General features: G+C 58.4%; 43 protein-coding genes and 1 pseudogene (1 of these 44 running past the window's edge). 22 read left to right on the top strand and 22 right to left on the bottom strand.

Annotation, left to right across the window (positions count from 1 at the left end):
* A protein-coding gene (locus EIY71_RS23730; RefSeq protein ID WP_134023376.1) for a cytochrome c crosses the window boundary here: on the bottom strand, positions 1 to 18 show its 5' end (the start). Its footprint begins 1,242 nt before the window's first position; only the first 18 of its 1,260 coding nucleotides appear in the window; the start codon lies at positions 16 to 18; its stop codon lies off the left edge, out of view.
* Positions 19 to 326: 308 nt separating this feature from the next.
* On the opposite strand from EIY71_RS23730, the gene EIY71_RS23725 reads away from it, so the two are divergent.
* Complete coding sequence (locus EIY71_RS23725) at positions 327 to 1,526, top strand: MFS transporter (RefSeq protein ID WP_134023374.1); 1,200 nt, start codon at positions 327 to 329, stop codon at positions 1,524 to 1,526.
* A 100-nt stretch (positions 1,527 to 1,626) separates the two neighbouring features.
* A complete protein-coding gene (locus EIY71_RS23720) occupies positions 1,627 to 2,544 on the top strand; it encodes a LysR family transcriptional regulator (protein ID WP_134023372.1) in 918 nt (305 codons plus the stop codon).
* On the opposite strand, the gene EIY71_RS23715 is transcribed toward EIY71_RS23720, so the two are convergent.
* Positions 2,541 to 4,715 carry a TonB-dependent siderophore receptor gene (locus tag EIY71_RS23715; protein ID WP_134023370.1) on the bottom strand — a complete coding sequence of 725 codons (2,175 nt, stop codon included), beginning with the start codon at positions 4,713 to 4,715 and terminating at the stop codon, positions 2,541 to 2,543. The two genes, EIY71_RS23720 and EIY71_RS23715, sit on opposite strands and share 4 nt — an antisense overlap.
* Positions 4,716 to 5,119: 404 nt before the next feature.
* On the opposite strand from EIY71_RS23715, the gene EIY71_RS23710 reads away from it, so the two are divergent.
* The gene (locus EIY71_RS23710) at positions 5,120 to 5,560 is read left to right on the top strand and encodes a hypothetical protein (protein WP_085747376.1); all 441 of its coding nucleotides are present in this window, start codon (positions 5,120 to 5,122) and stop codon (positions 5,558 to 5,560) included.
* A 124-nt stretch (positions 5,561 to 5,684) separates the two neighbouring features.
* Here EIY71_RS23710 and EIY71_RS23705 read toward each other — a convergent pair whose 3' ends face one another.
* From EIY71_RS23705 to EIY71_RS23685, 6 genes are all read right to left on the bottom strand, one after another.
* Positions 5,685 to 6,104 (bottom strand): organic hydroperoxide resistance protein, encoded by a 420-nt coding sequence (locus tag EIY71_RS23705; RefSeq protein WP_085747375.1) that lies wholly within the window; start codon positions 6,102 to 6,104, stop codon positions 5,685 to 5,687.
* A gap of 321 nt (positions 6,105 to 6,425) precedes the next feature.
* Positions 6,426 to 6,587, bottom strand: coding sequence for a hypothetical protein (locus EIY71_RS28625; RefSeq protein ID WP_166673447.1), 162 nt, complete (start codon positions 6,585 to 6,587; stop codon positions 6,426 to 6,428).
* 157 nt (positions 6,588 to 6,744) lie between these two features.
* Positions 6,745 to 8,097 (bottom strand): cytochrome c, encoded by a 1,353-nt coding sequence (locus EIY71_RS23700; RefSeq protein WP_134023368.1) that lies wholly within the window; start codon positions 8,095 to 8,097, stop codon positions 6,745 to 6,747.
* Positions 8,098 to 8,114: 17 nt separating this feature from the next.
* Positions 8,115 to 10,364 carry a molybdopterin cofactor-binding domain-containing protein gene (locus tag EIY71_RS23695; RefSeq protein ID WP_134023366.1) on the bottom strand — a complete coding sequence of 750 codons (2,250 nt, stop codon included), beginning with the start codon at positions 10,362 to 10,364 and terminating at the stop codon, positions 8,115 to 8,117.
* Positions 10,364 to 10,819, bottom strand: a complete 456-nt coding sequence (locus EIY71_RS23690) for a (2Fe-2S)-binding protein (protein ID WP_085611777.1) — start codon at positions 10,817 to 10,819, stop codon at positions 10,364 to 10,366. Before EIY71_RS23690 ends, EIY71_RS23695 begins: the two co-directional genes overlap by 1 nt.
* Before the next feature lie 78 nt (positions 10,820 to 10,897).
* The gene (locus EIY71_RS23685; RefSeq protein WP_134023364.1) at positions 10,898 to 11,830 is read right to left on the bottom strand and encodes an AraC family transcriptional regulator; all 933 of its coding nucleotides are present in this window, start codon (positions 11,828 to 11,830) and stop codon (positions 10,898 to 10,900) included.
* Positions 11,831 to 12,059: 229 nt separating this feature from the next.
* On the opposite strand from EIY71_RS23685, the gene EIY71_RS23680 reads away from it, so the two are divergent.
* On the top strand, positions 12,060 to 13,268 hold the full coding sequence (locus EIY71_RS23680) for an MFS transporter (protein ID WP_134023362.1): 1,209 nt from the start codon (positions 12,060 to 12,062) through the stop codon (positions 13,266 to 13,268).
* 188 nt (positions 13,269 to 13,456) lie between these two features.
* Here the strand turns inward: EIY71_RS23680 and EIY71_RS23675 are convergent, their stop codons facing one another.
* From EIY71_RS23675 to EIY71_RS23660, 4 genes are all read right to left on the bottom strand, one after another.
* Complete coding sequence (locus EIY71_RS23675) at positions 13,457 to 14,455, bottom strand: NADP-dependent oxidoreductase (protein ID WP_134023402.1); 999 nt, start codon at positions 14,453 to 14,455, stop codon at positions 13,457 to 13,459.
* Positions 14,456 to 14,522: 67 nt separating this feature from the next.
* Complete coding sequence (locus EIY71_RS23670; RefSeq protein ID WP_134023360.1) at positions 14,523 to 15,392, bottom strand: alpha/beta fold hydrolase; 870 nt, start codon at positions 15,390 to 15,392, stop codon at positions 14,523 to 14,525.
* 82 nt (positions 15,393 to 15,474) lie between these two features.
* On the bottom strand, positions 15,475 to 16,263 hold the full coding sequence (locus EIY71_RS23665) for an SDR family oxidoreductase (RefSeq protein WP_134023358.1): 789 nt from the start codon (positions 16,261 to 16,263) through the stop codon (positions 15,475 to 15,477).
* Between the two features lie 39 nt (positions 16,264 to 16,302).
* Entirely contained in the window at positions 16,303 to 17,400 is a 1,098-nt protein-coding gene (locus EIY71_RS23660) for an alkene reductase (RefSeq protein WP_134023356.1), read from the bottom strand.
* Positions 17,401 to 17,549: 149 nt separating this feature from the next.
* Between EIY71_RS23660 and EIY71_RS23655 the strand changes: the two genes are divergently transcribed.
* Together EIY71_RS23655 and EIY71_RS23650 are read left to right on the top strand one after the other, a co-directional pair.
* Positions 17,550 to 18,146: a TetR/AcrR family transcriptional regulator gene (locus tag EIY71_RS23655; RefSeq protein WP_178083794.1), complete on the top strand. Its 597-nt coding sequence runs from the start codon at positions 17,550 to 17,552 to the stop codon at positions 18,144 to 18,146.
* A 123-nt stretch (positions 18,147 to 18,269) separates the two neighbouring features.
* Entirely contained in the window at positions 18,270 to 18,890 is a 621-nt protein-coding gene (locus tag EIY71_RS23650; RefSeq protein ID WP_134023354.1) for a TetR/AcrR family transcriptional regulator, read from the top strand.
* A gap of 25 nt (positions 18,891 to 18,915) precedes the next feature.
* On the opposite strand, the gene EIY71_RS23645 is transcribed toward EIY71_RS23650, so the two are convergent.
* Positions 18,916 to 20,376 (bottom strand): efflux transporter outer membrane subunit, encoded by a 1,461-nt coding sequence (locus EIY71_RS23645; RefSeq protein WP_134023352.1) that lies wholly within the window; start codon positions 20,374 to 20,376, stop codon positions 18,916 to 18,918.
* A gap of 190 nt (positions 20,377 to 20,566) precedes the next feature.
* Between EIY71_RS23645 and EIY71_RS23640 the strand changes: the two genes are divergently transcribed.
* Together EIY71_RS23640 and EIY71_RS23635 are read left to right on the top strand one after the other, a co-directional pair.
* Positions 20,567 to 21,676, top strand: a complete 1,110-nt coding sequence (locus tag EIY71_RS23640; RefSeq protein ID WP_134023350.1) for an efflux RND transporter periplasmic adaptor subunit — start codon at positions 20,567 to 20,569, stop codon at positions 21,674 to 21,676.
* Positions 21,673 to 24,762, top strand: a complete 3,090-nt coding sequence (locus EIY71_RS23635) for an efflux RND transporter permease subunit (protein ID WP_134023348.1) — start codon at positions 21,673 to 21,675, stop codon at positions 24,760 to 24,762. Before EIY71_RS23640 ends, EIY71_RS23635 begins: the two co-directional genes overlap by 4 nt.
* Before the next feature lie 91 nt (positions 24,763 to 24,853).
* Here the strand turns inward: EIY71_RS23635 and EIY71_RS23630 are convergent, their stop codons facing one another.
* Positions 24,854 to 25,543, bottom strand: a complete 690-nt coding sequence (locus EIY71_RS23630; RefSeq protein WP_085747360.1) for a lipopolysaccharide kinase InaA family protein — start codon at positions 25,541 to 25,543, stop codon at positions 24,854 to 24,856.
* Positions 25,544 to 26,328: 785 nt separating this feature from the next.
* Here EIY71_RS23630 and EIY71_RS23625 point away from each other — a divergent pair.
* Both EIY71_RS23625 and EIY71_RS23620 read left to right on the top strand, forming a co-directional pair.
* Complete coding sequence (locus EIY71_RS23625) at positions 26,329 to 30,543, top strand: hypothetical protein (RefSeq protein WP_134023346.1); 4,215 nt, start codon at positions 26,329 to 26,331, stop codon at positions 30,541 to 30,543.
* A gap of 487 nt (positions 30,544 to 31,030) precedes the next feature.
* A complete protein-coding gene (locus EIY71_RS23620; protein WP_134023344.1) occupies positions 31,031 to 35,953 on the top strand; it encodes an NACHT domain-containing NTPase in 4,923 nt (1,640 codons plus the stop codon).
* Positions 35,954 to 36,102: 149 nt separating this feature from the next.
* On the opposite strand, the gene EIY71_RS23615 is transcribed toward EIY71_RS23620, so the two are convergent.
* From EIY71_RS23615 to EIY71_RS23585, 7 genes are all read right to left on the bottom strand, one after another.
* Positions 36,103 to 37,170, bottom strand: a complete 1,068-nt coding sequence (locus EIY71_RS23615) for a tyrosine-type recombinase/integrase (RefSeq protein WP_134023342.1) — start codon at positions 37,168 to 37,170, stop codon at positions 36,103 to 36,105.
* A gap of 2 nt (positions 37,171 to 37,172) precedes the next feature.
* Entirely contained in the window at positions 37,173 to 37,409 is a 237-nt protein-coding gene (locus tag EIY71_RS23610) for a DUF4224 domain-containing protein (protein WP_134023340.1), read from the bottom strand.
* A complete protein-coding gene (locus EIY71_RS23605) occupies positions 37,396 to 37,752 on the bottom strand; it encodes a pyocin activator PrtN family protein (RefSeq protein ID WP_134023338.1) in 357 nt (118 codons plus the stop codon). Before EIY71_RS23605 ends, EIY71_RS23610 begins: the two co-directional genes overlap by 14 nt.
* A gap of 158 nt (positions 37,753 to 37,910) precedes the next feature.
* Positions 37,911 to 38,192 carry a phage antirepressor KilAC domain-containing protein gene (locus tag EIY71_RS23600; RefSeq protein WP_134023336.1) on the bottom strand — a complete coding sequence of 94 codons (282 nt, stop codon included), beginning with the start codon at positions 38,190 to 38,192 and terminating at the stop codon, positions 37,911 to 37,913.
* Between the two features lie 10 nt (positions 38,193 to 38,202).
* Complete coding sequence (locus EIY71_RS23595; RefSeq protein ID WP_134023334.1) at positions 38,203 to 38,793, bottom strand: hypothetical protein; 591 nt, start codon at positions 38,791 to 38,793, stop codon at positions 38,203 to 38,205.
* Positions 38,790 to 38,969, bottom strand: coding sequence for a hypothetical protein (locus tag EIY71_RS23590; protein WP_081794195.1), 180 nt, complete (start codon positions 38,967 to 38,969; stop codon positions 38,790 to 38,792). Before EIY71_RS23590 ends, EIY71_RS23595 begins: the two co-directional genes overlap by 4 nt.
* A 78-nt stretch (positions 38,970 to 39,047) precedes the next feature.
* The gene (locus tag EIY71_RS23585) at positions 39,048 to 39,830 is read right to left on the bottom strand and encodes a S24 family peptidase (protein ID WP_108224734.1); all 783 of its coding nucleotides are present in this window, start codon (positions 39,828 to 39,830) and stop codon (positions 39,048 to 39,050) included.
* A gap of 661 nt (positions 39,831 to 40,491) precedes the next feature.
* Here EIY71_RS23585 and EIY71_RS23575 point away from each other — a divergent pair.
* The 5 genes from EIY71_RS23575 to EIY71_RS23555 all read left to right on the top strand — a co-directional run bounded on the left by EIY71_RS23575 (position 40,492) and on the right by EIY71_RS23555 (position 44,647).
* Positions 40,492 to 41,010, top strand: a complete 519-nt coding sequence (locus EIY71_RS23575) for a phage regulatory CII family protein (protein ID WP_019649393.1) — start codon at positions 40,492 to 40,494, stop codon at positions 41,008 to 41,010.
* Positions 41,003 to 41,227: a TraR/DksA family transcriptional regulator gene (locus EIY71_RS23570; RefSeq protein ID WP_008080171.1), complete on the top strand. Its 225-nt coding sequence runs from the start codon at positions 41,003 to 41,005 to the stop codon at positions 41,225 to 41,227. Before EIY71_RS23575 ends, EIY71_RS23570 begins: the two co-directional genes overlap by 8 nt.
* Entirely contained in the window at positions 41,217 to 43,436 is a 2,220-nt protein-coding gene (locus EIY71_RS23565) for a VapE domain-containing protein (RefSeq protein ID WP_134023331.1), read from the top strand. Before EIY71_RS23570 ends, EIY71_RS23565 begins: the two co-directional genes overlap by 11 nt.
* A complete protein-coding gene (locus EIY71_RS23560; RefSeq protein WP_134023329.1) occupies positions 43,429 to 43,788 on the top strand; it encodes a hypothetical protein in 360 nt (119 codons plus the stop codon). Before EIY71_RS23565 ends, EIY71_RS23560 begins: the two co-directional genes overlap by 8 nt.
* A gap of 526 nt (positions 43,789 to 44,314) precedes the next feature.
* Complete coding sequence (locus EIY71_RS23555; protein ID WP_134023327.1) at positions 44,315 to 44,647, top strand: phage holin family protein; 333 nt, start codon at positions 44,315 to 44,317, stop codon at positions 44,645 to 44,647.
* A 156-nt stretch (positions 44,648 to 44,803) separates the two neighbouring features.
* On the opposite strand, the gene EIY71_RS23550 is transcribed toward EIY71_RS23555, so the two are convergent.
* A complete protein-coding gene (locus EIY71_RS23550) occupies positions 44,804 to 45,538 on the bottom strand; it encodes a hypothetical protein (protein WP_134023325.1) in 735 nt (244 codons plus the stop codon).
* A gap of 209 nt (positions 45,539 to 45,747) precedes the next feature.
* Between EIY71_RS23550 and EIY71_RS23545 the strand changes: the two genes are divergently transcribed.
* From EIY71_RS23545 to EIY71_RS23510, 7 genes and pseudogenes are all read left to right on the top strand, one after another.
* The gene (locus EIY71_RS23545; protein ID WP_134023323.1) at positions 45,748 to 46,350 is read left to right on the top strand and encodes a terminase small subunit; all 603 of its coding nucleotides are present in this window, start codon (positions 45,748 to 45,750) and stop codon (positions 46,348 to 46,350) included.
* Positions 46,351 to 46,420: 70 nt separating this feature from the next.
* Positions 46,421 to 48,049, top strand: a complete 1,629-nt coding sequence (locus EIY71_RS23540) for a DUF6531 domain-containing protein (protein WP_178083793.1) — start codon at positions 46,421 to 46,423, stop codon at positions 48,047 to 48,049.
* Positions 48,050 to 48,457: 408 nt separating this feature from the next.
* Positions 48,458 to 50,602, top strand: a pseudogene (locus EIY71_RS23530) (type I secretion system permease/ATPase).
* A 7-nt stretch (positions 50,603 to 50,609) separates the two neighbouring features.
* Positions 50,610 to 52,034, top strand: coding sequence for an HlyD family type I secretion periplasmic adaptor subunit (locus EIY71_RS23525; protein ID WP_134023321.1), 1,425 nt, complete (start codon positions 50,610 to 50,612; stop codon positions 52,032 to 52,034).
* 15 nt (positions 52,035 to 52,049) lie between these two features.
* Entirely contained in the window at positions 52,050 to 53,531 is a 1,482-nt protein-coding gene (locus EIY71_RS23520) for a TolC family outer membrane protein (RefSeq protein WP_134023319.1), read from the top strand.
* Between the two features lie 265 nt (positions 53,532 to 53,796).
* Entirely contained in the window at positions 53,797 to 54,009 is a 213-nt protein-coding gene (locus EIY71_RS23515) for a hypothetical protein (RefSeq protein WP_146024030.1), read from the top strand.
* A 13-nt stretch (positions 54,010 to 54,022) separates the two neighbouring features.
* Positions 54,023 to 57,671, top strand: a 3,649-nt coding sequence (locus tag EIY71_RS23510) for a calcium-binding protein (protein ID WP_305955773.1), incomplete at its 3' end; no start/stop codon positions are given.

Here is a 57,671-nt window from a genome sequence, read left to right as displayed (position 1 = left end):
CAGCGCTCTGGATCTCATGAAATGACCGTTCATGAGCGGCTGCCCAAGCGGCACGCGGTGGGCGTGAGGGACGGATTCGGCATCTTCGACAACTCCTTGAACGACCGGGGAAGGGCGCCGATGCAAAGCCCTGCGCCTGGTGCCCAAGGGTAGAGAAGGTGCAAACGTCCGAGTATTGCTGGACCGCGCAATAGCACGTTGCGCCAAGTGCAACGCCGAGGGTCGTTGCATTTGGCGCATCACTCAATTGCCCGAGGGATGGATACTCGAACGCCCGCACAGCCCCTAGCCTTGGCGTCACTTTCCCAACTCATTGAGGTGTCATCATGCTTACGGGCAATCCGGCAGCGGCGGCCAAGGCCGAACCATCCGCTTCTCTTTCCGGCCTGATGGTCGCGTTCCTGGCATTCTGCTGCGGCGCGGTCGTGGCCAACCTTTATTACGCTCAGCCGATCGTCGAACTGATCGCGCCGCAGATCGGCCTGTCCAGTGCCAATGCCAGTCTGATCGTTTCACTCACGCAGTTCGGTTATGCATTGGGCCTGCTGTTGCTGGTGCCGCTGGCCGACCTGATGGAAAACCGCCGGCTGGTGGTGGGCTTCACCCTGGCGGCGAGCGTGACGCTGTTGTGCGCCGGTCTGACGCATTCGCCGTCGATGTTCCTGGTCCTGTCGTTGCTGATCGGCCTGACTTCGGTGGCGGTGCAGATTCTGGTGCCGTTGGCCGCGCATCTGGCGCCCGAGGCAACCCGTGGCCGGGTGGTGGGCAACATCATGAGCGGCCTGTTGCTGGGCATTCTGCTGTCGCGGCCACTGTCGAGTCTGCTGGTGGAAGTGTTCGGCTGGCGCGGGGTGTTTTTCAGCGCAGCGGCGCTGATGGCTGTCATCGCACTGATCATGGCGATTGCCTTGCCGCGCCGCGTCCCGAGCCATCAGGCGACGTACGCTGCGCTGATCGGCTCGGTGTTTGCGCTGGCCCGTCGGCACGCGGTTCTGCGTCAGCGTTCGCTGTATCAGGGCTTGCTGTTCGCCAGTTTCAGCCTGTTCTGGACCCTCGCACCGATCCAGCTGATGCGGCACCACGGTTTCAGTCAGGCACAGGTGGCGATATTTGCCCTGGTCGGCGCCGTCGGCGCGGTCGCAGCGCCGATTGCCGGGCGGCTGGCCGATGCCGGGCACGGTCGGCGCGGGACGCTCGTGGCACTGTTGCTGGCGCCGGCCTCGTTGCTGATCGCCGCGCTGCCGGGCAGCAGCTATATCTGGCTGGTGGTTTGCGCGGTGCTGCTGGACTTCGCCGTGCAGCTGAACATGGTGCTGGGCCAGCGCGAGGTGTACGCCATTGATCCGCACAGCCGGGCCCGCCTGAATGCCGTGTACATGACCAGCATCTTCGTCGGCGGTGCTCTGGGATCGCTGGTCGCCAGTCCGCTCTACGAGCATTTCGGCTGGAACCTGTCCGCCGTGACCGTGGCGTTGCTGCCGGCCCTGGCTCTGGCGCTGTTCCTGAGCCGCAAGGCCGATGCCTGAACCTCAGGCACCGCTGAGTCCGATGAAGCACGGTCTTACAAGACGATCGGCGAACGGTGATGCACAATCATCACCGTTTCCTTTCGATCGGGCTCCACTTATGGACAAGTTGCTGGCACTGAAGATGTTCGTTGAAACCGTCCGTTGCGGTGGTTACTCCTCGGCGGCGCGCAAACTCGGCATCTCCACCTCTTCGGTGACGCGCCAGGTGGCGGGGCTGGAACACGAGTTGGGCGCGAGCCTGCTCAACCGCACCACACGCAACACCAGCGTGACGGTCGCCGGCCAAACCTATTTCGAGAAAGCGGTGGCCATTCTCGATGCCATCGATGAGGCCGACGCGGTGGTTGCCGACCGTGGCAGCGAGGCGCAAGGACGCCTGCGCATCAGCGTGCCGGTGGAATTCGGCCGACAGATCATTGCGCCGCAACTGGGGGTATTGCTCGACCGCCATCCGGGGCTTGAAATCAGTGTGTCGTTGAGCGATCAGGTCAGCGATCTGCTGAGCGAGCAGATCGATGTCTCGGTGCGCCTGGGATCGTCGGTGGTCAGTGACGATATCGTCAGCAAACGCGTGGGCGGCTTCCAGCGCTGGGTGGTGGCGAGTCCGGATTACCTGAGCGGTCACGCTGTGCCGGCGCATCCACGTGACTTGCTTGAGCATCAATGCCTGCGCTTCGACTACGGTGGTTCGCACCAGCACTGGACGTTCCAGGGCGACGAGGAAACCATCCAGCTCAATGTCCATGGCCGCCTGCAAAGCAACAATGCCGATATCCTGCGCGAAGCGGCGGTGGCGGGGCGCGGGGTGGCCCTGCTGGCGGACTGGCTGGTGCGCGCTGATGTTGAGGCGGGTCGGTTGATGCGGCTGCTGGAGGGGTATGAAGTCAACCCCGGTAATGCGAGCTGCTGCATCAATGCGTTGTATCTGCCCAATCACCGTGGCTCCAGTCGTATCAATGTGTTCATTGATTTTCTGGAAGACATTCTGGCGCGTCCCTGCGCTAAGAAGACCTAGAAGGTGTACTTGGCCGTCAGCATCATGTTGCGCGGCGTGCCATAGCTGTCGCCGCCGTAGCTGACGGAGTTGGCGATGGTGGAGTAGTACTTGCGGTCGAAGATGTTGTTGGCGTTGAGTTGCAGGTCGAGGTTGTCATTGACCCGGTAGCCGGCCATCAGGTCGGTCACGGCGTAAGCGCCTTGCTTGAGGCGGTAGTTGCCGCCATCGAGCAGTTCGATGTCGTTGTACATGCGGCTCTGCCAGGAGATGTTGCCGCCCACACGCAGTTTTTCCAGCGGGCCCTGGAAGTTATAGCGGGTGGTGAGCTTGAACAGGTGCTCCGGGGTGTCGGTGTCGAACTGCTTGTTGACGTTCTGCGGGTTCGCCTCGTCTTTGATGGTGTGCGTGCGGGCGTAGGTGTAGCCGCCGCCGATCTGCCAGTTGTCGGTGAGCGCGCCTTGCAGCTCGAGGTCGATACCCTGGCTGCGGATTTCGCCGGAGGCGTCATAGCAGGAAGACTGCGGGCAGTTCGGCACGAACACCTGCACCGCGCGGTTTTCCTGATCGACGCGGAACACGGCGAGGCTGGCGTTCAGCGCGCCGCCCAGGTATTCGCCCTTGATACCGACCTCGTAGTTCTTGCCCACGATCGGCTTGACCGGGTTACCGGAGGTGCCCTTGTTGCTCTGCGGGGTGAAGATGTCGCTGTAGCTGGCGTACACCGAATGATGGTCGTCCAGCTCGTAGATCAGGCCGGCATAGCGGGTGACGTTGCGGGTGACTTTGTAATCGCCGTCGCCATCGCGGTTGTCGTAGTCGTACCAGTCCAGACGCCCGCCGAGGATCAGCTTCAGCGGGTCGGCCAGGCTCAGGCGGGTGGTCAGGTACACGCCGTCCTGAGTGGTGACTTCGCGCGTATTGTTGGTGTGGACGAAGTCCGGCTTGCCGGCGTTGATCGGCCAGTTGGTGTCGTAGGGCGAGTAGTTGTGGGTGGTCAGGTCGTAGATGCGTTTACTGGCGCCGACCACCAGTTCATGGCTGCGCCCGAAGGCTTCGAACGGGCCGCTGAAGAAGGCGTCGAGACCTGCCTGGTTTTCATCGGCCTTGGACTGGTAAACCGTGCGGGCCAGTGTGTCGTTGACCCAGCGTGACTGGTACGAGCCGGAGAACAGCGCGTTCTGCTCGGAATAGTTGGCGTTGACCTGCAGCTTCCAGTCGTTGGCCAGTTGCTGACGGATCTCGGCGAAGACGGTGTTGATCTCCTGATCCTTGTCTTCCCAGGAAGTGCCGGGGTTATACGAGCGCGGCAGGTCGAGGTGATGGCCGTCGAGGCCGATCATTGATGAACCCCAAAAGTAGTTGGTCCTGTCCTTTTGGTGCGAGAAACCGAGGGTCAGGGTGGTGTCGTCGCTCAGATCGGCTTCGGTGACGGCGTAGAACAGGTTGTGTTGTTCGTCCACGTCATCGATGAAGCTGTTGGCGTCGTGGTAGGACGTGACCACCCGGCCGCGCAGGGTGCCGCTGTCGTTGAGCGGGCTGGAAGCATCGAGCTCGCCGCGATAGTTGTCCCAGGTTCCGGCGGCGCCGGTCAGGGTGACGCGCTGCTCGGCCAATGGCCGTTTGCGCACCAGGTTGATCGCCGCCGAAGGGTTGCCGGCGCCGGTGACCAGACCGGTCGCGCCCCGAACGACTTCAACCCGATCGAACATCGCCAGATTCGGCTGGGAGCCGACGTTCACGCCGTCGTAGCCGCTTGGAATGCCGTCGTACATCAGGTTGTCGATGTTGAAACCCCGGGCTTTGTAGGCCTGTCGGCCTGGGCCGTTGGAGTAGTCGAGGAACAGCCCAGGCGTGGCGTTGACCACGTCGTTGATGCTGGTCATCGCCTGATCGTCCATGCGCTGACGGGTGATGACAGTGACGGCTTGCGGTGTTTCGCGCAGGGTCAGCGGCAGTTTGGTGGCGGTGGCCATGGTGCCGGTGGTGTACGACTCCGAGCCTTCGGTGGTACTGCCCAGTTGGGTGGATGTGATTGCAGTCGCGCCGAGTTCGAGGGTGGCGGGTGGGGCAGCGTCTTGCACCTCGCGGGTTTCATCGGCCAGCGCCGGGGTCATGACGGCCATGCAGATGGCCATGGACAGGAGGTTGCGTGACGGGTTGAAACGATGCGGCGAGGTTGGGCGCGACATTGAGGCTTCCTGATTTTAAATAGCAAACAAAGAGCAGTTGAGAATCATTGCCAATAATTGTGTCAGGGTTTTTTACCGCAACAAAGCGCTTCGTGAAAAAAATGTGAAATTGCGCAACGGGAGAGGGCGGTGGGCTTGAGTCATTACCGAACCGCTCAAGTACGGACGTTGCAGCACAGCCAATCGAAAAGCCGTTTGTCAGCTTCCTATGCAATCCAGCAGGTTGGCGTCTACTTTTGTGGCCGGGTCAGCCAAATGACAGGCGAAATTCTGAAGTCATTGAAGCGAATTCGAACTGGCCCCGTGACGTTGATTTCAGGATGGATCTTGAATGAGGCGCGGAGCGTCGCTCCGGCGATGCGTAACGGAAACCCGCGCCTTTGAACTCGTTAAGGAGAACGCAGATGGCAATCAGCCGAGTCACCGAAACAACCGATAAAACAGCGCTGGTGCAAGCCGAGGTGTACCGCTGGTACAACCTCTTTTTCCCGTGGTCGCGCGGCGTCGCTTCCCAGTCGGAAGAGGCGATCAAGCCTTTGTACGATGCCCTGGCGAATGATTTCCGGGTGGTGCTCACGGACGGTCAGATCATGGACCGCGAGAACTACTGGGAACGCCTTTGGGGGCTGCACGGCAAACGTGCCGGAAGCCCCGAATCACACATCATCAATCTCTCGATCACGCCACTTCCCGGTGACTGCTTCCTGACGGTTTTCGACCTGGTCAAGAACGGGATCACCAAGAAGAAAGTCGACTCGGCGCTGATGCGCCTCGACCCGGATTCGCCATCGGGAATCTCGTGGATTTACGTCCACGAAAGCGAGCACGAGACGTCGTTTGCGTAAATCGTTGAATGACCGTTTCGCTCCTCTGGTTGTTTGAACCGGAGGAACGGCATCGCTCCAACCCTGTAAAAAGAACCGCCCGAAGCCGTGCATCGGGCGGTTTGTCGGATCAAACAGGGCTGATTCAGATCAGCCGCAGGGTGACGTCGATGTTGCCGCGAGTGGCCTTTGAGTAAGGGCAGGTCTGATGCGCAGCGTCCACCAGCGCCTGAGCGACCGAAGGCTCCAGCCCCGGCAGGCTGACACTCAAGCGCGCCTGAAGAAAGAATGCATCGCCGGCCTTGCCCAGATCGATTTCGGTTTCGACCGCCACCTCCGCCGGAAGCCTGATCTTCTGTGCCGCGGCTGCCTTGCCCATGGCGCCGATGAAGCAGGCCGACCAACCGGCTGCCAACAGCTGTTCGGGATTGGTGCCGCTGCCATTTGAACCGGGTGGCGAGAGCTTGATGTCCAGGTTGCCGTCCGAACTGCGCGATGCGCCATCGCGCCCGCCGGTGGTGCGGGTCTTGCCGGTGTACAGCACGGTGTCGAGTTGATTGATCATGGAAATACCTGCCTGAGTGATGGGGGATGTCGGACAGCGGAGGTTCCGATGGCTCACACTTTTGCATTGGCATGTACCCGAGATGTGTCGTGCAGCGGAGTTTTTGTATCGCTCTGTAGCCTGTATCGGCGTGGAAGGGGTCAAGGGCGCAACCAGGCTGGATGCATGTGGGAGAGGACTTGCAGGTGGCGTTAGTCCAGAGTGAAACAGATAGAGTTGACTGGCGGTTGATCTCGTATTCACACCTGGCCGTTTTTAACCGGGTGCAGCGCAGGGGGGGAGCCGAAAGCCCGGACCTTGCCGGGCGGATGATGGACATATTCAGCGCGAATCGGCATTTCGCGTACGTTGCGTTGCAGATGCTTCGCGGGGCCTGCGAAGCCACGTGATGACAGCATGTACCGGGTGGAGGACGGCGACGAGAACGCCAAGCAGCATGATGGTGAAGATGATGATCAGCGGGATGCTTTCATGCGAGAACATGGTGGGGAACTCCTGTAGTCACTATGTCGGAACCCGCAGACTAGACGCTTGGAGCGATGTTTTAGATGAATGTATGTTCATTCGACGAGGTGTGGAATGTGGTACGGCGCAAGGGCGTTTCCACACGCAAGTCGATGGCTCTCGTCGGGTTTTCCTCTTAACGCATCTGCAGGATGATCGGACTGCTGCTGGCCGGATCAGTGTGCTCACGCAGTTTGCCAACCGTGTTCGCATCCACAGCTTTGCCGTGATTGCCCCAGGTGCTGCGCATAAAAGTCAGCACCTCGGCGATCTGCTGATCCGACAGCTGCTCACGGAAGGCCGGCATGCGATAGGCATCCGGCACGCCGGCCGCCACCACTCGTTGCGAACCATTCAGAGTGATGTTGATTGCCGAGGCACTTTCCTTGGCCAATGCCGAGGTGGCGCCCGCCAGTGGCGGCATCCATTGCGATTGACCCTTGCCGTCCAGACCGTGGCACGACGCACAGCGCGTCACGTAGGTCTGTGCACCGGGCGATTCCAGACGTGGCGCTGCCGAAACCGCTTGATACTGCCAAGGTGCACCATCGCGTTCGCGATCACCGGGTAGCGACTTCAGGTAGTGGGCAATGGCCGTCAGATCGTCATCGCTCATGAACTGCGTGGAGTTGTTGAACGCCTCGGTCATCGAGCCGTAGACCACCGCGTGCTGGTTGCGACCGGTCTTGAGGAACTGCACGATCTCTTGCTCGCTCCAGCGGCCCAGCCCGGTGTTGTGATCATCACGCAGGCTCGGGGCGTACCAGCCATCGAGCAGGGCGCCGGCGAGGTATGGCTTGCCGGACTCATCCAGTGCCTTCTCGTTGAACGCCAGGCTGCGCGGCGTGTGGCAACTGCCGCAGTGCCCGGCGCCCTGCACGAGATAAGCGCCGCGGTTCCATCGTTCATCCTGCGACGGTTTAGTCACATAAGGTTCGGCGTCAACAAATACGCCGTTCCACAGCGCAATCGGCCAACGCAGGTTCAGCGGAAACGGAATCGCACTGGGGATATTCGCCTGTTTGACCGGCGCTACGCCTTTCATGAAAAACGCATACAGCGCTCGTACGTCTTCATCACTGAGCTTGGCGTAGGACGGGTAGGGCATCGCCGGGTACAGACGGCGACTGTCGGGCGCCACGCCGTGGCGCACGGCACGGTCGAAGTCCGCCAGGCTGCAGTGGCCGATGCCGGTTTCCGTGTCCGGGGTGATATTGGTCGCATGGATCGCGCCCAGCGGCGTGGCCATTTCCAGCCCACCGGCGAATGGCGCACCGCCCGGCACGCTGTGACAGGCTACGCAATCGCTGAGCCTGGCGACGTATTCGCCACGGGCGACCAGCGCCGGGTCGATGTCGGCCACGGCGATCTGATGGTTCTCCAGGCGCGAGACTGGCTCGCGGGTGACGTACCAGGCCAGAAGGCCTGCCGCGAGCAGGCACGGCACCGCCAGCCAGCCAGCGGTTCTTGCAAATCGGCTGTTATTCATGAACGCTCCGGCGCTGATCAGGTGAAGGTGTGTCGGCTCATGGGCAGGCTGCGCACCCGCTGACCGGTCAGCGCTGCCACCGCATTGGCGACAGCAGGTGCGACGGCAGGCAACGGCGGCTCACCGATGCCACCCATTTTTTCCCCGCTCTCGACCACGCGCACATGGACCCGTGCCATTCGCGCAGGCGGCAGGATCGGATACAAGTCGTAGTTGCGCGCCCGGGGTTTGCCATCGATCCACACGGCTTCTTCCACCAGCGTCTGCGACAGTCCCAACGCCACGGCGCCGTTCACCTGAGCCTCGACAATCGCCGGGTTGACGATGCTGCCCGGATCAATCGCTTGCCAGATGTCATGCACCTTGACCTGGCCGTTCTCGATGGACACCTCGGCGATCACCGCCGTCTCCGTACCAAACGGCGAAGCCATGGCCACGCCGCGCGCACGTTTGCTGCCATCCTCGGCGGTAAACGGCCCACGTTTCCAGCCGCCCGACAGTTCACCCACGGCTTGCAGCAGTGTGGTCAGCCGTTGGTTGTCACGCAGCAAATGCAGGCGCAGGTCGAACGGGTCTTTGCCGCCCTTGTCGGCCAGTTCATCGAGGAACGATTCATAGAAGAAGTCGTTGAGGGAATTGCCCACCGAACGCCAGTAGCCGAGCATCGCCGGACCCTTGACGTAGATCTGTGCGATGCGCTTGTTGGGGATCGCATAGGACTTGCCCGACAAGCCTTCAAGCGCCGTCGGATCGAGCTTTTCACCTTGCTTGCCGGCGAGGGCTTCGGTCGGGCCTTCGGTGGCACTGATCGCTTCGATTGCCAGCGGCCAGCCGTCGTTGTCCAGCGCGGCACGGAAATTCACCGCCGCCACCGGTCGAAGCACGTCACGCAGGAACTCTTCTTCGCGACTCCAGATCAGTTTGACCGGGCGCCCAACCGCTTTGGCCAGCGCGATGGCCTGAGGGTAGGGACTGGCCGAGTCGTAGAGGAAATGCCGACCGAAGAACCCGCCCAGCAGCGGCGAATGCAAGGTGATGCGTGACGGATCGAGCCCGGTGCGTTTGGCGATATCGGTGCGGAACATGTCCGGCGCCTGATTCGGCAGCCAGACTTCCAGCGAACCGTCCGGATTGAATCGGGCCAATGCCGACGGAGGCTCCAGTTGGCCGTGGTTCAAATACTGGTTGTGGTAAGTGGCATCGATCAGGGTTTTGCTTCCCTTGAGCATCGCAGCCACGTCGCCTTCGTGTTCATCATCTTTGGCCGGGCCCTTGTCTTCGGCGAGGCGCTTGAACCAGGCATCGCTGGAAAAGTCGGCGGGCATCGGCCGTACTTTGCTGTCGGCCGTCGGCTCTTGCCAGTCGACCTGAATCGCCTCGACGGCACGTTTGGCGTGCCACCAGCGCTCGGCGACTACCGCCACGGCACCCGGCAGACGATGCACGGAATGCACGCCTTTCATCGCCTTGACCTGATCTTCGTTGCGCAGGTTGCCCACGGTCATCCCCAGGCGCGGGGCATGTTGAACGGCGGCATGCAGCATGTCGTCGACTTTCAGATCGATGCTGTACAGCGCCTTGCCCGTGGATTTGTCGTAAGCGTCGAGACGCTTCACCGGTTTGCCGATCCAGCGGAACTGACTCGGATCGCGCAGCTTCACCGAGGCCGGATCGGGTACCGGCAGATCCATCGCGCGCTCGGCCAGTTCACCGTAGGCCAGCGAGCGGCCCGACTTCGCATGGACCACCTTGCCAGGCTCGGTGCTCAACTCGCTCACCGGCACGCCCAGTTGCTGCGCGCCGGCCTGCAACAGCATGGCGCGGGCAAGGGCACCGAGGCGGCGCATGACCGGGTAACTCATGCGCACCGACATACTGCCGCCGGTGATGCGCATGCCGTTCTCCATGACTACGTAGGCCTCGCCGGGCGGGGCGGCTTCGACCAGGAAGGTCGCCGGATCGGCATCCAGTTCTTCACCGACGATCTGCGCCATTGCGGTGAACGTGCCTTGTCCACCTTCCATGAACGGGCACAGCAGACGCACGCGGTTGTCCGGACGGATCTCGAGAAACGCCGGGACCTGCGTGCCGCGCTCGGCCGTCGCCGTTGCTGCAGCTTGCACGCGTGTCGAACCGAGTGGGAGACCGAAGCCGAGCACCAGCGCGCCGACGGCGGTACGGGTCAGGAAGCGTCTGCGCGACACATTGATCGGTTCATGCAGATCCAGTAGTGAAGCGTGCTGTGAAGGGTCGATACGAACGTTCATCACGCGTCCCCCTTGCCGGCAAGTTCATGCACGGCGGCATGGATGGCGTTGTACGTACCGCAGCGGCACAGATTGACCATCGCCGCCTCGATCTGCGCATCACTCGGTTTGGGGTTCTGCTTGAGCAGCGCGGTGGCAGCCATCACCTGCCCGGACTGGCAGTAGCCGCACTGGGCGACCTGCAGATCGACCCAGGTCGAGACGACTCGTTTGCCCACGTCATCGGTTTCGATGGCTTCAATGGTGGTGACCTCGCGGCCAACCACACCCGCCACCGGCGTGACGCACGAGCGCACGACGTTGCCGTCCACCAGCACCGAGCAGGCGCCGCATTGCGCCAGTCCGCAGCCGTACTTGGTGCCGGTCATGCCCAGATCATCGCGGATCACCCACAGCAAGGGCGTATCGGCGTCGGCATCGACCTGATAGGTCTTCTGGTTGATTCGTAGTTCCATGGTTCACCCGCTTGATCATCGGTTGACGTGCATTGTTATGAGCGGTGACACGCGGCGGGGCGAATCACCGGTTTTCGTTCAATTCGCGACTGTGCCGAGCGCTTCTGCCTCGAAGGGCTGCCCGCGCAAAAGGGCCATGTCACGACTCGGCGCGGTGCCGAACAGACGGCCGTATTCGCGGCTGAACTGCGAAGGGCTTTCATAGCCGACCGCAAACGCTGCCCGCGACACATCGAGGCGCTCGATCAGCATCAGTCGGCGCGCTTCGTTGAGCCGCAGCCATTTCTGGTATTGCAGCGGACTCATGCCGGTGAGCTGGCGGAAATGATGGTGAAAAGTCGGCGCGCTCATCTGTACCCGCGCGGCCAGATCGTCGATGCGCAGGGCATCGGTGTAGTTGACCTTGAGCCAGTCAATCGCCTTGGCGATGCGATAACCCTGACCGTCGACGGCAGTGATCTGCCGCAGTCGCGGGCCTTGGTCGGTGTGGAGCAGCCGATAGTGGATTTCTCGCAGAATCAGCGGCGCCAGGACCGGGATCGCCTCGGGTTCATCGAGTAATGCCAGCAGGCGATCGAGCGCGTCCTCCAACGCTGACGACAGGCTGCCAATCGCAGCGCCCGTACCCGTTGATGGCTGGCGTTTCGAGGGCAAGCCGCTCTTGGTAATGACCTCGGCAAGCATGCTGACATCCAGTTTCAGCACAAGGCCGACACAGGGCCATTCGGGAGTGGCGAGCATTACTTCGGAGTTGGCGGGCAGGTCCAGCGACGTGACCAGAAACCGCGACGGGTCATAGCTGTAGCCCTCACCGCCGACCCACAAGCGCTTTTCGCCGCGACCCACGAGAATCAGGCTGGGTTCGATCATGCACACAACGGGGGGCGCCGGCTGGTCGCGACGAAACAGCGACAGCCCGGGTATCGAAGTGGCGAAGTCACCCGGTGCGTTCACACGCGGGTCGATGTGCCGTGCCAAAGGTGATTCCTGGGGCTGAGGGGTCGGGATCATGTGGGCTCACTCCTTTGACCGGACTCTAATGCGCGCGCGCGACGTTTCCTATCCATCACCCTGCATCCCCAGAGGATCAGGCAAGCATTCAAGAGGAATGCACTAGGGAAGCACCGGATTGACCGGGAGAATGTGTCTATCTGTTACAGGGGCAGTGCCCGGACGGGCGACAAACTGCTTGCCCCTGCGCATCACCCCCCTACGTTTTTTCGCACCACAGGTAGTTTTCATGACGTTACCTTCTACAAAACCTTCTAAAAGAACGGGCGGCTGGAGCGCCGTGCTGGCCATGTCGTTGGCCGCATTCGCCCTGGTCGCTTCAGAGTTCATGCCCGTCAGTCTGCTGACGCCTATCGCGGCGGACCTGCATATCACCGAAGGTCAGGCCGGGCAGGGGATTTCCGTGTCCGGTGCCTTTGCCTTGATCACCAGTCTGTTGATTGCCTCGGTCGCCGCTCGCATCGAACGCAAGAAGCTTCTGCTTTGCCTGACCTTGTTGATGATCGTCTCCGGAACGGTCGTCGCACTCGCCCCGGGCTACCCGTCGTTCATGTTCGGACGTGCGTTGATCGGGATTGCGATTGGTGGTTTCTGGTCGCTGTCGGCGGCGACTGCCATGCGCCTGGTGAAGCCTGAACAGGTTTCCCGTGCGCTGGCCATCGTCAATGGCGGCAACGCTTTGGCCACGGTCATCGCCGCTCCGGCGGGCAGCTTTCTCGGCTCGTTGATCGGCTGGCGCGGTGCATTCTTCTGTGTGGTTCCGGTCGCGGTGCTTGCCGCCGTGTGGCTGCTGATCAGCCTGCCGTCCTTCAAGGCCGAACGCCAGGCAGGTAGCGGCAACGTTCTGCGTCTGATGAAGCAATTGCCAGTAGCTTTGGGCATGGTCGCCGTCAGCGTCTTTTTCATGGGCCAGTTCATGCTGTTCACCTACCTGCGACCATTTCTTGAGGGCGTGACGGGCGTCAGTGTCTCAACCTTGTCGTTCATGCTGCTGGGGCTTGGAGTGGCAGGTTTTATCGGCACCTTTCTGATCGAACGGTTTGTGGGGCGTGGCCTCTACCGCACGTTGACCGCCATTCCGCTGATCATGGCGGTGATCGCGCTGGCGTTGGTCAGCTTCGGCAAATCGCCGGTGCTGACCGCCGTGTTGCTCGGACTCTGGGGGCTGGTCGCCACGGCCGCGCCGGTCGGCTGGTGGACATGGCTGGCGCAGACGCTCCCGGATGATGCGGAAGCCGGAGGCGGTTTGCTGGTAGCCATCGTCCAACTGGCGATCGCCGGCGGCGCAATCATTGGCGGTCTGGCCTTTGATTTGAGCGGTTACAAAGCCACCTTCGAGCTTAGCGCCGCTGTTTTGGTCGCCGCTTCCGTGCTGGCCTGGCTGGCCGGGCGCAATGCCACGCAAATTCAACTTGTCGAGTCGAGCGCGGCAGCCTGAGGAGATCACCTGCAACCTTCCTTATGGCTCAAGCATCAAACTGCGCCAAACGATAACGGGCGGTTGAACCTGCACATCATCCGGTTGAAGCGCTTGCTGCTCCTCTGGCGAAATCAATTCGGCTGAGGGCCGCTCCAGCAGTAAAGGGTGTGCAGTGTCTACGTTCGATTCAGGAACAGGCGGCGTGGTCATTTGAGCAGAACAACGACCTTGCCCTTGGCGCGTCCCCGCTCAACGTACTTCAATGCCTCGGCTGTTGATTCAAAGGGGAAGGAGCGATCAACCACAGGTTTGATGATTCCGCCCTCAACGAGCGCGGTGATGCGTTGCAGTTGAGCGCCATTGGCTCGCATGAACACAAACCCATAGCTGACGTCCTGCTTGCGCGCTTTGCGACGAATGCCAAGGCTCAGCAGGCGCATGACTTGCTGCAATGGCCAGGACAACCCTTGTTCCCGCGCGAACTGCACAGTGGGTGGGCCCGAGATGGAAATGAGTTGACCACCGGGTTTCAGGACCGCGAGAGATTTCTCCAGCACGTCGGCGCCAAGGCTGTTCAGCACCACGTCGTAGTCACGCAGCACATTTTCGAAGTTTTGCTGTTTATAGTCGATGATTAGATCGGCCCCCAGCGCCTTGACCCATTCGACATTGGCGGTACTGGTGGTTGTGGCGACAAACGCACCGAGGTGTTTGGCAAGCTGAATGGCAATGCTGCCGACGCCGCCGGAACCCGCGTGAATCAGCACTTTCTGGCCCTTTTGCAGCCGGGCGGTTTCAACCAGTACTTGCCAGGCGGTCAGTGCAACCAAGGGCAGGGATGCGGCTTGTACCATGTCGGTATTGGCGGGTTTCAGGGCAACCGCGTTTTCGTTCACGGCGATCAATTGGGCGAACGTCCCGATCCGCGCTTCGGGCGGGCGAGCGTATACCTCGTCTCCCGCTTTGAAGCGTGTCGCCTTCGAACCGACTTCAACCACGACTCCCGCCAGGTCATTGCCCAGGATCAACGGAAAGGCGTAGGGCAGGATCAGCTTGAACTCGCCTTTGCTGATCTTCGAATCCAGCACGTTGACACTGCTCGCATGGACCTCGATCAAGACGTCGTGGGCACCGATTGCGGGGGCGGGCGCTTCGCCAATGCGTCCGGGGTTCTTGCCATAGCCATCAATCAGAAATGCTTTCATCGTGGTGCGGCTCTTGCTGGTTGTACGGAGGGTAGTCGGTGGGTTGCCGTGTTGCTGCGTGACGTGATCAAGCATCGAGAAACGCCTGCGCCTTGGCCACAAAGTCGGCGTGATGCTGGAAAATCCCGCCGTGCCCGGCATCCTCATAAATCACCAACTGTGCGTCGGGGATAAGCCTGGCCAGTTCAAACGAGTTAACGCTGGGCACCATGATGTCGTTGTCGCCGTTGACGACCAGCGTCGGTGTGCGCAAGCGTCCAAGCGCTTGCCGCGGTTGTTTGCCCCACGCCGTGATGGCTTTCAATTGCCGCAGGAAGGCGCGTGGCGTCGGGCCCTTGTCGCGATTGTTCTTGCGTGCCTTGAGGCGCCTTAAATACTGCGAGGCAGACCGTCGCCCATTGGCCGACGAGGTGAAGAAAAGGTAGAACTTGGGATCGCGCAGGGTCAGCAAGCCTTTGAGGATCAATGGCCATGACACTGTGCCGAACTTGTCGATGCCGGTGCCGCCCGCCGGTCCAGTACCGGTCAGAATCAACCGGCGTACCAAGTCAGGCGCCTTGAGGGCAATGTCCTGAGCGACGAAACCTCCGAGGGAAAAACCGAGCACATCCACGGTTTTCAGCCCCAGCGCCCTGATCAGCTGGATGGCATCGTCGGCCATTTCACCCACCGTCAGTGGCGCGGTTCCACCCGAGTTGCCGATACCGCGATAGTCGGTGGTGATGACGCGTCTGGTTTGCGCCAGGCCATCGATGATCGCGGGGTCGAAGTTGTCCAGCACCGCGCCCCAATGATTGAACAGCACGAGGGGCACGCCGGTTGCGGGCCCGGTGTCGCGGTAGGCGTAGGGAATGCCGTTGACCGTGATCGACTGGTTCGCCGCGTCGATGAATGACGTCGGCGAACCCGAGCGGGAATTTGTCTGTATTGAACTCATTGTCACTCCGGCAAGCCAGCAGGATTCGATGCAATGCCCTGTGCCTGCATCGAATCCGGCGCGAATGCTCGCTAGCAAAAAATCACTGTGGCGTCTGATAGCGCTGGGCAACCGCAGACTGGCGGATTTGCCCCAGCAGGCCCTGGCGTGCGCTCTGCAGGTCATCCCAGCGCTCGGCTTCGTGCAGCGGCGGGATGGTCACAGGTTCGCGACGATCGAAACCGACCAGTGCGGCATCCACCAGATCACCCACTTCCATGATTTCGCTCAGGGTGTTGATGTCGACGCCGGAGCGATCCCAGATTTCCGTGCGGGTGGCGGCGGGCAACACGGCCTGCACGTAGACGCCCTGAGGCGAGAGTTCCAGGCTCAGGCCCTGGGACAGGAACAGCACGAAGGCCTTGGTCGCACCGTAGACGCTCATGCCGAACTCCGGCGCCAGGCCCACCACCGAACCGATGTTGATGATTGCGCCGTCGCCGGCCTTGGCCAGGCGTGGGGCGATGGCGCTGGCGAGCCGCACCAGCGCCGTGGTGTTGAGGGCCACCAGTTGCGCGACGCTGTCGGTGCTTTGGTCGACGAAGTGGCCGGACAGCGCGGCGCCGGCGTTATTGACGAGAATGCCGATGCGGGCGTCGTCGCGCAGGCGGCTTTCAACGGTGGTCAGATCGGCGAGTTGGGTCAGGTCCGCCGGGATAACATCGACGGCGACGTCGTGCCCGCTGCGCAAGCGCGCTGCCAGTGTGTCCAGGCGAGCCTGATCGCGGGCGACCAGTACCAGATCGTGACCACGTTTGGCGAAGCGTTCGGCATAGACGGCGCCAATGCCGGTAGAGGCGCCAGTGATGAGAACAGTAGGGCGAGTGCTCATGGGGTATCTCTCTTTCAGGAGGTGAGAAACGGAACGCGCTCAGCTTGCGCTGACGCTCGATTCAGCCAGCGTCGGGTAGTCGATGTAGCCCGCCGCGCCGCCGTAGAGGGTGGCGGGATTGAACGCGGACAGCGGCGCACCCTGCTTGAGGCGCTCCACCAGATCCGGGTTGGCAATGAACGGGCGGCCGAAGGCGATCAGGTCGGCCTGGTCTTCGGCCAGCCGCGCAGTCGCCAGGTCCAGGTCATAGCCGTTGTTGGCGATATAGGTGTTTTTGAAGCGCTGGCGCAGGGCGTCGAAATCGAAGGGGGCGACGTCACGCGGGCCGCCGGTCGCGCCTTCGACCACGTGCAGGTAAACCACGCCGAGGGCGTCGAGTTGCTCGACGACGTAATTGAATTGCGCCTGCGGATCGCTGCTGGCCACGCCGTTGGCCGGCGACACGGGAGACAGACGCACACCGGTGCGATCCGCGCCGATCTCCTTGATGACAGCCGCTGTCACTTCGAGCAACAGACGCGCACGGTTTTCAATCGAACCGCCGTAAGCGTCGGTTCGCCGATTGGCGTTGTCCTTGAGGAATTGATCCAGCAAATAGCCGTTTGCACCGTGAATCTCCACGCCGTCGAACCCGGCAGCGACCGCGTTGGCCGTGGCCTGGCGGAAATCGGAAACGATCCCCGACAGTTCGCTGGTTTCCAGGGCGCGGGGTTCGGAGACGTCTTCAAAGCGGTTGTTGACGAACACTTTGGTCGCGGCACGCAGCGCAGAAGGGGCCACCGGTGCGGCGCCGTTTTCTTGCAGGTCAACGTGTGAGACGCGGCCGACATGCCACAGCTGCAGGAAGATTTTTCCGCCCTTGGCGTGGACGGCATCGGTGACTGTGCGCCAACCGTCAATCTGTGCCTGGGTGTAGATCCCGGGGGTGTCCTGATAACCCTGGCCCTGTCGGGAAATCTGCGTCGCTTCGCTGATCAGCAAACCGGCGCTGGCGCGCTGGCTGTAATAGACGGCCGCGAATTCGCCGGGGACAAAGCCCTGGCCTGCGCGGTTGCGTGTCAGCGGTGCGAGAACAACGCGGTTCGACAACGTGAGACTGCCTAGCGTGTAAGGGGTGAACAGAGTCTGTTTGGTCATCTGATGAATCTTCCGTGCCCGTTGATGGAGATCGGTGGGGTGTGAAATTAGGATGATGATCGAAATCTAAACTGTCAACGGTTTTGATTATGGCCGACATCTATGTATCATCGGACGCAGGAATTACCGCTAAACGCGAGGTATTGCACGTGAGAGTGACCAAGGCCCAGGCGCAGGCCAATCGAGAACACATCGTTGAAACGGCCTCAGAGCTGTTCCGTGAGCGTGGCTTTGATGGCGTCGGTGTGGCCGATCTCATGGCGGCTGCCGGGTTCACCCATGGAGGCTTCTACAAGCACTTCGGCTCGAAGGCTGACCTGATGGCCGAAGCCTCGGCCTGCAGTCTTGGCAAATCGTTGACCGGCGCCCAGGCGCTCGATGTTCCCGGTTTCATCGACGTCTACGTGAACAGAGAACATCGCGACGGACGCGGCAGCGGTTGCACGATGGCCGCACTGTGTGGCGACGCGGCGCGTCAGTCGGACGATGTGAAAGCCACGTTTGCCGAAGGCATTGAACGCACCCTGCAAACTCTGGGGGAAAAATATCCGACAGGGCCGGATGCCGCGGAGGGTGAGGGAAGAAGGAAAATGATCGACTTGCTGTCGCGTGCGGTCGGCGCAATTGTCTTGTCACGCGCCTGTCCGGATGATTCCGCCTTGGCGGATGAAATCCTTGAGGTATGCCGCGCCGAAATGTTTGCTTCATTGCCGGTGTTGCCGGTCGATGAAGTGGAAACGCCGTAGAAGGGCCGATCCACCCTGTTCGATGACTTGAACGTCAGCCCGTTTCAGACAGCCGTTTTTCGTGAATATGTACTCTATTGGTCACGATTTGTAAGACCTCGACAGGGTGAGTAAGCTACGCCCATGAATCAGCCATCCATATCTTCGCCCGGCCCACGTGGCCCAGTCGATCACGAGATTCGTGATCAGATTGTCGCGGCAGCCAATGAACACTTCAGCCAAAACGGCTATGGCAAAACCACGGTTTCCGATCTGGCCAGGGCCATCGGTTTTTCCAAGGCGTACATCTATAAGTTCTTTGATTCCAAGCAGGCGATCGGCGAAGCGATCTGCTCGAATTGTCTGGGGCAAATGGTTGCAGCGGTCGAACAGGCTGTTAACGCAGAGGGGATTTCGCCGACCGAGCGTTTCCGCCGGCTGGTGAAGACCGTGATTGCCACGGGTGTGGACCTGTTCTTCAATGATCGCAAGCTCTACGACATCGCGGCATTCTCGGCAGCGGAGCGTTGGCCATGTGCTCAGGTGTATGAGGAGCAGATCAAGCGCTTTATCTTCGACATCGTGCGTGAAGGGCGAGAGCTCGGAGAGTTCGAGCGCAAGACCCCGCTGGACGAGACCGTCGAAGCGATTCATCTGGCCCTGCGTCCCTTCGTCAATCCGTTGTTGCTGCAGCACAATCTGGATTTTATCGAGGTAGCGCCCACGCTGACCTCCAACCTCATTCTGCGCAGCCTGATGCCCTGACCTGAAAGCGATCTGGTGGTGCTGCTCAGCGTGCCGCTACAGGTTGTGATTCAGTGGGTTGCCAGCCCCCGCCCAGCGACTTGAACACCGCCACCGCCGCACGGGCCGATTCGGTCCGTGCCTGCGCTCTGGCGTCGGAGGCCTGCAGCAATGTTTCGTCGGCGTGCAGGACATCGATCAGGCTGGCGGTGCCTTTTTCATAGGCGGTGAACGAGGACTGGCGTGCTTGAGTCAGCGCCGCTTCGCCGCCGGTCAGGGTCGTGGTCTGGGTTTGCCGATTCACCAGTGAGGACAGCGCGTTCTCTACATCTTCGGTGGCGCGCAGTACCGACTGGCGATAGGCGGCCAATGCTTCAGATTCCTGGCCTTTGGCCTGATCGATCCGGGCGTTGATGCGTCCGAAGTCGAATAGCCTCCAGCGCAGACCCAGGACAGCGCTCGACTGGCTCGCGCCGCTGGTGAAAAGATTGCCGCCGGAGACGGCGGTCGCGCTGCCGAGCAAGGCGCTGAGGGAAAATTTCGGGTAGTACTCGGCAATCGCTTCGCCTATACGCGCGTTAGAGGCCGCAAGGCGGCGTTCGGCGACGATCAGGTCCGGTCTGCGCCGCAGCAGATCTGCCGGTGTGCCCAGCGCAGTCAGCGACGGTACATCGGGAATCTCGCCCTCACGTGCCAGTTGCGTGCGGTGAGTGCCGGGAGGCGTGCCGAGCAGCACGTCCATCGCATTCATGGCCGCCTCCAGACCGCTTTGCAGTACCGGAACGCTCGCCTGGACTTGCGACAACTCACCCTCGGCCTGGCGCACCTGATACTCCGCGGCCAGCCCTTTGCCGTAAAGCAACTGAACCTTCTCCAGCAATGCGCGCCGGGTGTCGACTTGCCGGTTGGCGATGTCCAGCCGCGCCTGTAATCCGCGCAGGGTGATGTAGATATCGGCTGTTTGCGCAGCGATTGCCAGCCTCGTCGCCGTGAAACCGGCTGCTGAGGCCTGATACTCAGCCAGTGCCGCCTCACGCCCGCGGCGCAGTCCGCCAAAGACATCGACTTCCCAGCCCGCCTCGAGATTGGCCTCGTAGGCATTGCCGTAACGGTCGTAGCCGGGTGTTGAATTCAAGACTTGGCCCAGTGGTGTCTCGACGGACTGATAAGCGCGTGCCGCCTGTGCGCTGATATTCGCCGAGGGCAGCAGTGCTGCATTGGCGGCGCCCAGGCCGGCCCTGGCCTGGGTGACGCGCGCTGATGCCTGTGCAAGGTCCAGATTCTGCTGCAAGGCCTGGTCGATGAGGTTGCTCAGTAGCGGATCGTTAAAGCTTTCCCACCAGGCGGCAAGGCTGTCCGGTGTCGATCCTGATCGCGGTTCGACAGCAGACTGCCCGAGGTAATGATCTGAAAGCGGGGCGTCCGGACGATGGTAATCCGGACCCACCGCACAACCTGCCATGAGGCTGGCGGTAACCAAAAGAGCAATTGGGCGCAGGGGTGGCATCGGCGTTCCTTAACGAGATTTTCGTGACCATATTAGGCAATGGTCACAACGTGTCAATTAAGGCTTGAAAAGGCAATCAAGGCATAAATGATAAAACTGGAGCGTCGAATACCTCATTTAATGTGACTGTTGACGATATTGGTCACAAAGATGAGAATATGATGATCATCCTATTTCAGTAAGTGAACCTATGCGCCGGCTTCGAATTTCCCCCATTGCCGCATGCCTGTTGCCACTCGCCCTGGCGGCGTGCGGTGATTCCTCATCCGTTGCAGACCCGCGCACACAGGCGCCTCTGGTCAGGTTCACCGCCGTTCAGGCTGCGGCTGACGGTTCTCGCACCTTCACGGGAGTGGTGACGGCGCGCATTCAGGGCGACCTGGGGTTTCGCGTTTCGGGCAAGGTGCTCGAGCGTCTGGTTGACACGGGGCAGAGCGTCAAACGCGGTCAGCCGCTGATGCGGCTCGACCCCATCGACCTGGGGTTGCAGGCACGCGCGCAGCAGGAGTCGGTCATCGCCGCACGAGCCCGGGCCAGGCAGACAGCCGATGACGAAGCCCGCTATCGCACTCTGGTCAGCGCCGGCGCCATTTCCGCATCGGCCTACGATCAGATCAAAGCCGCCGCAGATACCGCCAAGGCGCAACTCAGCGCCGCTGAAGCGCAGGCGGACGTTGCCCGCAACGCTTCCGGTTATGCGGTGCTGGTTGCCGATGCCGACGGCGTTGTGGTGGAAACACTCGCCGAACCCGGACAAGTCGTCAGCCCTGGACAACCGGTGGTTCGGCTGGCGCGGGCAGGGCAGCGCGAGGCCATCGTGCACTTGCCCGAGACGTTGCGCCCCGCAGCAGGATCCACTGCGCAAGCCACGCTCTATGGCGACGCCTCGGGTGCTGTTACCGCGAAACTGAGGTTGCTTTCGGATTCGGCGGACCGCACGACGCGTACGTTCGAGGCGCGCTATGTACTGGAAGGCGCGCTGGCCAATGCGCCGATAGGTTCGACAGTCACCCTCAGAATCGCCGAGGGTTCGACACCCGCCGCATCGTTGCAAGTGCCCATCGCTGCGCTTTACGACGCGGGTCAAGGTCCTGGCGTGTGGGTCATCGCCGGGACACCGCCAACCGTGACCTGGCGACCGGTTCAGGTGCTGGGGTTGAGCGACGATTCGGCCCGAGTCGCTGGCGATCTCCGGGTTGGCGAACAGATTGTGGCGCTGGGCGCTCACCTGTTGCGCGAAGGCGAAGCAGTAAGAATGCCCTTGCCTGATGCGGCGACCGTTGCCGGGAGTCGTCCATGAGCGAGGGACGATTCAACCTTTCTGCCATCGCCGTTCGCGAGCGTTCGATCACGGTCTTTCTGATTTTCCTGATCGCCGTTGCCGGCACCCTGGCATTCTTCCAGCTGGGGCGTGCTGAAGATCCTCCGTTTACGGTCAAGCAGTTGACCGTCATCACGGCGTGGCCGGGGGCGACCGCACAGGAGATGCAGGATCAGGTCGCGGAGCCACTGGAAAAACGCCTGCAAGAACTCAAATGGTACGACCGCTCGGAAACCTATACGCGGCCAGGGCTCGCTTTCACGATGGTCTCATTGCTCGATAGCGCGCCGCCCTCGCAAGTGCAGGAAGAGTTCTATCAGGCGCGTAAAAAACTCGACGATGAAGCGATCAAGTTACCGGCGGGTGTCATCGGGCCGATGGTCAACGACGAGTATTCGGACGTGACCTTTGCGCTGTTCGCCCTGAAAGCCAAGGGCGAGCCGCAGCGTCTGCTGGTCCGCGATGCGGAGTCCATGCGCCAGCGCCTGTTGCATGTGCCGGGGGTGAAGAAGGTCAACATCATCGGCGAACAAGCCGAACGGATATTTGTTTCTTTCTCGCATGACCGGTTGGCGACCTTGGGCTTGTCACCGCAGGATATCTTCGCCGCGCTGAACAGTCAGAACGCACTGACCCCGGCCGGATCAATCGACACCAGCGGGCCACAGGTTTTTCTGCGCCTCGATGGTGCGTTCGACAAGCTGCAGAAAATCCGTGACACCCCTGTAGTCGTGCAAGGGCGGACACTCAAGCTGTCTGATGTGGCGACTGTCGCACGCGGTTATGAAGACCCGGCTACCTTCCTGGTGCGCAATAACGGCGAAGAGGCGCTGTTGCTCGGTGTGGTGATGCGTGAGGGCTGGAACGGTCTTGATCTGGGCAAGGCGCTGGATGCCGAGACCGTCAGGATCAACGAGGAAATGCCCTTGGGTATGACCCTCTCGAAAGTCACCGACCAGGCAGTGAATATCGACTCCGCCGTTGGCGAGTTCATGGTCAAGTTCTTTGTCGCGCTGCTGGTGGTCATGCTCGTCTGCTTTCTGAGCATGGGCTGGCGCGTTGGCGTGGTGGTCGCCGCTGCGGTGCCGTTGACCCTGGCGATCGTGTTTGTGGTGATGGCGGCCACCGGCAAAAACTTTGACCGTATTACCCTGGGGTCGTTGATTCTGGCGCTCGGGCTGCTGGTCGATGACGCGATCATTGCCATTGAAATGATGGTGGTGAAAATGGAGGAGGGCTACGATCGCATCAAGGCCTCTGCCTATGCCTGGAGCCACACGGCAGCGCCGATGCTGTCCGGAACCCTGGTGACGGCGATCGGTTTTTTGCCGAACGGTTTTGCTCAGTCCACGGCCGGCGAATACACCAGCAACATGTTCTGGATCGTGGGCATCGCTCTCATCGCTTCGTGGGTCGTGGCAGTGGCGTTCACCCCTTATCTGGGCGTGAAACTGTTGCCGGATATCAAGGCGGTGGAGGGTGGACATGCGGCGATCTACAACACGCCGCGATACAACCGCTTCCGCCGGGTTCTGACCCGGGTCATTGCCCGCAAATGGCTGGTCGCGGGCATGGTCATTGTGCTGTTCTTTGTGGCCGCTGCGGGTATGGGCCTGGTGAAGAAACAGTTCTTCCCGACCTCTGACCGTCCTGAAGTCATGATCGAAGTGCAAATGCCCTACGGCACTTCCATCGAGCAGACCAGCGCCACGGCCGCCAAGGTCGAAGCCTGGCTGCGCCAGCAGGATGAGGCAAAAATCGTCACGGCCTATATCGGCCAGGGTGCACCGCGTTTCTTCCTGGCGATGGCACCGGAACTGCCCGATCCGTCGTTCGCCAAGATCGTTGTACTGACCGACAGTCAGGAAGCACGGGAAACCCTCAAATTGCGTTTTCGTGACGCGGTGGCTCAAGGGCTCGCCCCGGAAGCGCGCCTCAGGGCATCGCAAATCGTATTTGGTCCTTATTCACCGTTTCCGGTGGCCTACCGGGTGATGGGGCCTGATCCGGCAAAGTTGCGCGTGATCGCCGAGCAGGTGCGGGGTGTGATGCAGGACAGCCCGATGATGAGAACCGTGAATACCGATTGGGGGCCGCTGACTCCGTCGTTGCATTTCAACCTGGATCAGGATCGTCTGCAGGCAGTGGGGCTGACATCGACTGCGGTTGCACAGCAATTGCAGTTCCTGCTCAGCGGAGTACCGATCACGGCGGTGCGCGAGGATATTCGTTCAGTACAGGTCATGGGGCGGGCAGCGGGCGATGTCCGGCTCGATCCACAGCAAATCGAAGGCTTCACCTTGGTCGGAGCCTCGGGGCAGCGGGTCCCGTTGTCGCAGATAGGCGAGGTCGATGTGCGCATGGAGGATCCGATCCTGCGCCGGCGTGATCGCACCCCGACCATCACCGTGCGCGGCGACATTGCCGAAGACTTGCAGCCACCGGATGTTTCCAGTGCGCTGCTGAAGCAACTGCAGCCGATCATCGAGAAGCTGCCTTCCGGTTACCGGATCGAGCAGGCGGGCGCGATTGAAGAGTCCGGCAAGGCCGGCAAGGCGATCCTGCCGTTGTTGCCGATCATGATCGCCATGACCCTGGTCATCCTCATTGTGCAGGTCCGTTCGATCTCGGCGATGATCATGGTGTTCCTGACCTCGCCGTTAGGCTTGATTGGCGTGGTGCCGACATTGCTCATCTTCAATCAGCCGTTTGGCATCAATGCGCTGGTCGGGTTGATTGCACTGTCGGGGATCCTGATGCGCAATACGCTGATTTTGATCGGCCAGATTCATCACAACGCGCAAGAAGGGCTGGATCCGTTTCACGCGGTCGTCGAAGCCACGGTGCAACGTGCGCGACCGGTCCTGTTGACGGCCCTGGCGGCGATCCTGGCGTTTATTCCCCTGACACACTCGGTGTTCTGGGGGACGCTGGCCTATACCCTGATTGGCGGCACGCTCGTCGGCACCATCATGACGCTGGTGTTCCTGCCCGCGATGTACTCGATCTGGTTCAAAATCGGTCCTGACGCCAGGCCGCCGGCTGCAACAGTCAAACCGGAGTAGCCATCAGTGCTGAAAATCGAGGCCTGGGTTCACCTGGCAGATCGATGCAGACATTCATGTGATGTGAGCGCCTGCCGCCTTCGTTGGGCTTTCAAGAACGGCCCTGAGTGATTACTGGTCGACCCAGGTGCTTTTCATAATGACGAAGAAAGTGTTGCCACTCCGGTTCGCTCCAATAGGAATGGCGTCTGAGTTGCAAAATGTCGTGCCGAGCTGCCCGCAATGAGCTGATTCGCCCATGGGACTTCTCGAGATCGAGCAGCGCAAGCTCGAACTCGGGATCGCTCGACGAATTGCGAACTTTGATAAAAATGTGCTTTGAGCGCATGCAGCCATGTTGCCAGCGGCCGAGATGCATTCGTGCCATCAATGACGCGAGTATTTCGAGCACATTGTCCAGTTGCTTGGGCGTGTATTGGTTTTTTGCACCTTCGTTGTACCAGGATTCCAAATCCTGGAAACCGTTCAAGTCCTTGGTGACCAAGATGCCGTGCCAGACCCCTTTGATTTTTTGCGCACCGTAGTAAACCGGTTGAGGGGCGTTGACCCCAAGGTGGAGTAACTTTGTGAGCGCGCGGCCTTCGCGCAAGGTAGTGGGGCGCCCCAGAGGATATCTCAGGCTGCGAAACAAATGACCCGTCTGACGCTTAACGTACACAGTCGCACCGTTATGCAGAACTCGCTGCACTCCGCTCGTGCCACTCCTGCGTACGTTGGGTTCTTCTACCCAAGGGCCTGATGTATTCCACCAATAGGAAAAAATTTGGTCGGTTTGGCTCATCGCGCACTCCATTCTTGTGTTGTTATCAGCTGCGCCATCGGCCTTTTTGCTGGCTGGCATCATGCCGTTATTCAAACAGACGTTTCAATAATGGGCTAGTTCCTTTGATGACGCGCTTATCCATTATTGAGCGGCAGCTACGGTCCAAAGGCAGTCGTGAGAGATGAAATGGTTTCGGCCAGAACAGTCGACGGCTTTCAAGTCCGAAGATTAATCCTTATATATCAATGCCTTAAGTTTTATTCGTTTCCGCTAGGCAGTATTCATTAATGCTCTGAAGGCCTCTGAAATCAAGGGGTGGACACTTATTTGCGGAAACGAATTTGGCCGGTTATTTGGCGTTCTAGGTAGGCTCATGATCGCCCTAAACTTCATAGCTGCAATCGAGAGACTGCGCTTGATGGAAAGCGACTTTCATCTGAAGTGGGGTTTTTGCAGCCAACCTGGTCAGTCGAGACAGGCAGGACACGGCCAAAAGCGAACCCTCACGATTGCCCGTTTTCGGCCAATTTCTGCCTTTAACCAACATCAGCTTTGGGTGGTCAGTTGCGCTGACACCGTGGTAGCTGCGTCCAAGCCGAGTAATGCGAAAGCAGACACGTAAACTGCAACGGATGCAGGAATGAGTAACAGTGAATGCCCCAACACAGGCATCACAGCCACTGCATGAAGAGCGGCCTCGGGAATGCCGGCACATTTTTTGTCAGGCAAGACGCAGATATCAAGCTTTCAACTCTGGGTCTAGGGCGCTAACGTATCGCACCGTTTTCAAGGAGCGTCACCTTATGCCGTACCTCAACCTAGACCGACGCTTCGTTCAACGAACGATGTATGACCAGGAGGAACTGCTGAGGGCGGAAATCTACGATCGGAAGCTGTCGTGGGATGACGTTTTGGCGAAACGCTTTGCAATCGTCGTTGCGCCGGCCAACTTCGGAAAAACTACTGAACTCAAAGAACTGGCGAATCGTGAGCGACTGGCTGGGAAACATGCTGTTTTCGTGGAACTTCGCAAGGTGCTAGACCGCAACGACCTTGAAGATGCATTACATCCATCGGAGGTTGTAGCGTTTAAGGCTTGGCAGCAGGTCTCGAGCGCACCTATTACCTTGCTCATCGACTCTTTGGATGAGGCCACACCTAGCCAACGCCAGGATTTAAATTACGCGCTGAGGAAGGTGCGCCTGGCTTTCCACTGGCCAAACAGCAATGCTCGCTGGTTGATTTCGACTCGTCCCGCCGTACTTTCACTCGATGTCATGGGACAGTTGTCAACCATTCTTGAAGTCCCAATCGAGGTCACCAGTACCGAAGATGACGAACCGGCTAGGCTCGTTGACAAACATGCAGATGAGCGAGCGACAACAAAAAGCTCAACCACACAGGATGCCTTGGCTATTTTTTCTATGGCTCCGCTCACCTCAAGACAAGCCGTACTCTACCTGCAGAGTAAACATGGGGTAGGCGATGCAGCCACACTCCTTGAAGTAGCGCAGAAGCGAGGCCTGCCAGGGTTCACAGAAAGTCCAGGTGGGCTTGACGTGATTGCCCACCTGGATCTGGTGAATCGACCGCCGGAGTGTCTTACGGAAGTGTTCTTGCGTGTGGTGCAGGCAGTCGAGACGCAGCAAAGTGGCGATCATCGACTGGCTGAAGCCGGAACACCCTCCGCGCAGGTGGAAGTCGTACGCAGAATTGCTGCCGCTTCTCTCGTTTGCCAGCTACAAAACGTCGAGATGCCTTCTGGCCAACTGGCCGCGGATGAGAGTGTCCTGTCTGCGAGATTGATAGCAGGTTCGCGTCTTCCAGATTCGGCTTTGATCCAACTTCTTAACTCACAACTTTTCATTGATGCCGGTCATCACCAAGTCAAACCCTATCCTGAGGAATTGATTCCGTTTCTAGCGGCGCAGCACTTTGCTTCTCTCGTCCATTCGCCAGAAGATGCCAAACGCCTTATCAATATGTTCTCATGGCATGCCCCTACCGGCGAAAAGGGTGTACACCGTCGATTGCTGGCAATGTTGGGATGGATCGCAACCTTGAGCAATTACTGCCGCACGGAGTTATTGCAGCAGGATCCGCAAGTGGTCGCATTCTTCGGAGACCTGCGAAACAGTGGCATCCCGAGAAGCGATGCGCACGAGGCGATCAGGCGAAGCATTCATTCGGTGTACACACAAGGTGATCGAATCGGTCGCGATTTCTTCCGACTCACTCCCGAGAATTACTGGCAAGTAGGGGGCGAAAGCAATTTGCCGTTGATCAGTGAGTTGTTCGAGCAATATGGTTCAAATATTCGTGTACGGAGTGCCCTGCTGAATATTGCGACCCACAGCCAGTCCGACATTCTCCGCCAACAGGTTTTGAAGACTTGCCAGGGCGACTACGCCCAACTCCTGCAACAGAGGATGGATCTCTATTATCTACTGGATCTTGGCGTCGACAAGGATCTAAGGGGCTTGGCGGGCGCGTTGACAACTCAGCGAGACCTCACTGAGGAGCGGGTCTCGATTTCGATTGCCCACCTTGCCTGGACGCATCTCAAAGTTTCGCAGATCGTTACCTTGATTGAACGGCAGCTAAGCGGACAAACAGGGGGCTACCGCATTTCCTCCACCATCAGCGGACCTGTTTTCGACGCCGCAAACGACTTGCAGGCATACCAGCTAACGCGGTCCCTTGTAATCCGACTCGCCCGAATCGGTCGTACCCCCGGGCGCAAAACTCCTGTCTATACCGACATACCAAGCCGGAAGCTAGATTTGGTTATTGATCTCCTGTCCTCGCTAATAACGAGGCCCGTGACGATCTATGAATCACGTATAGCGCTATTGTGTGTCATCGTGCGACGCTTCTTCCGCGATGTTTTTTACGGGTCAATCGACCTGTCTAAGTTGCGCGTGGCGTTAGAGAAAAATAGCCCTATGCGCCTTGCAGTGCTACGGAAAATTCTAACGTTGGAGCCTGATGACGATCTGCTCAGCGGTGCGCTCTTTGGGCTCGGCAGGATATGTATTCCCACCCTCAAGGATGCTACAGAACTCGACTCAGAGCGATTGCGCGCAACGATTCATAAGGTAGAGGCGGCTACCAAATCGCCGGCCATGCCGTCGGGACCTCATGCCAAAATGAAACGGCAGGGCCGGTGGCGTATAGATAAACGCATCCTGGCGACCCTCCATAAAGAAATTGAGCAAATACGCGACGGCTCCGCTCGGCATTCAATCGCTTTGCTTGCTGGGTGGCTGCTTCAGGACCACTCAACGTCCCGATATGGCGAGGTCAGCTTCGATCCGGTGAGGGAGGCCGGCGGAGCCGAACTAGCCGATGCGTTCAAAGCGGGTGTGACAAGACTTTGGCGAGAGCTACCGCCGACGTTCAAGGAGGACGAGCCTCGTTCGGTTTACCACATCACCATTGCCGGTTTGCAGGGGTTGCACTACGACCTTCACGATGGCTCCAATTTACCAGTAATGTCGACTGCCGAAGTAAAGCAGGCAATTCAATACGCCGTCTTTGAGATTAATGGCTACCCACATTGGTTCTGGCCATTGATTGAAGCAAATCAGGAGGTGGCGATCATTAGTTTCAAAAAGCTGGTCGCTCAGGCGGGAATGGGGGCCGTTTCTTACGAGCATGCGGAGGAGTTGCTTATTTCCCTGAATGAGACAACGGAACGCATTCGAAGGGAAATAGCACCTGATGCTTGGAGCTTTCTTACTACACAACCAGTAAACCGCAGCCAAACTACTGAGTCGATTCTCAGACTAGTAACTAATGTGTCCGGCGCTACAATTCAAAGTGAGTTCGAAACGCAGGCGTGGAGCCGCATACAAGCAGCGTTTGGTTCGGGCACACTCGAAGGTTCAGTAGATGCTGATCACACACGCGACCTCCTAGATACAAAAGAACGAAGTGCTGCTTGGGGCGCCTACTGGTTGATCGGATATCCGAATTCATTCACATCCCATCTTGAGCAATGGCTCACTGAGAGCAAATCTCAAGCCCAAGCATTTGTGTTCGAGTTGGCAGCGTACCTCGGCCACGATTTTGGCTCAAGAATGGTTGGGCTTGCGCAAACATCTGACCATGGGGTTACGGCTCTCGTAGCACTTTACAAATGCACGCTTGAGGTCGTCTCACCTAATGGCGATGCACCCCGTCCTAGTGGTGTTGTGTACTCGCCGGGACGTCGGGATGCTGCTCAGCAGTTACGCGATGCGCTCATCCCCGCTATTGCTGCAGCCAAATCGACCCGAGCATATGAAGCCCTTGCTGCCTTGAAAAATGGGGCAACAGACCAGAAGGCAAAATACCTGAGTAGCATACTGTTCGACATGCAAGAGGCTCGATTCACTCGCCCGCCATTGGCACAGCGAGATTTTGACCAGTTTGATCGTGACTTTAAGCCCGTGGTAAACGGCACACTCGCGCTGGCGCTGGCCGTTGAGGAAGATCTGCTTGCGGTGAAATACAGCATTGAAAAAGGCGAATTCAGCCTACGCCGCTTCTTCAGTGCACTGAAGTTCTCGCGTATCGATACAGACAAGGAAGGGCTAGCGCTGGAAGCCGACTTCCAGGCCCTACTTGGAAGTGAAATGAACCACCTTGCGGGAACTCGGTATTCGGTCACGAAGGAGCCGGAGACTGCCGAGGCCACGCGCCGTGACGTGTTATGTCGAAAAGGTGCTGACTACGCTTCCATTGAACTCAAGATGTCCATGCGATGGACCGTATCACAGTACTTGGAAGCGCTTGAAGACCAGTTGGTAGGTCAGTACATGCGCAACTACAACTCAACTACGGGCTTTCTGGTAATAGTGCTGCAGAAGGACAGGAAATGGCGACACCCGACAACCAAGAAGGAACTTAACTTCCAGGCACTGATTAAGCTCTTACAAGCACGGGCCCTCGAATTGGAAGCACTGGATCGCAGACACATTATTCGAGTGATCGGGATCGACGCAACGCCCCCGAAAAGCTTTCGAGACGCCTGAAGGTGGCAGTGCCGGCCGCAGGGGGGGCAGCATGCCCTGGGCCTGCGCTCTACCAAGCAATACGCTTCACGAGCGAATAACAGGCGTTGGGCTTGCCCAACCAACCTTGCGCGGTACACACACGCTACGAAGAACTAAGACATCGTTAATCTAGCGGACGAAGAATCTGAGAGCTGTCTAACTCTTGCCTGGTCATACAGAGTTTGAAAGCGCCACCGGATACCTGGAGGACGAGGTCGAGTTGCCCTAGAAACAGCGGGACTTCAGTTCTGGGTCCGGGTTCAACTATGAACATCGATATAGCGGAAAGCGAGTATGCACACTCGGTTTTCTAGGCAAAAAGCCTCCATCATGGTTAGTAGCTTCTGGTCGGTAGCTTTCGCTTGCCTACGTCCGCTTTTGGCTGTTCGCAGCCATTCGGGACCGACAGCAATCGGCCAGAACTCGAATCTGATCGGACGTCTTAACAACAATCCGAATAGTCCAATTGGCATTGGCGAAGCTCCTGTCGCTATGCCAATCTATGGCGATGCCAAGTCCATTTGCCGTACTCAGTCCGCCAGACACGATACCTTCCAGAGCTCCCGTCGCCACGCGCGATCAGGAGCTGCCGTTCGATGCGCTGAGTTGGGAGAACTTTGAACGTCTTTGCCATCGACTGACTGCACTCGAAGGCGATGTCGAGCATTGCGCACGATATGGACGGCAAGGGGAGGCGCAGGAGGGCATAGATATTTACGCGCGCAAGGCGGATGGTCGCTACCATTGCCTGCAGGCTAAGCGTCATCGTAGCTTTGGCGCGGCTCAATTACTCAGTGCGGTCGATCTGTTCCTCGACGGAGCATGGGCCGCGCGCGCTATCAGTTTTACAGTCGCGGTCCAAGCATCTCTTCGTTCGACTGTGATGCAGGAAGAAATCGAGCGCCAGGCCGCACGGCTTCGCGCGCGAGGTATCACTTTTTTGGCTCTAGACGGTGAGGGGCTCACCGCTCGCTTGCGATATCAACCAGAGCTCATCGACGATTTTTTCGGGCGCCCTTGGGTCGCAGCACTGCTCGGGACGGACGTTGCCAGCGCTTTGGGCTCACGGCTCGATGGAAATGCATTCGCACGCGTGCGTGCGCAACTCGCGAATGTTTACGAGGTGCAGTTTCAGTTCTTCGATCCAGGCAGTTTCGGGACTATAAGCGACGAGGATGGAAGGCCCGCACTGACATTGCTCGAAAGATTCCTCAAGCCCGACATTCTAGTACGCGAGACTTCACGCCCCCATGATCGAGCTGAGGTGACTGGTGTCGAAGGTGAGCGGAGCGCCACCAGTGTTGATGTTTCTCCGCTGAGTCCGGAATCCGAAATAACTAGGTCAAGCGGCACGGTCGCTAATAGCCGTATGCGGCGCCTGCCAGTTGGTGAATGGCTTGGTGACAGTGAGCGGCTGGTGTTGCTCGGTGAGGCCGGTTGCGGCAAAAGCACGTTGCTACGCGTAGTAGCACTCGACTTGTTAAAAAGTCAGTCATATTTTCCCGAGCTTGCCACAATCTGGGGGCAGTACCTTCCAGTCTATATTCCGTTCGCACATTGGTCTGCCCAGGTTGCGCGCGATGGCCATGCAATCGGCATCAAGGAGATTGTCCGGCGTTCTCTGCAGCATTTTCTTACGAGCTCAATCGTTGACCTGCTTGATCGCGCTTTTGACGATCAGCGCGTTCTGCTGCTCATAGACGGCTTAGATGAGTGGAGCGGCGAGCAGGCTGCTCGCGCGACACTGAGTGCGCTCGTGACTACCGTCGAGGCGCATAACGTTCCCGTGATTGTCTCTGGCCGGCCTAGGGGGTTGAGCCGCATCGGTACACTTCCCGCGAATTGGAAGCGCGGAACAGTTGCGCCCCTGTCGACCATCCAGCAGGCTACGATCGCTAGACGCTGGTTCGGGCGCTATGCAACGACTGAGTCAAATGGCACAGGCCTATCTGATGCTGGCCTGCGCACCGGCCGGTTCATGGCCGAGTTGGCCCGCGATGCCAACTTGGGCGCGCTTGCCGCGGTGCCGTTACTCCTTATTGGTCTAGTGACCCTTGCTCTGCGAGGCCAGATTCTTCCACGTACACGGGGTGACATTTACGATCAGTTAGTAAGAGTCTTGCTTGAGGTCCATCCCGAGAACCGAGCGACGGCCTCTGGCGACACCACGCCACGCTTCCGTCATGCCACTGATCCAGACCAAAGACGGGCGGCGATTGCACGGCTAGCGTTCGCGATGCGCGAGCAGGCAGGCGGCGGTGGTATGCCGCTAACCGCTGCGCGCGAAATTCTTCGCACCTACCTCACTTCACCACAAGGGTTCGATCTCCCCGATGGCGATGCTTGGGCCGCAGCCAATGAGATTCTTTCCGTCAATGCTGAAACTCAGGGGCTTATTGTCGAGAAAGCGTTCTCCGAGATCGGGTTTGTCCATGCAAGCTTCGAGGAGTTTCTCTGTGCCGAGCACATCAGTGGCTGGCCGTTCAGCGAAATCGAAGTGTTCGTCCGAAGGCATGCTGGTGAGGGCCGTTGGCGCAATGTCATTACCTATCTTCTCGGATACATCCAGCGGCGAGACGAGTTCGATCGACTGATCGGGATCATAGAGGAGCCTGAGTCCGATGATCTGGTGCGCTTCCACCGCCAATTTTTATTAGGCGATATTGCGTTCGGTTCCGCTATGCGCGCGACCGCGAACGCAACCGTCAAGCGTTTGGCTCTCGCGACTATGCACCGAGTCGAAACCGAAGATTGGGTACCCGCCCGTAGAGAGGCATTAGCATCGGTGCTGAAAGGTCTTGCTGACCCTACGTTCAAGGTCGACATCGAACAGCGACTTAGGCGCTGGTTACCTGGGCGGCGGCCCTATCGCGCTTCATTAATCGGAGCGTTCGGCGCATGGCAGCCGTCGGAAAAGCTTCAAGACCTGCTGGTTCAAACGATGCACGATGAGGATCCTGGTGTTCAACGTGCAGCTGCTGCCGCATATGCAAACGTCTTCTCTTCCTCGACCGAGGCCTGTGAACGACTTCTAAATGCGTTGACAAATACGCGCGATCTCGCCGCCGCGAGCGCAATCCTCGAGAGTCTAGCGTTAGGTTGGCCGGACGCGCCCGCAGTTACGCCGCTCTTTCAGGAAGCATGGCTTTCGCACGGAGCGGAACTGCGCCTAGTTGGTATCCTCGGACTCGCCGCAACAGGTTCGGCATCCGACGAAGCGCGCGATACCGTGCTACGTTGCCAAAACCATTGGTCAGACGTTTCTTATCCGCATCACGATCTCGCTGCGACAATGCTCATGAAGTACTGGCCCGGCGACGAAACACTTGTGAAAAGCGCCCTCGATCGCTTATCGGGCAACTTTGATTCGATTTGGGAACACACTAGCGCTATCGCGTATCTTCTGGAGTCACCTCTCGATCGCGCCGATGTCCGTACCTGGATTCTCGCTGAGCTCGGTCGTGAACACCCCTTCAATATAATGAGCAACAATCGTTGTTGGGCACAGGTGGGCCGCTTCGCCGCGGCCGATCCAGATATCCGCTCCGCCGCGAATGCCCATTGGTGCGAACCACAGAACCGACTCATCAAAATGCACGCGTTACCGAACTATGTCGCTCATGTTGCAGACGGGCAAGTTGCGGCTGCGATGATTGAGGTGCTTGGCAACAAGGAGGAAAAATTCAACCGTCATTGGGCTTTGAGCACTTTACTTACTGGCTGGGGGCGCGATCATCCTGAGGTCAAATCTGCCATCGATGCGCTGATCGACGCCGTCGACGAGGACCTAGACGATCTTGTCGCTCTCCTTCCCAATATCGTGCTCGATAAGGCAGCTGCTCGCGCAAGGCTGATTCGTATGGGTATGCGCTCTGAGGTTCGGCGCGATCTACTCATCATTGGCTTGGAAGCATGCGGCTGTGACTCTTCCGACGACGAAGCAGTAGCCGCAATCCTCGCCTTTCCAGATCAATTTCGCGGCACGCTCGGAGTGTCCTATCCGCTACTCCGTACGTTTGGAGAAAATAACAGTATCCGCGAAGTTGCCCGCAAGTATCTCCGTGAAGCTGATGGGCCTTTGGAGGCAATCGCTGCCTGTTACAAAGACGATCCGGAGTTCGCTTCTACGCTATTTGACATAGCAGTGCCCTTGCCGGTCGATCTGCGCACGCAAGTCGTTGAGGTCGCTGCGACTGGCGCCGCAGGAACGGCGCTTGAGGCGATACTGGGTCAGGGCATGCTCGAAACTGATCCCGAGCTGCGCGTACGGATGGTGATCGCACATCATCGGGCGCTACTAACTGACGCTCATGAAACTGCTCGGCAAACGCTTCTCGACAAGGCGATCAACGTCGGGATCGATCATGGGTCGATCCGCGCCGCAGCACTTGCTGGGCTGGTTACAATGGGCGCACTTGAAACAATGGTGAATCTTGAAGAACGTGGCAAGCCGGTCGGGCTCTATACTGGAAATCTCGCTGAAGGCATCCCAGCTATTGAGCGGTTGATCTGCGAGCGCTTCGAAGAGTTCGAGGCTGCCTTCGGCGATAGCTTGTCTAAACGGTTTGAGACACTTGGCAACGACAACCGGCTCGCTGAAATATTATCGACGGCTCCAGGGGCCTCGCCTGCTGCTCGAGCGGCATTCCTAGCTCTGGCTGAACGTGGCGAAATGCCGCGCACACCGCACGCGTTGCGCGCGCTTGCCGCTGAACGTCCTCGCAGCGATCTCTTGCTAGCTCGCTGCTGGGACACAATAGATAGCAGGGCATATAGGAATGACCGCGCGATGGTTAATGCCGATGTGGGGCTTATCCTACGCGAACATTTCTCCGACAACCCCGGTGTGCATCAGCGACTTGTCGATCAGTTCAACGAAACTCCCGTCACCGCGACCGCTATCCCGCTTGCCATCTTCGCGCCTGACGCAGAGGAACTAACGCTTCCTGTTGACTTCAATGATATTGGTAAAGAGTTCGGAGAGTGGACATTAGCTGTGAGCGTGGCCGCCCACCGTGCGGACAGCGCCACCTTTTGCAAATTACTTGAATCCATGCTTTGTCGCCGGTGGCGTTCGCAGTTTGATGCCCAGTCGCATACCAATTTAGCGGTCGAAGAAAGGCTCCAGTGGGATTCGGAACTTCAAGGCCTTCTGAGCGAAAGAATCAATAAAGACGTAGATCCGAGCATTAGTGGTAGTTTTTCCCGTTATTTGGCAGCGGCTGGCAAACTCAGTCCTGAGGCCCGTGGCCGGACTATGGAGCTTCTTCGGACTATTAGCACCGATCAGCGCCTGCCAATTGCAGGATATGACGCAATAGCTGATCAATGGCGCGCGACACGCGCGACACTGCTCGATGCCGTCTTTGCTGGACTTGAATTTAGTTGAAGATTGGCCACTTGCGTCCGCTTCTGGCCGAAAGCAGGTGTTCGTGAGCGGCAGCTAATGGCCGAGAGCTGCATGTCGCGGAGGCAGTTCTAAAGTTCGAGGTGAGCGGTTAGAGCACTCCTGAGCGAATTTAACCAATTATGTTGGGTTCATCGTGTGGGTTTCACAATCTCGCCGACGCGTCGATAAACTGTTTCTGTTATGCGTTTATCGGTATGCCCAAGCAGTCGGCTGGCATGACTAAGATCGTCAATCTCACTGGCTGCCTTCGGCCGGATATCCCTGAACTGAAACTGTCGAATGCTTGAAGCGAGTTGCGCATCTTCGTCCTCTAGAGCTTTCGCGATAGCAACATTGCGTGCATCGTCGAATCGTAGGCGAAGCATTGGCGCAGTCACGCGGCGACCATCCTCCGTAATGATCAAATACGGGTTTCGTACTGCGCGCACCTTCCGCTGTACGAGCAGCTTTTCTATCAGCTCACCTAAACCGTTAATGATCTCGCCGGCATCGAGCCGGATGCGGAGCTTTTTCGAGGTCTTGCCCTGTGCAACCAGCAGAAAGCTGTTGGTGACATCCGTAGCGCGCATGGATAGGACATCAGCAGGGCGCTGGCCCGTAAGATAGGCCAGGTCCATGGCGTCTTTGAGTTCTGGCACGGCAACACCATAGACGGCATTCCAGATCGCGGCATCAGCGTAAAAGTCACGTGGTGTCTCTTTGTTCTTGCGCACACCGGAGGCTGGATTTTCCTTGTCAGTGATACCCCATTCTCTGGCAATGTTATAGATGTGCGAGAGCAGTGAGATCTCGCGATTTGCCCGAACCTTCCCGGTCCGTTTATCGCGGTACTGAGCTATCACCTGTGGTGTCACCGCATTGATCGGCGCTTCACTGAATGCTTTCCTGAGTTGCGTCAGTGAAAGCAAGTTGTCCTTTTGGGTTCTTGGCTTTTTCGCCGGAATGATCTCGGCTTCGTATCGGTCGAAAACTTTTCCCAGAAGGGTGTTCTTTTGCGGAATTGGCTTGCAATCGAGTTTCGCCCATTCCGCCTTGGCGACATCCAAGTCCCTACCCAACGGAATTTCCTTCCTCTTCCCCTGATCATCTCTCCCGTCGTAGTAATACCCGACCCACTCTGAACCGTTTTTCATTGACCTGACCCGCCTAATCATTCGAGGTGGCAGATCCCGATTTGCAGCCTTTCTTGGTCGCATTTTTACCCCACGCGTGAAAGATCTAGCGACCAGGCTTCAGCCGCAATATTGTCAGATGAAGGCTTCACACCGGACAGTTTCATTCGCGCGTACACGCGACCAACAACGGGTCGTCTTGCACCTGTAAGTACGTATTTCCAGCCATTTCGATTGAGCCAGTCCAGCTGCGATGAAGGTCGTTGATATCCGGTGATTGCGACCAGTTCGTCCTCGGCAAGAGTTTCGCTATGAATTTCCATGTTTATCCCTTTCTAAATTCGCTTCTGCTGGTATGGTTTCGCCCTGTTGGCGTTGCATGCTCTCGTCGGCTTTGTAGGCGCGGATGTCGATCAGCGAGGCGACGTGCCGGATATGGGCGTACTTCAAGGCCTTGCGGCTGGTGTCCAGCGTGGTGATCGGAAGCTGGATCCGGCCGCTGTTGATCTCCGTCACGAACGACTGCTCGTTGAGATTGCGAAAGTACTGCTCGCGGACTTTTTCTAGCGGGATCAGGACGTCACCGAAGATTCGATAGAGCAGTTCGACGGTGGCCGATTCGGGCGCCGGATGAAGGCGAAGCGGATTCTGTGCAGCGTTACTCATGGCCTTGTCTAGCCTCCTTGCGTTGTTGTCGTGCCGGGTGGTTCCAGGCATTCAAGCAGTGGCGTCTGGTCAGCTCGCGCAGATGTTCGGGCACTTCGAGGAGCGCGGCGTTACGCTCCTCGCGTGTGCGCATGGCAACGATCTGGCGGGCGTACTCCCTAGGCCACGTCACGGCGATCTGCCGGGATGGCGGGTAGATCGATGTCCAACTGGTCGGCTAGCCAGCGGATACCGGCTTGCATGACGCGGGTCGACTGGCTGTACTGCATTCCGCATTTTTCGTCATACCAGGGGCTGTCCTTGACCCGCAGGTACGCTTTGTCGCGCTTCGGGCACGCCGGCAGGTTTCCCTTGAGCAAACCTTTTTCCCGCATGAGAGCGATCAGTTTGGGGCGAGTGAGGCCGAGTTGAGCGGCTGCTTGGGCGAGAGTGCGTTCCATAGCGTCCTCCTCATGCTGCGTGCGCAGCTGGAGTGGCCGCTGCAGCAAGGTGGTTGATGGACTCAATCACCTTTGCGTAAATCTCGGCATCGGAGTCGTACAAGGTGAAGCAGCGTGTGTGCGGACTCTTGTTGCCGATGCTCAAGATCGCGGTGACGCCGCGGCTTGTATGAGTGCGATGCAGCGCCACATGCAGGGGAAGTTCAAAACCCATGTCGAGGCTCAGCACGCCGCCGGTGTGCACCAGTTCGAACACGCGCTGCTTGTCCTGGACTTCAAAGCGACCGTATTGACGATCGGCATGCGGGAGAGGCACCAGGTCGCTGGAGTTGCTCGCGTCGAACGGACCGTTGGCAATCTCTTCAATGAAATCGGCCAGTTTGAGGTGCATCTTCTTGTCGTTTGGCAGGGTTAGCGTGTGGCGTTCGCAGCCCAGTTCGACGACAAAAGTGCTTTCCACTGTGCCGCGCTCAGCCTTGAGACGGAATGCCAGGCATTCACGCTTCGGTGCTGTGCGCAGGACATGGTTGAAGGTCTCGGTCAGGTTGACCTGGGCGTTGAGCAGCTGCAGGGTGCGGTTGTCGATCTTGTACTTGATCATGCTGCGTGCCCTCCACCGTTCGGATCGATAGGAGAGGGCTGGCAGGACTTGGCGACAAGCTTGGGTTTGCTGTTATGAATGACGACCAGACAGCCCGTGGCGAGCTGCAGCTGTTCGATCAGTTTGCGATTGCTGACGCATGCAGGATGGACATGTAGGGATGCGGTGGCGCGCATGGTGATGCCTCACTGTGGTTGGAGAGTGAGGCAAGTAAACAATCTGTTTGGTTTTTGGTCAACACATTTTGTTTGGTATCAGATCAGAGAGGGGCCTTTCAATGGACGTATTGATGACCACCAAAATATGCGGCCAAGAATTACCACCCGTTGAGCCATGATCTGATCGAAGTCATAGTCTTCGTCAGCGTATTCCTGTGAATTGAAGCTCCTCATCTTGATGCCGTTGGCAGTACGTTGAAGAAACTTAATCCGAAAATGCCCGTCGTGGTCGATTGCGTACATTTCGCCGTCAACAATTCGCGTCATTCCCGTATCAATGCCGACTGTCGCTCCCGAAAGAATCAGTGGGTGATTACTGTTCCCGCTGTTGGTGGCAAATACAGCGTTTGAGGGATCTACTCCGCAAGTCCTCATCGTAGCTCGTGAAAAACGAAGCTTGGGCCCAGCGATCTCCTGAACCTCTGTACGCGCAACCTTTCCAGGCCCAGAGGATAACTCCACTTCCTTGTACAACCTTAGCTCCACCTCGTCATTGTCTATTGGTGTTTCTGAGTCCCAAGGAGCCATTGGCTCTAGCACGTAAAGCGGCGAATCGTTAGCAGCCGGGCGTAATGGGTTTCGCTCAGTGCTCTTGGTCCGCATTGGTACATCTTTCCCTTCTAGCCATTCGCGCTCCACGACAAGTGTCAGCGCAACTTCGCCGACCATGTACGCGGGGACGCCCCTAGCTTTCCAGTTCGTGATGTTCTGGTCGTTCTCGAGATCGAGAATTCGAGCGAGCTGGGCCCCCGTCAATCCGGAGTCTTCGAGCGCTTCACGAAAGCGTTGGCCTTTGAGGTTTTGCGTTTGTTTACTCATAAACAGAATGTTACAGCGCTTGCATTCAGATGATAACAAACGTATTGTTTGGTCTTGCCGTTCAAATTGTTTGGTATGGATAACGTCATGAGTACACCTGCTCAGATATTCGATTTAGTACTGCAGGTTGCTGAGGCCTCCGGCAAAAGCCCTTCCCAGCTATCGCGAGAGTGCAAAATCAGCCCTCAGAGATTCTTTAATTGGCGTCGGCGAGGTATCCCAGTCGCACAGGTTCGACATCTGTCGAAAGCACTTTCTGGAGCGCTGCTACCTCATCAGCTTAGGCCGGATTTACCCGAGATATTCCCAGCCGAATCCGATGCTGAAATACAAGCTGCATAGAAAAAAGGCGACCCAAGGGTCGCCCAGTTTCTCCCGACAGCATCACCACAATGCAGTCGGGTCGCGATGTCGGAAGGCGAGCACACAACATGCCGCCGACTTTCATCGCGTTTCCAAGGCTCGGAAGCCTTGGTGTTGCTGCCGTTCTTACCACAGAGCTGGCAGCTGTTGCGCCAGGGGTGAACAACGGATCGTTCGCCCCGGCACGGTGCCGGTGTTGGTCTTACGAACCTAGCCGGCTTTGGGCCTCTCCAGACCACGCGGCAAATGTATCACCAACTTCTGTCGCGCGGCACTGGCAACTTTTAGGATTAATGCCATGAGCCGTATCGCTCTCAGTTCTCTGGAACGGGCGCAGCGGGAAATCCTGCCGCTCGATTTAGCGCTGTACCACGCCGCTCGCGATTACCCGGGCGGCGCTGCTGCCATCGCTGCCACGACCGGTCGTAACCCGACTACGCTGCAGCACAAACTGTCGCCGACCCACCCGAGCCACTCCATTAACATTCAGGAGTTCGGCGAGATCCTCGAACTGACCAAGGACCGCCGCATTCTCGATGCGGTGCATGCGCTGGTCGGCGACACGATCTGGCAGGAACTGGCCGACACCTATACCCACGACATGCCCGAAACGCTCACGACGGGCATCGCCGAATACTTCCGCCAGGTTGCTGATCTGGCCGAGACCTGGGCCAAGAGCATCGGCGACGGTGTGGTGACTGATCAGGAACTCGCGGCGATTCGTCTGCAGGTGTTCCGGGGTATTCAAGGTCTGCTGGGTTTGTTCAACCGCGCCACCTACGTCAACCAGACGACGCGAGGTGCTGACCGTGGCTGACATCGCCGATTTCGCTAACGATCTGGTGCAGGAGCGCATCGATCAGGCCATGGCCGCGCGCAGCGCTGCCAAAGCCGAAAGCGCTGCCCATTCTTTGCTGTTCTGTGAAGCCTGTGACGATCCGATTCCGGAAGCACGCCGCCTGGCCCAGCCGGGTTGCTCGCAATGCATCAGTTGCCAGTCCCTCTCTGAGCGGGGGATTCAGCATGCTCGATGAGGTATTGGGGCAATTCGCCGATTACGGTCTGGAGCCAGCGCAACCGCTGGTGTTCGGCAAGCTGACCCGCTGCAAGACATCGCAGGACAAGGGTAAGGAAAAGAACGGCTGGTATGTGGTTCACGAGCAGCGCACGGAGAAGGGCGACACCCTGATCTTCGGTGCTTTCGGTGACTGGCGTTCGGGCGAGACGCAGAAGATCAAGGTCAAGGCCGGTCGCATGTCGCCGGAAGAGCGCGAAGTGATGCGCGCTCGCCAGGAAGAAGCCAAGCGCCGCGCCGCCGAAATCGCGAATAACGCTGCGCGGCGGGCCGCGAAGAGGGCGCAGGGATTGTTCGAGCGCATGCCGACCACCGGGCGCAGCGATTACCTGGACCGCAAACAGATCGTCGGTATCAACGTGCGCTACGCGCCACGCACTGGCGTCGTGCTGGTCCCAATGAAGAACGCCCGTGATCAGATCATGGGCCTGCAGGTGATCTTCCCAAACAAGCAGGAAGACACCGGCCGCGACAAATCCTACTGGCCTTACGGGATGGCGAAGGAGGGCACCTTTCACCTGCTCGGCCCGCACCCGGTACCAGGTGAACCGGTGCTGGTCTGTGAGGGTTACGCTACCGGCGCCAGCCTGCACATGGCGACGTCGCTCGCCGTCGCCGTGGCCTTCGATGCGGGCAACCTGCTGGCTGTGTGCAAGGTCATGCGCGAGCGCTTTGCCGGCTGCCCGCTGATCATTTGCCGCGATGACGACTGGAAGACCACCAAGCCTAATGGCGATGCCTGGAACCCGGGTGAGGAGAAAGCGAGCAACGCCGCGCTGATCGTTGGTGCCCAGGTCGTTGCGCCGATCTTCGCGGTCGAGCGTCACGACAAGTGGACCGACTTCAACGACCTGCACGTCGCCGAAGGCCTCGACGCGGTGCGTCGACAAGTGCTCGCGGTGGTCCGTCCTCCCGCTGCCGGTGGCTGGAAAGATCAACTGGCCCGCAGCGAGAGTGGCGCCCTGATCGCGCACATGCAGAACGTCGAACTGATCCTCGCTCACGACGAACGCTGGGCCGGGGTGATCAGCTATTGCGCCTTCAGCTCGAAAATCGTCAAGTTGCGCGCGGCCCCTTATGGCGGTGGCACCGGCGAGTGGGCGGACATCGACGACGTGCGCGTGATGAAGTGGCTCGCTCAGCAGTACAACCTGCGCGTGAAGTCCTCGCACGTGATCGAGGCCGTCAGCGTCGTCGCTCACGACCACGCGTTTCACCCAGTGCGCGAGTACCTGAAAAAACTCGACTGGGATCGTGTGCCGCGTTTGGAGCGTTGGCTGACGGATGTGATGGGCGTGAAGGAAACCGACTACACCTCCAAGGTCGGCAAGCGCTGGCTGATCTCGGCCGTGGCGCGGGTGATGAAGCCCGGCTGCAAGGCGGACTCGGTGATGATCCTCGAAGGCGTACAAGGCGCCGGTAAGTCGACCGCCATGAGCGTGCTCGGCGGTGAGTGGTTCATGGACACGCCGTTTGCCCTCGGCGACAAGGACGGCTTCCAGGCAATTCGTGGCAAGTGGATTGTCGAGCTCGGCGAGCTGGACAGCTTCAACAAGGCCGAGAGCACCAAGGCCAAGCAGTTCTTCTCGGCGTCGACCGACACCTACCGCGAAAGCTATGGCCGCAGAACCCTGGACGTGCCACGCCAGTGTGTCTTCGTCGGCACCACCAACCAGGACGAATACCTCAAAGACGCCACCGGCAACCGCCGCTATTGGCCGGTCGCCTGTACCAAGGTCGACGTGCCGTTGTTGCGCGAGATCCGCGACCAGCTGTGGGCCGAAGCGGTGTTCTGCTTTGAGGCCGGCGACCTCTGGTGGGTCACGCGAGAGGAAGCGCCGATGTTCAGCGAGGAGCAGGACGAGCGCTTTGTGGTGGACGAATGGGAGACGCCCATTCTGACCTGGCTCGAAGAGTCGCAGATCGGCGAGACCACCACCGGCAGCGAGGTAATGAGTCAAGCACTCAAGCTCGACCCAGGGCATTGGGGCAAGCCCGAGCAGATGCGCGTCGGCGCAATCCTGCACCGGCTCGGCTGGCGACGCTTCCGTTTGGGGGCGTTGAACAAGAGCGGTCAGCGGCCATGGGCGTACAGGAAACCCGAGCATTGGGGCAGGGCGTCTGCGCTGCAACGGGACGAGTTCGAGGAGCCATGCTTCGATGATTAAGGCAATCGATATGGCCCTCAAACAATGGGCGCAAGAGCTGCACAGCGATGAAGTGGCCGCCGGTTACTCGGGCGGCAACATGGTTGCGATGATGATGGAAAGCGGTGGTCAGCTCGTGCGCGGCAGGCGCGGGAGCCGGGTGCCGCTGGAAGCCTCACTGGACATTGAGCGCATCGTCAAGAAACGCCTCGATCCTGAGCTGATGACCGTGGTGCAGGTGCATTACTTCCAGCCTGACGCGCCGTTGGCGGCACGTCTGACGCGAAGCGGCTGTACACGCAACGTCTATTACCAACGCCTGCATGACGCCCACATCGTGGTCGAGCACTTCCTCCTGGGGGAAGCGGCTTGATCTTGGGCATCCCTCTGGCTTACGCCGTCCCACCGACCCGCGTCCGTCCTACTGCTTTTGCAGTCGCGGGACGGGCACAGGCCCCGTCGTTGTTGGGCTGTCCCACCGTCCCACCTTTTTTGCCTCCCACCCGTGTATGCGTAGCGGGCACAGATACGCGCGTTCACGCGCACGCGTGCTTTTTAAATTTCTCTCTATACACGAGAAAAGAGAAAGAAAAGTAGGACGGTGGGGCAAAGCCCCAATCTGCGGGGCTTTCAGACGTCCCACCTTGTTTTAGAGAAGTGGGACGTATGGGACGCCAGAAAAGCAAAAGACAGCCGAGATAGATATTCACCGACATTCGCCAGACGTTCACCAGACGTAAGCCACACATTCACCGGATGGCATTAAACCGGTCTTGCTGCCACCAGAATCGAGCTGTAAAAAGGAGCCATCTTCGATGGGTGCGACCGCAAAGCGCGGCAGGCCACCCACCACCCGACCCGGCCATAGCGCCGGGTCTTTTTGTTTAAGGGGCAGGGCAATGACGAACGAGCAACAGGCACTGGCAGAGATGCCGATCTGGTTGGTGATTGCCCTGTCATTGGTTGGCGGCGTGTCCGGCGAGATGTGGCGCGCAGACAAGGATGGGGCACGAGGCTGGGCATTGGTGCGCCGCCTCGCACTTCGGTCCGGTGCCTGCATCGTGTGCGGCGTATCAGCGATGATGTTGCTGTTCGGTGCGGGCCTGTCGATCTGGACAGCGGGCGCCCTGGGTTGCCTGACCGCGATGGCCGGCGCGGACGTCGCCATCGGCTTGTACGAACGCTGGGTCGCCAAGCGCCTGGACCTGAGCGAGGCCGAGCCGAAGGCATGAGCCGGGCAGGCCGGGTAGGGGGGCAGATTTCACGGGTCCTCCCCGAGGGCCGCCCCCTACACGGGTTATCGAACTCGCGGATTCTCTCTAGCTGAAACCTGCGTAGGGATGTCCGTCTTTCCAAAGGGAGAGGGCATGGCTTGGATTGGTAAAGGCTCAGAGAGGTTTGATAGGTTTCTCCTTCAGTAGGACCTGTCTCATTATTCGGTTTGTCCTGTTGTCGATTTTATAAACGGTGTGATTAGAGAGTAGGAAAGTGCTCTTGGTGTCTGCCGCGAGGAGACGGCCGATGATTTTCTCGCCATCCTTGGTCACGAGGCTATGCTCCGTAATCACACCTTTTGTAGCGTTTAACCCAGTTGTTGAGGTGATGTCTTCTCGACCTCTGTCGATGCCGTGCTGCACTCCCCACAGAGGCGCAACAAACAAAGTAAACAGTGATATCCCGCCCAGGAATCCTTTCACGAAAAGTGCCTGCCCTTTCGTTTCAGGATTTGCCAACACGCGAGCGTAGATTAGCGCCACGGCCGCGAATGGCATCCATGGGAGCAAAGGACCAATTAATGGCACTCCATCAACCCAGTTCATCACACCAGTCAAGCTATGCAGATAGCCTGCCGCCAAGATGGTTGGGCTAGCTAAATCAAGCTCACCCGTCTCGACACCAAACTGCTCGTAGTAAGTGGTTAACCCCAGATAGCCATCCACAAAGAGAGCTGCCTGTAGGAATAGCGCAATGCTGATCATCAGCTTTAGTGCAAAGTCTTTGTCTACTCCTTTAACGGCTGGTGGCACCGGGCTCGGGAGCTGCGGACTGGCACAGTTCGGATGAGTGATAGTTATCGGAGTCATGAGCTCCACCTGAACTTTCTTTTGCTTGTTCCAGAACACGTTTCTTCCCTGATGTGATGGAGGATCGTTGACGCAGACTAGCGCAACGATAATGGAGCTGAAAGGGCAGGGGACCCTAGGGATTTTCAAAAGGCACGGGGTCGGAAACCCGCGCGATCGTGTTAGTCGGAGGCCTGCCAGCTTACTGAAATTTCAATCCACTGAAATCTTGAAAGGATTCATTGAAAAGCCGCTGAAAAGGAGGGCTTATGACCGCAGCCACGTACCTATCCAAGAGCGCCTTCGCTGCGCACATCGGCCGATCACCGAGCTACATCACCTGGCTGAAAGAGAATGGCCGGTTGGTGCTGTCGCCCAATGGCAAGCAGGTCGATGTGCTGGCCACCGAAGCATTGATCCGCGATACCGCTGATCCGAGCAAGGCTGCCGTCGCTGCTCGCCACCAACAGGATCGGCTTCAGCGTGATGTGTACAGCCACGTCGCAGCTCAATCCGAGCCGACCAAAATGGCTGCGCCGCCGCCCGTTGACCCTGCGCAAGGGCAGACTCCGGACTTTCAGAAAGCACGAGCGCATCGAGAGCACTACCTGGCGCGGATGGCTGAGATGGAGTTTCGCAAGGCGCAGGGTGAACTGGTCGAGATCAGCTTCGTGCAGAAGGCCGCTTTTGAAACGGCACGTTCGCTCAATCATTCGCTGATGAGTATGTCGCCTCAATTGGCACCGCAACTCGCTGCCTTGTCGGATCCATGGGAAGTGGAGCGGCAGCTGATCGCTGCATTGCGCCAGCGGCTTAATGAAATTGCCCAAGTCTCAAGTGACGATTTTGGCTTCGTATTGAGCGAGTGCTGAGGATATACCTGGCTTAGAATTTGTTATGGTTTGTGAAAAGTTGCACTTTTGATGTTTGGCCATTCTTGAAATGGATGATTTTGTTGAGCAGGCCAAAGGCAAATTGCCCGGCATCCTGGCGGACGCTGTCAAGTTCGGCGAAGACGTCATCAACGAGATTGCCAAAGGCATCGAAGCGGTGGCTTTCGGCAATCTGGATGTCAAAGGTGATCTGAATGCGGCCAGCGCACGGGCAAGTGCTGCAGTCGATCAATTCAAGAATGATCCGCTGGCCTCATTCAGCAATGTGTTCGGGGCTGCCGCGAGTGCTTATAAAGCGGCTGGCAAGGGCCTGGCCAACAGCGTGGCACAAAATCTGGTGCCCGATGACTTCAAAAAACCGTCTCCGACGAAACCAAAAAAACTGCGCGCGATGAGCCCGGAGCTGCGCACTCAGTTGAGCAACGTCGACGATAAATCGGTGCAGAACTCCATAGGCTGGTTGCTGTTTATCCTCTCCAGTGCCGTGACCGTGTGGCGCAAGCGCAATGCTCATGGCCAGAGCACCGCGGTCCATCCAGACAAAACCGATCAGGCAAAGCACACGGCGTCCGATGGTCAATTGGGGTCCAACGGCCAGCAGGCACCGGCGAAAGTTGTGCCCAATCCGAAGAAAGGTCCCTGTGAATGCGCCACGGACTTCAGCATCAATTTCGCCTTCGGTTCGGAAAGCCTGAACCATACCGATTTCAGCCTGCCCGGCCAATTCCCGATCGAATGGACACGCACCTATAACTCGCGCCTCGACGCCTACGATCAGAGTGAACTCGGTGTCCGCTGGATCAGCGAGTTCGACTGCATGGATGAGGGCCTGACGTTCTACGGCGCCGATGGCCGAGACCACAGCTACCCACTGCCAAAGGTCGGCTTGTTCCAGTACGACGCCATCGAAAACATCACGCTGGACTGCAACAGCGAAGATCAACTGCTGCCGTGCCGTGGTTTCCAACGCAAGGAAACCTACGTCCGCCGTGACCAGCGCTATGTGCTGAGCAATATTTCGCTGAGCAACGGCGCTGGGGTCATGCTGCATTACGAGTATCGTCACGGCGAACACTCGGTGCTCTCCGACCTGATCACCTACCAGGAAAACGACATCAGCAAGGTGCACCTGCACCTCGGCACGATGATCGACGATCAAGGCCGGTTTATCGACCTCTGGCAGATCGTTGACGGCGAACCGTTGCGACAACTTTGTGCGTACCAATACGACGTCTATGGCGACCTGATTCAGGCGCAGGACGAGAACGGCGCAGTCTGGTCGTATCAGTTCCAGCATCACCTGATCACCCGCTGCACCGACCGCACCGGGCGCGGCATGAACCTGCAGTGGGACGGCCCCGGCGCCAAGGCCAAAGCCATCCCCGAATGGGCCGACGACGGCAGCTTCGACTCGCGTCTGGAGTGGGACGAAAACATCCGTCTGACCTACGTCACCGACGAGCTTGGCAACGACACCTGGCACTACTACGACATCCTTGGCTACACCTACCGCATCCGTCACGCCGACGAGCGTTCGGAATGGTTCTTCCGCGACGACGCCAAGAACATCGTGCGCCGCGTCAATGCCGATGGCAGCACCGATCGCTACATGATCTGGTTGGCTGAAAGAAAATCTCCCGCGAATCCTCGTCTCAAGCACAACAACTGCGCAGTATGAGAACGCAGTGACGTATTTTCAGAAGCGGTCGGATCCCCCTGGGATACTATTCACTTGGGCTTGCCGAGACGATCCTGCTTATCTAGACATTTCAAGCGACAGGCTTGATCTCACCCCCTCTTCGTAAGTGTCCGAAATCGTAGCTTCTCCCGAATAAATTGATGTGTCAGTTGCTCAGAAGCAGAAAAAATGGAGCCTCCACGTGGTGGCAGAAACCAAATGTCGTTTTTTGTATCTTCACTACCACTGAGCCATGTAGAGAAAATTAGTGCAGAAAACAATCTGGCGACTTGCGCTATGGCATTGTGCAACTATTCTCACGTCTGCTCAGTCCGCCTGTGCTCACCTCAACTGCAGCGATCATTCCGCCCAAGGTTTTAAAAAGAATAATCAGGCAAGGAAGCTGCGATGGATAGACAGGACGCCTCGGGCGCCGAATCATCTTCCCCTCTGGACACCGGTCTTGCCTGCCTGGTGATGCTTGCTCGCTTTCACAACATCGCTGTTAGTGCCGAACAGTTGAGCCACGAGTATGTCGGCTCTGGCCAGAAGTTCGGCAAGGCTGAACTTCTTCTGGCGGCTCGTCAACTTGAGCTCAAGGCCAAAGCGACGAGTGTTTCCCTCAAGCGCCTTGCGCTTACACCGTTACCAGCGATTGCCCGTGCCACGGACGGGCAGTTTTTTATCATCGCTCGATTTGATCAGGACAAAGTGCTGATTCATGACCCTCGGGTCTGTCGGGCGCAGGTCCTCGGCACCGATGAACTGTCCGCAAGATGGCAGGGTGAGTTGATTCTTGTGCGCTCCCAGGCCTCCCAAGCCAGCGAGTTGACGCGCTTTGATTTCACCTGGTTTATCCCGGCCATCGTCAAATATCGGAAATTGCTGGGTGAAGTGTTGCTGGTGTCTTTTGTCTTGCAGATTTTTTCATTGCTGACACCGCTGTTTTTTCAGGTGGTTATGGATAAGGTCCTGGTGCATCACGGGTTGACGACACTGGATGTGATCGCAATCGGTTTGCTCGGGATCATGTTGTTCGAGACCGCATTGAGTGGCTTGCGTACCTATGTCTTTGCCCATACGGCCAGCCGTATCGATGTCGAGTTGGGAGCCCGGCTCTTTCGTCATCTGGTGACCTTGCCGTTGTCATATTTTCAGGCTCGCCGGGTAGGGGACTCGGTCGCTCGGGTGCGTGAACTGGAAAATATTCGAAGTTTTCTTACCGGTAATGCCATCACCCTATTGCTGGATATCCTTTTCTCGGTGGTGTTCATCGCCGTGATGTTTTTTTACAGCGGCTGGCTGACCCTTGTGGTAGTGCTGTCACTGCCGCTCTATGTATTGGTTTCAATAGTGGTCACGCCCTTGTTGCGAGCCCGCTTGAGCGAGAGCTTTTCCCGTGGAGCCGAAAACCAGGCATTTCTGGTGGAAACCATCAACGGCATAGACACGCTCAAGTCGATGTCCGTGGAACCACAGATCACCCGCAAATGGGACAACCAGCTGGCTGCCTATGTATCGGCCGGCTTCAAGACGCAGACCTTGTCGAACATTGCCAATGAAAGCGTTTCCCTGATTGGCAAACTGGTGACGGTTGCCACACTCTGGCTTGGGGCACGCTTGGTAATAGACGGTCAACTGACGGTTGGGCAGTTGATTGCTTTCAATATGTTGGCTGGGCGGGTCTCGCAACCGATTATTCGGCTCGCACAGCTGTGGACCAACTTTCAACAGACGGGAGTTTCGGTACAGCGGCTGGGGGATATTCTCAATAGTCGTACCGAGCTTTCCCAAGCTACCCGCAGTGCCTTGCCTCCGCTATAGGGGCAGATCGAGTTCGATCAAGTGCTATTCAGATATCGGCCCGATGGTCCCGAGGTGTTGCGCGGTATAAGCCTGGTAATCGAGGCCGGGGAAATATTAGGTGTGGTCGGGCGCTCCGGTTCCGGGAAAAGCACCCTCACGCGCCTGTTGCAGCGCCTTTACGTTCCGGAGCGGGGCCGGGTATTGGTGGACGGTATGGACCTGGCACTGGCGGATGTATCGTCACTTCGTCGGCAGATTGGCGTGGTGCTCCAGGACAATATGCTGTTCAACCGCAGTATCCGGGAAAACATTGCCTTGACCGATCCCGGGGCCCCGCTCGCGGGAGTCATCGAAGCGGCAAAAATGGCGGGGGCTCATGAGTTCATCCTGGAATTGCCGGAGGGCTACGACACTCTGGTGGGAGAACATGGCTCTTCATTGTCCGGTGGTCAGCGACAGCGCATTGCGATAGCGCGCGCCCTGATCGGCAACCCTCGCATTCTGATTTTCGACGAAGCCACCAGCGCACTCGATTATGAGTCCGAGCGCATCATTCAGCAGAACATGAAGCTGATTTGCAAAGGGCGTACGGTCATCATCATTGCCCACCGACTTGCCGCAGTGCGTGACGCCCATCGGATTGTGGTAATGGATCGGGGACAGATCGTAGAGCAGGGTACCCATAGCGAATTGCTTGCCCTGCAGGCTGGCCATTACTCGCGCCTGCACCGTTTGCAGCAAGGATAAGCCGGCCATGGGAAATTCTTCGGCAGGGCGAGAATTGCTGCGTCGTTACCACCGGGCCTGGCGCGAGGCCTGGAGGCAACGCCACAAGCTGGACGCGCCGCGACGCTTGCCTCATGAAGTGCAGTTCCTGCCGGCTGCTCTGGCATTGCAGGAGCAGCCGGTGCACCCGGCGCCACGCTATATCCTGTTTGCAATCATGTCGTGTGCCGCTTTGGCACTGCTCTGGGCGTGCGTGGGTGAAATCGATGTGGTGGCCACGGCGACTGGCAAAGTGGTCGCTAGCGGCAAAAGCAAGACTATCCAGCCCAGCGAGGTGGCGGTAGTCAAGGCGATTTATGTCCATGACGGGCAGTCGGTCAAGGCCGGTGATTTATTGATCGAGCTGGATGGTAGTGCTACCGGGGCTGACGTCAAACGCCTGCAGAGCGACCTGATCGCTGCCGAAGTGGACAGTGCCCGGGCTGGAGCGATGCTGGAGGCCATTGAGACCAAGAAGCCCCCCGGTTCTTTGAGCGGCAACATTCCCAACGCCGACCCGCAGCAGCAACTGGCGGCACAACGCTGGGTCTTTGGGCAATATCTGGAACTGCGTAGCGCGCTGGATCAGGCGGACGCCGAGATCGAGCAGCGGGCTGCGGAGATAGTTTCGGCCAATGCCAGTGTCGGCGCATTGCTCAAGACATTACCGATCAATCAGCGCCTGGCGGATGACTACAGGACCCTGTTGGAACAGCAGTATGTACCTCGGCACGCTTATCTTGAAAAGCAGCAGGCCTTACTGGACATGCAGCGTGAAATTGCCGTCCAGCAAGGACGGGGCCTGGAGCTCAAGGCCGCCCGCAAAGAAGCTGAACGTCGCCGCGATACCACGTTGGCCCAGACTCGACGAGCGATGCTCGATCTGCAGCAGCAATCCGAACAAAAAGTTGCCTCGTTGACCCAGGAGGTCAACAAAGCGCGCCAGCGGGATCATTTGATGCGCCTCGCTGCACCTGTGGAGGGCACTGTTCAACAACTGAGCATTCATACCGTGGGCGGAGTTGTTACAGCCGCGCAGCCTTTGATGGTTGTCGTCCCTCGAGACCAGCCCGTGGAAGTGGAGGCAATGCTGGAAAACAAAGACGTCGGATTCGTGCGTGCCGGGCAGGCAGTGCGGGTGAAAGTGGAGACCTTCACGTTTACCAAGTACGGGGTGGTGGAGGGCGAGGTTCTGAGTGTGTCCAGCGACGCCATTGAAGATGAAAAGCGCGGTCTGTTGTACAGCGTCCGCATCCGTCTTCTCGAGGATTCTGTTCAGGTCAAGGGCCAGTCAATCCATTTGACGCCCGGTATGTCGGTTTCGGCGGAGGTCAAGACAGACCGGCGCAAAGTCATTGATTACCTGTTGAGTCCGTTGGAACGCCATTTGTCGGAAAGCATGAGAGAGCGCTGATCAGGAGGCGGGGGGATGAGTCGTACGGCAGGCTGGGCTTTGGGGGGGGTGTGTCTGTTCGCCTGCCAGGCGGTGGCGGGGAGCATCGAAATAACGACCCGGGCAGAGTTGTTGGCTGTCTATCGTCAAGCGATGATGCACAACTCGGACCTGGCCGCCGCCAGGGCTGATTTTGAAGCACGTAGCGAAGCCATTCCCCTGGCTCGCGCCAATCTGCTGCCAACGTTAAGCAGCACGGTCTCCGGCGAGTCGACGCGTCTTGAACGCGATACACCAAGCCTGACTCGAGCGCGTAGCGGGACGACTTTCCAGGCCAATCTCAAGCAGCCACTGTTCAATGCCGAGTCCTGGTTCGGCTTGAAGGCGGCCGAGGCTTCAACCTCCCAGGCGTCGCTGGAGCTATCGGCCAAGGAACAGGAGCTGATCCTCAAATGCGCGGAGGCCTACTTTGAAACCTTGCGTGCCAGCGACGACCTGGCAGCCTCTGAAACTGAGGAAATCGCTCTCAAGCAACAGCGCGACCAAGCTCAGGCACGCCTTGTCGGAGGACTTGCCAGTATCACGGATGTCTATGACGCGCAGGCGGCCTACGATAACGCCCAGGCCAATCGCAAGCTGGCCGAGCGCAAAATAGAGGACGCTTTCGAGCAACTGATTCGCTTGACCAATCACGATTACGATAGCATCGAGGGTATTGCCCATCAGTTGCCGGTTCTGGCACCTGCTCCTGAAAACTCGAAGTCCTGGGTCGATGCGGCGTTGCGCCAGAATCTGATGCTGCAAGCCAATGATCAGGCTGTGTTGGCCGCAGAGCAGACTTTGAATCAGCGCCAGGCTGGGCATGCACCTACCCTTGACGCCATTGCCTCCTACCGCAAGGGCGATAACGATAGCTTTGGGTACAGCAATCCAACGGACTTTGGTCGTAACGGCTATCAAGGCAATGTGGCGCAAAGTTCGGTAGCGATCCAGATCAATGTGCCCTTGTACAACGGGGGACGTACCAGCGCTCAGGCGCGAGAGTCCTACAAGCGTTTGACCCAGAGTGAGGAGCTACGCGAGACCCAGCGTCGGGAGGTGGTGCTTAACACACGTAACTACTACCGGGCGGTTAATTCCGATATCGAGCAGATCCTGGCGCGTAAAAAAACCATTCTTTCTAGCCAGGGGTCATTAAAAGCCTCGAAAGTAGGGGCCGATATCGGCACGCGCAATACGGTTGACGTGCTCAATGCCCAGCGCCAGTTATTCACCGCAGTGCGGGATTACAACAATGCGCGCTATGACTACATTCTCAACAATCTACGCCTGAAATTAGCTGCCGGTACATTGAGCCCGCTCGACCTCGAGGGGCTGGCTCATTATCTGAAGTCCGATTATCAGCCCCGGCGGGACTTCTTGCCACCCGAGCTGACACCCGACGACTTCAGAACGCCACATGGCGTGATGCCCGCCAAAGGGCCGGACAAAGAAATAGCTGAGAAGGCGATGCTCTAAGCGGTTGACGTTCAATAGCGCATGGGTCTAAAGCCTTAAAACCCGGAGAATGATCCTGTACTAAGCTCGCTTGGCTGGCTTTTTGCCAGATGTCGATAGGGAACCGCTCGTTCAGAGTGCATGGAGGCAACAATGCATACCTCACCTCCCAGGCACAGTCCTTGTGCGCTCGTTTCGCATTCATCGTGTCTTTTTCGCCGCTTCATGGTGCGCGAACAGCTTCTTTCGTTGCAGTCAGAGGGATCTTCCAGGAGCGCTCTATGGCTTGCGTGATGCAGAGATAAAACCAATGGGCAACATGATCTGGGGGGCTCTAGGACTATTGCCGGTACTGGCATTGTTCTTTCTGTCCTGGAGTGAACTGCCGAAGTTTCAGGGCAAACCGCCGGTGAAATGGAGGGTATGGACCAGCCATGTGCTGTCGGTGTTGGTGTTGGTGGAGTTAGCTGTGTTGTTACTGCTTTTCTATTTCCAATAATCGAGAGGTCGTCATGGCTGGCAACATATTTGAGTTGAAAACCGATACCCCCAACCAGCCCGTAGTGGTCGATCCCGCCTGGTACCAACAGGGGCAGACGATGATCGAAGGGCTGATGGCGAACGGTGAGAATACCATGGAGCAGGCCCTCGCCAAGATCAGCACTTTCATGGAGTCCAAGACGGCATTGCAAAAAGGCAGCATGGCGCTTGGGGTAATGAGTAGCGCGGTCATGAAGTTCGCTGCCAACACTCCGCTGGGCGCGCCCTTGGCGATCAGTGCGTTTGCCGGCGATATCGCCGTATTGAGCGAAGCCATCTCCACGGGTAATGCGACGACAGGCCAGGTGCTAAATGTAGTCAGCGGGGCCTTGAGTATCACTCAAGCATTGGCATTGATGGCCACCATCGGTATTGCCGGAACAGCGGCCGGGGCATCGGCGGCTACGTTCGCCGCAATCGTTGGAGCTGCGGCGCTGGTGGTGGCGGCAGCCAGCTGGATCGTGGACAACATTGATACGGTCAAGACAGGCCTCAATGGCGCTGGCGATTTTATTGTGGAGCAGGGCCAGGCGTTGGCAGGGGCCTTGCTGGGGCTTGATAACGCGGGCGTACAGGCAATGAGCGACTTCCTGGATGGCCTCAAGTCGCTATTCGAAGGTGCCGGTACGACGTCTAGCCCGTTGATCCTCGATCTGGATGGGGATGGGGTGGAAACTTTGTCGGTCGAGCAGGGCGTGCATTTCGACCACGATGCAAATGGTTTTGCCGAACTCAGCGGATGGGTGGGCAAGGACGACGGTCTGCTGGTTTGGGATCGTAATGCCAACGGCCGGATTGACAGCGGGCGCGAGTTATTCGGTAACAATTCGACATTGGCGAATGGTGGTTTGGCAGCAAATGGCTTTTCCGCGCTGAGCGAACTGGACAGCAATCATGACGGAAAGGTGGATGCCAATGATGCTACCTATGCACAACTGCGAGTCTGGCGCGACAGTAACAGCAACGGGGTTCTCGATGCCGGCGAACTGCTGACCCTCGATCAGGCCAATGTGGGCAGCTTGAACCTGGGCTATGTCGAGCAGACTCAAACCGATGGCCAAGGCAATCAGGTCCTGCAGAAAGGTACGTATACCGACGCAAATGGTGTTGTTCGAGAGATGAGCGATGTCTGGTTCAACGTCGACCCGGCGCGAGCAGTAGACTTGCAAGCGATACTGAGCAGCGGGTCGCAGGCTTTGCCCGATTTGGCCGGTTTTGGTCTTGTGGTGGGTTTGTCCAAGGCCATGGCGCTGCCAGGCGGGGGAGAGTTGCGCTCGCTGCTCGAACAGTTCGTTGCGCAAACTGACCCCCTGGCCCGTAACGTATTGCTCGATAACATCATCTTCGCCTGGAGTGGTGTCGCTGGGCTGAGCCCTACCAGCCGTGGCGGTTTTATAGATGACGCCCGCAAGATTTATGCCCTGGAGGCTTTCCTGGGCCGATCATTTGTCCAGACCGCCAACGGTAATACGCCCAACCCAGGCCCCAATTCCGCTGCCAAGCTGATGAAGGCCTATGACGAACTGGCGGGTTTCATTTCCTCTGGACTGATGTTGCAAAGCCATTTCAAACCCTTGTTGCAGGCTCTGGATTTCACCTTCCAGGGGGGGCAGTTGAAGCTGGATGTAGCGCCGCTGGTGGAGGTGTTTCGCAGCCGCTACAACCAGGAATTCAGCAGCGGGATTGACATAATGAAGGCCTTCGCCAAGGCGCTGGTGGATTCTGGGGGCAAGTGGGGCGCGGACGTTCTGGCTGACTTGAAGCGTGCGGGCAACCCGACGGCGGAGGGTTTCGAGTTTGTGTTGGCCAACCTTGACGCAGTAATGGGCGGGCTGGATAACGACGAATTGTATGGCGATGAGGGGGCTAACTTGCTGCTTGGACTGACTGGTCAGGACATCCTCTACGGCGGTGCCGGAAACGATGTCCTGGACGGTGGCCACGGAAATGATTTTCTGAGCGGTGACGCCGGCTCGGATACATATCGCTTCAGCCGTGGCTGGGGCGACGATGTGATCAACAGCTATGATCCGGGGACGGGCAAGACCGACATCATCGAGTTTGACGCCAGCGTTCTGCCAACGGACATCATTTTTACTCGTTCGGGAAACAACCTGGTGTTTCGTCTGCAAGGTGGCAGCGACAGGATCACCGTCAGCAACTTCTTCTCGGCCGGATACAAGATCGACGAGGTTCGTTTCGCCAACGGTGTCGTCTGGACCGCGCAGCAGATCATGGGCGTAGTCATGGTCAGCACCGATGGTAATGACGAGCTCCATGGCTACGGTTCCGATGATCTGCTCAGCGGTGGCTTGGGAGATGATGTGCTGTATGGCGAAGCCGGCAATGACATTCTCGATGGTGGTGCGGGCAATGATGTGCTCAATGGTGGCGCAGGTTCTGATATCTACCGCTTCAGTCGAGGGTGGGGGCAGGACATCATCAACAATTACGACAGTGCAACTGGCAGAGTCGATGTCATTGAGTTCTTCGGCAACATAAATCCAGAGGAGCTGGTGCTGACCCGTTCAGACAGTCACTTGGTTATCTCCCTCCGGAATTCCTCCGACAAAATTACCGTACGTTATTTTTTCAGTAGTGGTTATCAATTGGAGGAGATCCGTTTTGCCAGCGGCACCACGTGGAGCCTGGCTCAGATAAAAGAGAGGGTCATGGCAAGCACCGATGGCAATGACGAATTGCACGGTTATGGCGGTGATGATCTGGTCAGTGGTGGGTTGGGCAATGACAGCCTGTACGGCGAGGGCGGCAACGATGTGCTGCTTGGCGGTGCGGGCAACGATGTCATGGACGGTGGGGAGGGTTCGGATACTTATCGGTTCGAGCGAGGCTGGGGACAGGACACCATCAACAATTATGACTCGACGATCGGTAAGATCGATGCCATAGAGTTTGGTGTCGATATCAATCCGCAAGACCTGATGCTGAGCCGTAACGACAGCCACTTGAATATTGTCCTGAAGGGGACTTCGGACAAGATCACCGTGCGGTACTTCTTCAGTAAAGACTACCAGTTGGAGCAGATCCGCTTTGCTGATGGAACTGTCTGGAGTCTCGAGCAGGTGAAGATCATGGTGGCGGGCGCCACTGTCGGTGATGATGAGCTACATGGTTATGGGACGAATGATCAGCTCAACGGCTGGCTTGGCAACGATCGCCTGTTTGGGGAAGGAGGGGACGACATCCTTGAGGGCGGCGCTGGTAACGACGTACTTGACGGCGGGACCGGCTCTGATATGTACCGGTTCAGCCGCGGCTGGGGCCAGGACACCATCAATAACTACGACACTACGGCTGGCAAAGTCGATGTCATCGAGTTTGGCGCCGATATCACTCCCGAAGACCTGGTACTGACCCGCACCGACAGCCACCTGAACATCGCCCTGAAGGGGAGTTCGGACAAGATCACCGTGCGGTACTTTTTCAGTGGCGGCTACCAACTGGAGGAAATCCGCTTCGCCAATGGCACGACCTGGAGCCTGGCGCAAGTCAAGGTGATGGTGATGACCAGCACCGAAGGCAATGACGAGCTGCATGGTTATGGCACCGATGATCTGGTGAGCGGTGGCCTGGGTAACGACAGCCTGTACGGCGAGGGGG

Origin of the sequence: Pseudomonas sp. CH235 (genome assembly GCF_004368175.1) — a bacterium.
GTDB lineage: Bacteria > Pseudomonadota > Gammaproteobacteria > Pseudomonadales > Pseudomonadaceae > Aquipseudomonas > Aquipseudomonas paraglycinae.
The sequence above is the reverse complement of the archived record's forward strand: the minus strand, read 5'-3'. Positions and strand labels throughout refer to the sequence as shown.

Excerpts from the sequence above, each read along its gene's own strand:
- EIY71_RS23725 (WP_134023374.1), top strand. The coding sequence starts at position 327 with ATGCTTACGGGCAATCCGGCAGCGGCGGCCAAGGCCGAACCATCCGCT.
- EIY71_RS23720 (WP_134023372.1), top strand. The coding sequence starts at position 1,627 with ATGGACAAGTTGCTGGCACTGAAGATGTTCGTTGAAACCGTCCGTTGC.
- EIY71_RS23715 (WP_134023370.1), bottom strand. The coding sequence starts at position 4,715 with ATGTCGCGCCCAACCTCGCCGCATCGTTTCAACCCGTCACGCAACCTC.
- EIY71_RS23710 (WP_085747376.1), top strand. The coding sequence starts at position 5,120 with ATGGCAATCAGCCGAGTCACCGAAACAACCGATAAAACAGCGCTGGTG.
- EIY71_RS23705 (WP_085747375.1), bottom strand. The coding sequence starts at position 6,104 with ATGATCAATCAACTCGACACCGTGCTGTACACCGGCAAGACCCGCACC.
- EIY71_RS28625 (WP_166673447.1), bottom strand. The coding sequence starts at position 6,587 with ATGTTCTCGCATGAAAGCATCCCGCTGATCATCATCTTCACCATCATG.
- EIY71_RS23700 (WP_134023368.1), bottom strand. The coding sequence starts at position 8,097 with ATGAATAACAGCCGATTTGCAAGAACCGCTGGCTGGCTGGCGGTGCCG.
- EIY71_RS23695 (WP_134023366.1), bottom strand. The coding sequence starts at position 10,364 with ATGAACGTTCGTATCGACCCTTCACAGCACGCTTCACTACTGGATCTG.
- EIY71_RS23690 (WP_085611777.1), bottom strand. The coding sequence starts at position 10,819 with ATGGAACTACGAATCAACCAGAAGACCTATCAGGTCGATGCCGACGCC.
- EIY71_RS23685 (WP_134023364.1), bottom strand. The coding sequence starts at position 11,830 with ATGATCCCGACCCCTCAGCCCCAGGAATCACCTTTGGCACGGCACATC.
- EIY71_RS23680 (WP_134023362.1), top strand. The coding sequence starts at position 12,060 with ATGACGTTACCTTCTACAAAACCTTCTAAAAGAACGGGCGGCTGGAGC.
- EIY71_RS23675 (WP_134023402.1), bottom strand. The coding sequence starts at position 14,455 with ATGAAAGCATTTCTGATTGATGGCTATGGCAAGAACCCCGGACGCATT.
- EIY71_RS23670 (WP_134023360.1), bottom strand. The coding sequence starts at position 15,392 with ATGAGTTCAATACAGACAAATTCCCGCTCGGGTTCGCCGACGTCATTC.
- EIY71_RS23665 (WP_134023358.1), bottom strand. The coding sequence starts at position 16,263 with ATGAGCACTCGCCCTACTGTTCTCATCACTGGCGCCTCTACCGGCATT.
- EIY71_RS23660 (WP_134023356.1), bottom strand. The coding sequence starts at position 17,400 with ATGACCAAACAGACTCTGTTCACCCCTTACACGCTAGGCAGTCTCACG.
- EIY71_RS23650 (WP_134023354.1), top strand. The coding sequence starts at position 18,270 with ATGAATCAGCCATCCATATCTTCGCCCGGCCCACGTGGCCCAGTCGAT.
- EIY71_RS23645 (WP_134023352.1), bottom strand. The coding sequence starts at position 20,376 with ATGCCACCCCTGCGCCCAATTGCTCTTTTGGTTACCGCCAGCCTCATG.
- EIY71_RS23640 (WP_134023350.1), top strand. The coding sequence starts at position 20,567 with ATGCGCCGGCTTCGAATTTCCCCCATTGCCGCATGCCTGTTGCCACTC.
- EIY71_RS23635 (WP_134023348.1), top strand. The coding sequence starts at position 21,673 with ATGAGCGAGGGACGATTCAACCTTTCTGCCATCGCCGTTCGCGAGCGT.
- EIY71_RS23630 (WP_085747360.1), bottom strand. The coding sequence starts at position 25,543 with ATGAGCCAAACCGACCAAATTTTTTCCTATTGGTGGAATACATCAGGC.
- EIY71_RS23625 (WP_134023346.1), top strand. The coding sequence starts at position 26,329 with ATGCCGTACCTCAACCTAGACCGACGCTTCGTTCAACGAACGATGTAT.
- EIY71_RS23615 (WP_134023342.1), bottom strand. The coding sequence starts at position 37,170 with ATGCGACCAAGAAAGGCTGCAAATCGGGATCTGCCACCTCGAATGATT.
- EIY71_RS23610 (WP_134023340.1), bottom strand. The coding sequence starts at position 37,409 with ATGGAAATTCATAGCGAAACTCTTGCCGAGGACGAACTGGTCGCAATC.
- EIY71_RS23605 (WP_134023338.1), bottom strand. The coding sequence starts at position 37,752 with ATGAGTAACGCTGCACAGAATCCGCTTCGCCTTCATCCGGCGCCCGAA.
- EIY71_RS23600 (WP_134023336.1), bottom strand. The coding sequence starts at position 38,192 with ATGGAACGCACTCTCGCCCAAGCAGCCGCTCAACTCGGCCTCACTCGC.
- EIY71_RS23595 (WP_134023334.1), bottom strand. The coding sequence starts at position 38,793 with ATGATCAAGTACAAGATCGACAACCGCACCCTGCAGCTGCTCAACGCC.
- EIY71_RS23590 (WP_081794195.1), bottom strand. The coding sequence starts at position 38,969 with ATGCGCGCCACCGCATCCCTACATGTCCATCCTGCATGCGTCAGCAAT.
- EIY71_RS23585 (WP_108224734.1), bottom strand. The coding sequence starts at position 39,830 with ATGAGTAAACAAACGCAAAACCTCAAAGGCCAACGCTTTCGTGAAGCG.
- EIY71_RS23575 (WP_019649393.1), top strand. The coding sequence starts at position 40,492 with ATGAGCCGTATCGCTCTCAGTTCTCTGGAACGGGCGCAGCGGGAAATC.
- EIY71_RS23565 (WP_134023331.1), top strand. The coding sequence starts at position 41,217 with ATGCTCGATGAGGTATTGGGGCAATTCGCCGATTACGGTCTGGAGCCA.
- EIY71_RS23560 (WP_134023329.1), top strand. The coding sequence starts at position 43,429 with ATGATTAAGGCAATCGATATGGCCCTCAAACAATGGGCGCAAGAGCTG.
- EIY71_RS23555 (WP_134023327.1), top strand. The coding sequence starts at position 44,315 with ATGACGAACGAGCAACAGGCACTGGCAGAGATGCCGATCTGGTTGGTG.
- EIY71_RS23545 (WP_134023323.1), top strand. The coding sequence starts at position 45,748 with ATGACCGCAGCCACGTACCTATCCAAGAGCGCCTTCGCTGCGCACATC.
- EIY71_RS23540 (WP_178083793.1), top strand. The coding sequence starts at position 46,421 with ATGGATGATTTTGTTGAGCAGGCCAAAGGCAAATTGCCCGGCATCCTG.
- EIY71_RS23525 (WP_134023321.1), top strand. The coding sequence starts at position 50,610 with ATGGGAAATTCTTCGGCAGGGCGAGAATTGCTGCGTCGTTACCACCGG.
- EIY71_RS23520 (WP_134023319.1), top strand. The coding sequence starts at position 52,050 with ATGAGTCGTACGGCAGGCTGGGCTTTGGGGGGGGTGTGTCTGTTCGCC.